Below are 55,262 nucleotides of genomic sequence, written 5' to 3' on the forward strand. Positions count from 1 at the left end.
ATCATTTTTAGCTCTTACCACCTCTTAAGTTTGGACATTGGTAAAATTAATCTATTGACTTAATACCACATGTCTTAAAATTCAAAAAGCCTTCAAACCCGCGAAGGTTTAAAGGCAACAAGGATTATACATATTCCACTGTCTCCCTTAGTAGCCTCACGGGACTACTTTAAAAGGACTCTTAATATTGTCATCTATGATATAGATATCTTTATTCGTTGTCAACGAACTTTTTATGTCGTTGTCGAGTCATCACTAACGTTGTTAACGGAATTGTGATAATTACTCCGATAAAGGAGACAAAAATCATAATTAATTCGGACACAAAAATTTTGTTATTCATAATTTCACCAAACGAATAATTCAAACCCATAAACCAAATAAATAGTGCTAAAAAGCCTCCAAAGAATCCAAAAAACAAGGTATTAAACGTCGTTCCTAAAATGGACTCTCCGATGGACATCCCGTTGGCCATCAAGCTTGAATTACTCAAATCTGGGTGTTGTTCTAGTACTTCCGACAAACCAGCTGAAATGGCAATTGAAGCTTCTGCAATCGCCCCTAATGTACTCAAAATAGTCGTTGTCACAGAAATTTTTAAAAAGTCCATGCCAATATACAAAGACATCCCTTCAAGCGCATCAGAGTCTTCAGCTCCAAAGCCTTGCACCATCGCCCAGTGTTCAACTGGCACAATTATAATCAATAAAATCGCCATCACAATTAATGATGCATAAAAAGCAGTTTGCGAAGTTAATAAATCATCATCACCCATATAAATAGTAATCGCTAAAATCACGATACCGACGCTGACTGTCACAAACATTGGTGGCACATGGAAGGCAATCAAAATCACGGCAAAAAATAACAAGCCAAAATTTAGGACTAAACTCATAAAAGCTTTCCATCCTTGTTTACCACCAATTATCACCATTAAAATTAGTAAAGTTAATCCCAACGCTGTAATAGTTGTCATGCCGCTCGCCTTCTTCCTAATAGCAATGCTGCCAGGCCACTAGCAACCGGGATTGCCAACACTATGCCAATCCCACTAATTAAGCTTTGAACTGTCCCTAAGCTCATATTCATGGCGAAGGTATAGCCCCAAGAATTACCGTTTTTTATATAGAGCAATGCAGAAATAAAAGTATCAGTCATGAAAATTAAAAATAACACGTTAACTAACGGTCCCATAATTGATTGACCAACTTTACGACCAGATAAAAATAGTTGCCCTCGGCTAACCTTAGGATCAATACTTTTTAGTTCAAATAACGTGGCCACGATATCTGTGGACTCATCCATGACTGCCCCAAGTGATCCCAATAATGTTTCGGCTAAAAATAAGGGACGTGGAACTTGTGTCACGTATTCCATTGATTCATAAAACATGCCCTTTTCTTGAGTTAAAGCAAAAATGGCTAGGCTAATCAGCATTGAGATACTAGTTCCTAGCACTGTCGCCCCTAAAGTCGCCAGCATTCGCTTACTTGGCCCCAACACCAGTAATAGGGTTAACACTGAAAAGATGACCGCTAAGACGCCGAAAATGAGCATGACGTGGTTTCCTTGCCATTTTAAATCCAGTTTCACCGCGAACAGGAACAACGTGGCGTTGAGCAAGACACTAAATAGCGCCATTGCACCCTTAAATGCCATCGACATGACTAACAAGCAGACCACTAACCAGGCTAAGAAAACTAAAACTGAATCACGTTTAAATCCTTTAATCGTACCCCCGAGTTTGCCATCGTACGTGTGCAATTTGACAAATATCTGATCCCCCACCTTATACTTTTGATCAGTGGCTTGAGAATCCGAATACTGATTTGTAATAGTCAAGGTTTGACCTTTTTTATCACCATTCATCAGCACCAAATGCAACTTCTGGTCCGTCAAATGATCCACGTTTTGGAAAGTATCAACTTGTTTTTGTGGTTTGTCAGTTTGAACTGTTGTAACTTTAGCAATTGTGTCGTGATAAAGCATTTGATTATGCGTCACAAAAAGCATTGAGACAATGCCAATCAATACCAAAATTAAAAACGTTATTATTTTTTTCTTCGTCCACCATCGTTTTATCGAGTTCATGAAACTCCTCCTACGTCATCAACCCTAATTGTAACCTACCGATTTATCTATGAATCAAAAGATTTGTATAAAAATAAAAGCGTGAAATCAGCGTACAAATTGTGAGGACTAATTTGACTTATGACACTAATTCTAAAAATAGTCTATATCAAAAAATGGAGCCAGTGAACAAAACGTTAGTTTTATCACGACTCCATTAAACTCTTATTATTTTGTACCAAACAAACGATCACCTGCATCGCCCAAACCAGGAACGATGTAGCCATTTTCATTCAATGAATCATCAAGTGAGGCAGTATAAATATCAATATCAGGATGTGCTTCTTGTAAAGCTTTCACTCCTTGAGGAGCAGCAACAAGACAAACAAACTTCATGGAAGATGCTCCACGTTTTTTCAAAGCATCGATGGCCATGATTGCTGAACCACCAGTAGCTAACATTGGATCAACAACAAATAATTGGCGTTGATCAATATCAGATGGCAACTTAACAAAATATTCATGTGGCTTCAAAGTTTCTTCATCGCGATACATACCGATGTGACCAACTTTAGCTGCTGGAATTAAATCAAGAATTCCATCAACCATTCCAAGTCCTGCTCGTAAAATTGGAACAACGGCGACTTTTTTACCAGCCAATTGTTTGCGGGTAGTTTTGGTGATTGGTGTTTCAACTTCGACATCTTCAAGCGGCATATCACGTGATACTTCGTATGCCATCAGAGTAGAGATTTCGTTAACAGTTTCACGGAAGTCTTTCGTTCCCATGTTCTTGTCACGAATTAATGTTAATTTATGTTGAATTAGTGGATGATCCAGTACTTCAAATTTGCCCATAATTAATACACTCCTTCTAAAAATTCCATATCCATTGTACCAGACATAGCGCCCGTTCAGTAGCAAAATCTGAAATTAATTTACTTTATGTGCTCTTGTTAATTCTTTGACCTGAGCGGCGACTTCATCCATTGAAGCTTGATTATCATGTTCATTGATAACTCGTAAGATTAATCTAGCTACTTCTTTAGAATCTTCCTCGCTAAATCCGCGGCTTGTAATCGCAGGACTGCCGATACGGATTCCACTTGTAACAAAGGGACTAAGTGGTTCATTTGGAATCGATTCTTTGTTAGTAGTGATGTTTACACTGTCTAATAAGTTTTGAAGTTCCTTCCCATTCACGTCAGTGTCAACTAAAGAAATATTAAACAAATGATTGTCCGTTCCACCTGAAACAACATGGACGTTATCACTGGCATTAAATACTTCTGCCATTGCATTGGCGTTGGTCACGACTTGATTAATATATGTGGTAAATGAAGGTTGGAGTGCTTCATAAAATGCTTGCGCTTTCCCAGCTATGACGTGCTCCAATGGGCCGCCTTGCCCACCAGGGAAAACAGCTGAATTTAATTTTTTAGCGTATTTTTCTTGACTCAAAATCATTCCACCACGAGGGCCTCGTAAGGTTTTATGAGTCGTGGTTGTGACAACATCCGCAATGCCAATTGGACTTGGATGAGCACCAGTTGCAACTAACCCAGCAATATGAGCCATATCAACCATTAAATAAGCGCCAACTTCGTCAGCAATTTCACGGAATTTTTGCCAATCAATCACTCGGCTATATGCAGATGCACCGGCGACAATAATTTGTGGTTGAACTTCTTTTGCCTGTGCCAAAATAGCATCATAATCTAACAATTCTGTTTCAGGGTTCAGTCCATAACCATAGGATTTATAAAATTTACCACTAAAGTTAACCGCTGCCCCATGAGTCAAGTGACCCCCTGAATCTAATCCCATCCCTAGAATTGTGTCTCCTGGTTTGATGAGAGCTTGATACACCGCCGCATTTGCTTGTGAACCAGAGTGTGGTTGAACGTTAACATATTCTGCCCCAAATAATTCCTTGGCATGATCAATTGCTAATTGTTCTACTTGGTCGACAAATTGACAACCACCATAGTAGCGCTTGCCAGGATATCCTTCAGCATATTTGTTAGTTAAAACAGTTCCCTGAGCCTCACGAACAGCATCCGAAACAATATTTTCTGACGCAATCAATTCGATTGTGTCTTCTTGTCGAACTTCTTCACGGGCAATTGATTGCCATAACTGGTTATCTTTCTCTGTATAGTTCATCGCACGCACTCTCCTATTTTTCGGTAAGATTTACAACTTACTAAAATAATACACCATATTCGAGTGAAACTATCTATTAAAAGTGCGAACCACCAGCAGATTTTTCTAAACGGTTCATATAAGCCGTCCCTAAGCCTTGATTTTCAAAGGCTTGAACCAAGATTGTATTAATTTCAGAATGCTCATCAAAATATCGTAATCCGGCAAATAATGCATGGCTAGCATCTTGTAAATTATTACCCAATGAATAGGTTTCAATGTTTTTATTTAGGGTTAACTTGGCTTTGACATCGTTACTAAGCATCAATCCAATGGCCTGAGTTTGTTGATTAAGCCACCCATTTAAACGCGTTAGATCAGTCGTCGGATCAAAAATCGTAACTTGCGCTTTGGGGGAATAATGTGTGTACTTCATCCCCGGTGCCTTTGGCGTTTCTTTTTCACCCACGTGGTGATGATTATTTTCAATTGATCCAATAACTGCTTCAATTTGAGATTTAGTGACTGCACCTGGTCGCAAAATTACAGGCATCGCGGTCGACATGTCAATGACAGTCGATTCAACGCCGACCTTCGTTTCTCCATCATCCAAAATCCCGGCAATTTTGCCGTTTAAATCATGATAAACGTGTTGCGCAGTCGTTGGACTTGGTTTCCCTGATGTATTAGCTGAGGGGCCCACAATTGGCCGGCCGGCTAACTCAATTAATTTGCGAGTTGCATCATTATCTGGAAATCTAAAAGCGGCTGTAGCCAAGCCGCCAGTGACTGATTTCGACAACACACCTGGCTTTAATGTAAAAATCATCGTCAACGATCCAGGCCAAAACTGCTTCATGAGCTTGTAGGCAGCTGCCGGAATAGTCTGCGCATATTTTTCAACCGTCGCAACATCGGCTACGTGAACAATCAGTGGATTGTCACTTGGTCGCCCTTTGGCTAAATAAACTTGCTTGACGGCAGATTCATTGGTTGCATCTGCGCCGAGTCCATAAACTGTTTCCGTTGGGAAAGCGACTAGTTCACCTGCCTGAATTAACTTTGCTGCCTGTTTGATTTCATTTGTCGTAAAAATTTTAGTTTCCATAAATATTAGTCACTTTCATTTAAATCTGAAATTTTAATCATCCGCATTTGGTCGTTGATATCGTGTTTAGTTTGGATTTTTGCTTTTGGTAAGATCCGATGTGTTAAAACTTGCATTGCTTTTTCTTGTCCATAACCAGTCTCAGCAAATAGCTCACCATGAGGTGTCAATTGTGATGTCAATTCACTAAAAATTCGTTCGTAAATTGCTAACCCTTGATGATCGGCAAAGAGTGCTAAATGTGGTACGTACTCTAACACTGACTTATCCATATCCGCTTTTTCATCATCCCCGATATATGGTGGGTTGGACACAATCAAATCAAATTTTTCGTTGTTTAAATCGGTGAACAAATCACTATGTACAAATGACACATCTGCGCCTAAATCATCCGCATTCAACTCGGCGACCGCTAAAGCTGACTCTGATACGTCACTCGCAACTACGGACCAATTTGGTCGTTCCAATTTCAAAGTAATCCCAATTACCCCACTACCAGTCCCTAAATCAAGGACTTTTAACGGTGCTTCTGAATGTTCATTTAAAACCCATTCAATCAGTTCTTCGGTTTCATTCTCGGGAATCAACACATTCTGATTAACGGTAAATGTACGTCCATAAAATGGTGCTCTACCGACGATATATTGAGCTGGTTCGTTTTGCATTAATCGTTCAACTTGCGCCTTAAAAATTTCAAACTCAAAATCAATCATTACATCGTTCCGATGCAGAATAATTTGCGTTGAATTCCAATCATGTTCCATGCTTAACAAATATTCAGGAGCGGTTGGATCAACATCTTGATTTGTCTGGATAAAAGAAGAAGCCCAATTAAGGGCTTCTTGATAAGTCGGATTATTCATCACGTAACTGCTCCATTTTTTCTGCTTGATCAGCAATAATCAATGCATCAATAATGTCTTCTAATTCACCACTCATAATGCGATCTAACTTATTAAGTGTTAACCCAATGCGATGATCGGTCACTCGATTTTGAGGATAATTATACGTCCGAATTCGTTCAGAGCGATCCCCCGTTCCAACCGCAGTCTTCCGTTGTTCATTATAGGCATTCTCTTCTTTTTGAGAATAGTAATCATAAACCCGAGCTTTTAAGATTTGCATAGCTTTGGCCCGGTTTTGTTGTTGCGAACGTTGATCTTGCATAGCGACGACAATCCCAGTAGGTAAATGCGTCATTCGAACGGCAGAGGAAGTCTTATTAATATGCTGACCACCAGCACCAGATGAACGATAGACATCAGTCCGAATATCCTTATCTTCAAGTTCGATATCCACATCTTCAGCTTCGGGCATTACCCCAACTGTTGCTGTTGAAGTATGAATTCGGCCAGCCGATTCAGTTGTTGGAATTCGTTGCACACGATGGGCGCCATTTTCGTATTTCAGTTTAGAATACACACTAGCCCCACTAATCATTAAGACGATTTCTTTAAAACCACCAACTTCAGTTTGACTTTGGTCAACAATTTCAACCGTCCAACCTTGTTTTTCCGCGTAGCGAGAATACATTTCAAATAAATCTGCAGCAAATAAACTGGCTTCATCCCCACCAGCTGCTCCGTGGATTTCCATGATGATATTTTTATCATCGTTAGGATCTTTAGGCAACAGTAAAACTTTCAATTCATTTTCTAAATTTTCTTGTTCTTCACGAGATTCAGTCAATTCTTCCTTAGTTAACTGAGCCATTTCATCATCGAGGTTTTCACGAAGTAACTCTTCGTCATCCTTAACTTGTTGAACCACTTTTTTGTAAGCAGTATATTTTTCGACAGTTTCTCGTAAACTGCCCTCTTCCTTTGAAAGGTCCATGAACCGATCAGTATCAGCAATCACATCTGGATCACTGAGAAGTTCGTTCACTTCATCATAACGGTCGGCGACCGCTTGTAATTTATCAAATATTTCGTTCATTAAATGTCTTCTCCTAAGTTTCTAAACAGTGGGATGGAAATAATGACGGCGACAAACTGGATAATATGCTTCATTACCACCAATTTGGACTTGCTCACCTTCATAAACAGGTTTCCCATCATGCATTCTTAAATTAAAACTGGCTTTTTTCTTGCAGAACCAACAGATAGTTTTCATTTCTTCAATTTTATCTGCATAAATCAATAGGTACTTTGAACCTTCAAAAAGTTCATTTCGAAAATCATTTTTGAGGCCAAACGTCATCACTGGAATATTCAAGTCGTCAACCACTTTGGTCAATTGTAAAATATGGTCCTTGGTGAGAAACTGAGCTTCATCAACCAATACACAAGCAGCATCCGGATTAGTTTCCTGCACGTAATCAAAGATATTAGTGTCTTGCATAATTGGTAGTGCCTCGCGTTCAAGACCAATTCGACTCGAAATTTTACCAACCCCAGCACGATTATCCAGTCCACTAGTCATCATAATAACTGACTTACCTTGTTCTTCGTAGTTATAAGCAACTTTTAAAATTTCAATTGATTTACCGGAGTTCATCGCTCCATACCTAAAGAATAATTGTGCCAATTTGAATCACCTTTTCCTTGCATAGTCCTTAATAGTATACCGAAAAAAACGTCCTTTGTGAACAGACAAGTCACGATTGATATAATTGACTTTTCTATATATTTATTTATAATTGTATGTACAATCAATTGATGGAGGTGACACATACAATGAATCAACCCCAATTTTCAGACTGTCTCTACTTTGCTAGTGCCCGCTTAAACCGCTATATCGCTAAGATTGGTGATACTAAATTTAAACAAATTGGCCTTTCATCCTCCTCGGCATTTGTTCTAATGTGTATCGCTGATAATCCAGCAATTAATCCTTCTGAAATCGCTGATGAACTATATCTAGACCGCTCGACAATTACTCGCTTTTTGGATAAACTGGAAGTTCAAGGTTTCATCACCCGTGTGTCGGATGGGCGGTCCGTTAAAATTAACGTAACCCCCACGGGTCACAAATTAATTCCGGCAATTGCAAACGTTTGGGACGATTTGAACCAGACCTACGCTGATTTATTAGGTGCAGACACGGAAAAAAATTTTCGAGCCACACTGAATCAACATTTTGCCAATTTAACTAATTAATTATTAAGTTTATGTAAATTAAGATACCAATATTTTCAAATAAAACAATACGGTTTATGATTAACCACAACAATTCATAACTGGAGGAAATTTTTTAATGTCGATTAGAAGTTCATTTGCAGCCGCAGCCGGTAAATCAAGTTATTGGTTGCTACACAATTTTTTTCATGGTGGTAGCTCACTGCCCGGCAAAATCACGGTCGCACTGGACCCCAACATTTTACGCGCATTTGGTAAGGATTATGATGTCGTAATTGTCACTGGGACCAATGGTAAAACATTAACCACTGCGCTAAGCGTCAAAGTATTAAAAGAAGGCTTTGACAATGTTGTCACCAATCCAACCGGCTCAAACATGGAGCAAGGTATTGTGACTACATTCATAACTGCTAAAAAATCCAAAAATGGTAAAACCATTGCTGTGTTAGAAGTTGATGAAGCTAACGTGATTAAGGTTACCAAACATATCACTCCAATCGCCTTTGTCTTCACCAATTTGTTCCGTGATCAAATGGACCGCTATGGTGAATTGTACACAACATATCAAAAAATCTTGGATGGTGTTGCTAACGCACCTAAGGCAACCATTATTGCTAATGGTGATGCGATGATTTTTAATTCTCAAACACTGCCCAATCCAATTATCTACTACGGTTTTAACCACTTACCAGCTGGGGACATTAAAGCTCCTGCTAATACGGATAGCGTTTTATGCCCCAAATGTAATCACATCTTACATTATGGCTTTATCACCTACGGAAATTTAGGCGATTATTTCTGTCCAAATTGTGGATTCAAACGACCTGAATTAACCAATCAAGTCACCCGTTTAACAGAATTAACGCCCACTAGTTCTTCCTTTGAGATTGATGGTAAGCCATATTCAATCCAAATTGGTGGCACCTATAACATCTACAACGCGCTAGCAGCGTATACCTTGGGACGTTTCTTAGATATTTCCACTGATCAAATTAAAAATGCTTTCGAAAATGATAGTCACGTTTTTGGCCGACAAGAAGTTATTCAAGTTGGAGACAAGCAAGTGACCTTAATTTTGGTTAAAAACCCAGTAGGACTTAATCAAGTAATTGACATGATTTTGTCAGATAAAGATGCATTTTCATTTGTTGGTCTCTTAAACGCCAATTACGCCGATGGGATTGATACTAGTTGGATTTGGGATGGTAACTTTGAAAAATTAAAAAAACACGATATTCCTCAATTCATCACTGGTGGAGAGCGATATAAAGACATCACATTCAGACTAAAAGTTGCTGGCGTTGATAATTTAATTATTGAACCCGAGTTAAAAGATGTTGTTCAACGAATCACTGAGCTACCCACCAAAAAAGTTTATGTCCTAGCAACTTATACCGCGGTATTGCAACTTCGCAAACAATTAGCTGATCAGAAATTGATTAAAGAAGGGATGGATGCTTAATGGCCAAATATGTTTTGAATTTAGCACATTTGTATGGTGACCTATTAAATACCTATGGCGACGTTGGTAATATTTTGGCATTACAATATTATGCAAAACAAATGGATACCGAGATTCAAACGACTGTCATTAGTACGGAAAATGACTTCCACGCAGATGACTTTGACCTCGCCTTCTTTGGTGGCGGTCAAGATTATGAACAAGTCATCGTTTCTAAAGATATCCAAAATAAAAAAGCTGAAATCCAAAAATTCATTGAAGCTGACAAACCCATGTTAGCCATTTGTGGTGGTTATCAACTATTGGGTCACTATTATCTCAGTGCTCAAGGCAAAAAAATCCCGGGAATTGGGGTCTTAAATCACTACACCCTGAATCAAAATAACAACCGTTTTATCGGAGACATTACCATTAAAAGTGAAGACACTGGTGAAGTCTACCACGGCTTTGAAAACCATAACGGCATGACTTTCCTTGGTGACGGCGAAAAACCACTTGGAACAGTGGTGTCCGGCAATGGTAACAACGATCAAGACAATAGCGAAGGCGCCATTTACAAACAAACCTATTGCTCATACTTCCACGGCCCAGTCCTAACGAGAAATGGGCTACTAGCTAAACGAATGATTTTAAAAGCGCTCCATAATAAATATCCAGATGTTGATTTTACGACACAAGAACAATACGAAGTGCAACCTACTTTTTAAATCACAAAACGACCCGCTTGATAGCGAGTCGTTTTTTTGACTAATTTTGTGGTGTGCCACTAACCCCATTTAATTGATTGGTATAAATCATTAATTGATTTGCATACGAAGGATGGTCTTTATTATCTTGAATAACTTTTTGTAGCTCTAAAGTATCATCAGTCACAATGCCGTCAACATTTAAAAATAATAGTCGCTGCATTTGATCTGGATCATCGACTGTCCAAGCGTATACTTATTTGTTGCGTTTATGAGCTTGATCCATAAATGCCTGCGTCAATGTAGTCTCTTCCATCGTGTACGCATTGGCCTGCGTCCTTGGAAATGCCAAATTATAAGGCAAAATAAAACTTGAAAACAGCTGTGGTTCTTGTTTTTTTACCTTCGTAATCACAGGGTAACTTAACGAATGCATATAATTTCCATCTGCCAACATCCGTTTTTGATATAGCTTCAGAAAGTTTGAAACCATCTCAGGACTGTCTTCATTAGAAGTCTTAATTTCCACCAATAACTTTTGGTGATTTTTCTCCGCAGCGGCCAAATAATCATTGAAACTAGGAATTTTAGCTGACTGGTCATTTTCACTCACGGTTAATTGTGTCAACTGTGCCAAGGTTAAATCATGCACCTTCTTATTGACTCCAGCTAAGTTTTTCAAATTACCATCATGAATTACCACAAATTGATGATCCTTAGTTTCGTGAATATCCATTTCAACAAAATCTGGCTTTTCTTTAGCTGTTTTTTCAAGCGCCGGAATGGTATTTTGAACTCCATTTTGATCATCAACACCCCGATGAGCAATCACCAATGGTGGATCAATTAACGCACCTTTAAAATATGCAAAATTATAAACTCCGGCCGCCCCACCAATAACTACCACAAGCACGACAGCTAAGCTTCTTTTTAATTTTTTAAAACGTACCACGCCGTTAGTTTGCGCCGACTTCGAAACAATACTTCCTTGAAACTCATCCAAAGCGATATTCACAATAAATACCACTCCCATGACCATCAAGATTTGGTTGATAATTTCTAACAGCATCAAATTAATCACTGCTCCGCCAAGAGCTATGGCTGGTAAATGTTGATCTAATAATGTTTGCACTACGTATAAAATGCCACGAGAAACTGCACCGATTAAGCCTAACAAAAATGAACTCGCGAACAGTTTGACTGCAATTTTGAAGAAGTGTCCTTTAGTTTCTCGCCAACTATCAACAATCACTTCGAAGGTTGTTTCATGTCGATTAATGGTCCCCGGTAAAAATGTAATCAAGCGAATCGATAAAAATACTGCCACCAATGTGAATGTAACGATTGGCACCCAAATAGTCGCTGAATTCCACATATCATCTAAAATAAAAACTGGAATTGTAATTTTTGATAACAATTCAGATTGAAAAATAGTTTTGCTAAATGGCACCACAACTATTAAATATGCAATGGTCACCAGCATGGTTGTAAAGCGCACTCGCCTTAAATCTTTAATTCGCTCAACAATCAACTGCCAAATTGAGACGTTTTGTTGTGCCCTGATATTGGCCACAATAGCCATCCAAATCGTAAATTGCAAATATGCTGCCAGCAATGTAATAATCAAAATTATTAACAGGCCCACAGCGACTACCGGATGACCAATAATCACACTCACAATGTTCGTGTAAGATAAGTACGGAATATTGGCAAGTTCCATCATTTTTTGGACAAGCCACGTTAATCCTGGAATTACCACTTGGCCAATAATAAAACTCGAACCAATTGTCACTAAAATAAAATAACCCCAATATTTACTGAATTGTCGCCAATAACGGCGATACATCCCCAATATTTTTTTCATAATCTCCCCCACCATATAAAAAAGGTCCCAAATTCCTGGGACCTACCAGTAATTCGTTACCGTTATTTTATACATTAACGCAAAGAACTACAATTATTTAACATTTTTCATCTAAATAAGTACTAATTATTTGATCTCGCCGTGGCAAATACACACTATTATTATCATTTGGATGAACTCGATTTGACAAAAATACAAAAGCTTGATTAGTGGCTAAATCAATCGTTAACCAAGTACCGGTATACCCCGTATGGTACAAAATGTTGTGTTGATCATTTCGATCTTGAAGTAATCTCCAACCAAAAGTTCGACCATGAAATCCCGCGATTGGTGTTTGATCTACTTGCAAAAGTGCTCTCGTCGAATCAGTTAATAAGCCATTTAAATTCGAATCAATCATCTGATGGGCAAACGAAACCACATCCGTCAGTGTTGAAAATAACCCCGCACTCCCACAATGGGCTCCTAAAGTATAGGCTTTCGGATCATGAACAACTCCGCGAATCAATCCTCGGGTTGGATGCATCTGTGTTGGGACACAATTTTCTTTCAGTGGTGAAAAGCTTGAATCCATCATTTTTAAAGGCCCCAAAACTTCAGTCTCAATTACTTGTTGCACCGGCTGTTGATAGAATTTTTCAATAATCCAACCCAAATAGATTAATCCAATATCAGCGTATTTAACTTGCTGCCCAAAATTTTTCGACACAGTCAAACTCAATAACGCTTGATGTAAATGAGTTGCATCCAAATCATCGCGATTTGGGATGTATCCTTCAATCCCCGAAGTGTGCGTCAATAAATGACGGATTTTCACCCTCGAATCACCAAACTCTGGTAAATAAGCTTGCACGCTGTCCTCGACAGATAATTTGCCCGCTTGAACCATGTGCATGATGACCGTTGTTGTCCCAATGACTTTAGTCAGAGATGCAACGTCATACTGCATTCCTGCTTGTAACTGTTCAATAGTTGGAACTACTTGAGCATTACCGAAAACTTCACTAATTTCATGTTGACCATCAAAAATAGCATATGAAACTCCAGGAGCAATGCCATCCTCCACCAATTGATGGATTTGTTTGATTGTCCGTGAGTATTCATATGCCATTATGCAGCCGTCCTTCTAAATTTGATTACCAAGGAACTGACTATTATATAAGTCGGCGTAGAAGCCATTTTGTTTCATCAGGTTATCGTGATTACCAGTTTCTACAATTGAACCATGGTTAACTACAATAATATTCTCTGCATTTCTAATTGTCGAGAGGCGATGTGCGACAACAAAACTTGTGCGGTTCTGTTGCAGACTATTCATTGCCTTTTGAATCAAGGATTCAGTCCGGGTATCAACTGAACTGGTTGCTTCGTCTAAAATTAAAATTTCAGGATTAGCGACGAACGCACGCGCAATTGTAATTAATTGCCGTTGCCCTTGTGAAATGTTAGATGCAGATTCATCTAAGATAGTGTTATATCCATCCGGTAATTGACGAATAAAGCCATCCGCATGTGCTGATTCTGCGGCAGCATACACTTCTTCTTCCGTGGCTGATTCATTACCATATTTGATGTTATCAAAAATTGAACCGGTAAATAACCACGTTTCTTGAAGAACCATCGCAAAGTGACTCCGAACTTCTTCACGGGTCATATTACGTGTTTCTTTGCCATCCAAATAAATATTTCCACTTTGAATATCATAAAAGCGTTCCAATAAATTAATAATGGTTGTCTTACCAGCACCTGTTGGGCCGACGATGGCTACCATATCATTTTTCGGCGCCAATAAGTTGAAATCCTTAATTAATGGATTTTTGTCGTAACTAAAGGCGACATCATCGAACACCACTTTAGCACTAATATCGATTGCTTTGCTATCAGCTTGAATCGTATCTTCCATTTCTGGTTCATCCAGAACAGCAAAAATTCGTTCAGCAGAAGCAATAGTTGCTTGAATGGTATTTGAAAGGTTAGCAATTTGAGTAATTGGTTGTGAAAGTTGGTTAGTATACTGCAACATTGCTTGCACATTCCCCAATGTCACTGTTCCACTGGCCACTTCAAGCGTTCCAACCACTGCGACTAGTAGATACGTCAAGTTTTTTGTAAAGTTCATCATTGGAAACATTAAAGTTGAGAAAAATTGAGCTTTCCAAGCGGCCTTGTAATATTCACTATTTTGGCCGTTGAACTTATCAATCGCATCTTGTTCATGATTAAAGGTTCTAACGACTGTATGACCAGCATAGTTTTCTTCGACCTGATCATTTAATTTTCCCAAACTAGCTTGTTGTTTGGCAAACAATTTTTGTGATTTTGGAGCAATAATCCCAACAATCACTAAACTAATTGGTACCGTAATTAAAGCTAAAAGCGTTAACTTCCAGCTAATCGTCAGCATGAAATACAACACACCGAAGAAGGTTAAAATACTAGTCACAATTTGAATCAAACTTTGTTGTAAGGTTCCGGCAATGTTATCCATATCATTAATTGCCCGACTCATAATGTCACCATTTGAATGCGTGTCATAGTAACTAACAGGCACTCGTTGCATTTTCGCTTTAAAATCGCGGCGTAACCGATAGACTACTTGTTGTGAAATTCGAGTCATAACTACTTGTTGGATCATACTGAATATGGCTGAAATTCCATACAAAAGTCCGACTACAATTAAAATTTGAATGATTTTGTCAAAGTTAATTGGCAAACTGGTGACGTGTAGTCCGGCTTTCATTTCGCCATATCCTTTAGTCACACCCTTATAAATCTCAGTGGTTGCTTGCCCAAGCACTTTAGGAGCATTCACCGATAATACAACCGAAACGGCACCTAAAACAATGGAGATGACAACTCCAGGAATCCAGCGACCCATGTACTTAAAGAGGCGTTTCGTTGTTGGCCAAAAATGTTGGGGTTTTTCAGTGGGGCCTTTTGACCCATGATTAGGATTACGCATTTTGTCCATCCCCTTCCCGAATTTGTGATTCCACAATTTGGCGATAAGTTTCGTTATTGGCCTTTAACTCTTGATGTTTCCCTTGACCAACCACCTTGCCATTATCCATCACCAGGATTAGGTCGGCATCAGCGACAGTGGAAACCCGTTGCGCTACAATTACACTTACGGCATTGGCAACATTTTCATCTTGCTTCAATGCCATTCTCAATTCAGCATCCGTTTTAAAATCTAAAGCAGAAAATGAATCATCAAATACGTAGATTGACGCCGGTTTGATAATGGTTCGAGTAATCGCTAACCGTTGTCGTTGACCACCAGAGAAGTTGTCCCCGTTTTGTTCAACAATTGCATCCAACCCGCCATTTTCTTCAATGAAATCTTTTGATTGAGCAATATCCAGCGCATGCCATATTTCATCATCACTTGCATCGCTTTTACCATACTGCATGTTCGAGCGAATCGTCCCTTTAAAGAGCACCGCTTTTTGTTGCGTAATTGAAATGGCTTCGTGTAATTGATTTTGGCTAACTGAGGCATTATTCTGACCATTAACCTTTATCTCACCATGATCAACGTTAAATAGGCGCGGAATCAAGTTCACCATGGTCGATTTACCCGAACCTGTTCCACCAATAATCGCGACCGTTTGTCCTGACGTCGCCTTAAAGTTGACATCTTGTAAGGCCATATTTTCCGCCCCACGATACGTAAAATCAACGTGATCAAATTCCAATGAAGCAGGCTGACTTTGATCAAATGATTTCAAATCATTTCCTTGAGCATCTTTAACACTGCTTTCACGGTCTAGCACTTCATTAATCCGTTGACCAGAAGCTTGAGCACGTGGCACCATCACAAAGACCATTGATAACATCATGAAACTCATCAAAATTTGAGTTGAGTATGTCATAAAGGCAACCAAATTACCGACTTGCATCGACATATCGCCAATTAAGTGACCGCCTAACCAAATAATTCCAATATTTGTACCACTCAATATTAACGTCATAATTGGAAACATAAACGAAACAATCGTTTGAGCTTTAGTTGATGTCGCCGTGTAATCTTTATTGGCTACATCAAAGCGGTCTTGTTCAAATTGATCCTGATTGAAGGCACGAATAACACGTACACCTGTCAATCCTTCACGAAAAACTAAGTTAATCCGGTCAGTTTTCTTTTGAATGGATTTAAATAATGGCACAACAAAATACATAATAATTAAGACACTGACAGCGAGTAATGGTAACGACACCAAAAAGACGGTCGTCAATTTGGCTTCGCGATTATAGGCTAAAACGCCTGCCGCTATCAACATAATTGGTGCTTGTAACATCATTCGGAGCATCGTCACTAACACGTTTTGAATTTGAACGATATCATTTGTGGTTCTCGTAATTAATGATGAGTCCCCAAAATCAGTGAATTCACGACTGGAGAAATTAATAATTTTTGAATACATTTGAGTCCGTAATTTTTGTCCAACTCTCATTGCCTGAGTTGAGGCAAAATAAACGTTGCCACCAGCGGCTAATAAACCAATTAAGGCGACAATTAACATCTTCCCACCTTGACTCCATATATAGGACTGGTCATTTTGTGCAATTCCCTTATCAATCAAATCTGAGGTAATGGTTGGTAAATACAAGTCAGCACTAACTTGTAAAAGCAAGAATAGGACTGCAAGAGCAACTGCCCACCAAGCAAAATTTTTTCGTGCGATTTTAAACAATGGCTTTCTCCTTTGAATTTAGTCGTTTAACAGTTATTGATTATTTTCAACTTCAGTCGTTAACGAACTAATAATTTTTTGATGAATCGTATCTAGTTCTGATAACTCTTCATCAGTCAGTGTACCAAACATTATTTGATCCACCTGCTGCCGAACCTTCGCATTTTCATGCATCAGTTGTAATCCCTTATCAGAAATGGAAACTCTCGTAATACGCCGATCAGAACTATCCTTGGTTCGCGTAACAAGACCATCATTTTCCATCTTTTCTAATAAGTCTGTCACTGATTCCGCCCGAATATGGACAATGTCAGCCAATTGTTTTTGCGATAAATTATCATGTTGCATCAGTATACTGAGTAAATGTCCCTGTCCATGATGGATTCCATGTTGCTCCGTACTTCTAGTTGAGCTGGCTCGCCTCATCAGCCCTAAAACTTCAAACATTTGATGCGACAGCTCTCCGTAATTTGTCGTCATTCGTTGACCTCCCACAATACTTAGGTACCTAACGATTATTTAATTTACTCTCAACGTTCTGAATTATCAATTAACTTACTACTAAATGTGGACTTTGTTGAGGCACTTTATTATTTCACTACATATTGTTTGACTTCAAGTCTGACTTTCCGTATATTGAGAACGGTTACACAGATAAATCAGGTAAAGGAGAGTTCGATGACGGTACGCTATCATAGCAATTATTTATTTTAATTTCTGTGTGGCTCGGGCGATATGCGTACCCAATCTGTTTTTGTTGCTGAACTAACAACCGTAGGGGGAGAACGAATATGCCATTATTAATTGTCGTAATTGGCGTTATATTTTTAATTTTCTTAATTACCAAACTGAAGTTAAATGCGTTTCTATCATTGGTAATTACAGCTTTTATCGTAGGAATTGCTCTTGGAATTCCAGTCGCAAAGATTTCAACCAGTATTGAAACTGGTATTGGTGGTCAACTTGGGCATTTAGCTATTATCTTCGGATTTGGTTCAATGCTCGGTAAATTGGTTTCTGATGCTGGTGGTGGGTACCGTATCGCGAACAAATTGATTCAAATTTTTGGAAAGAAACACATCCAAATTGCCGTAATCTTAACTTCATTTATTATCGGACTTGCTCTTTTCTTCGAAGTTGGATTAGTTGTTTTACTTCCAATTATCTTTGTTATCGCTCGCGAAGTCGATCTTCCATTGATGTATTTAGGAATTCCAATGGCCGCTACTTTGAACGTGGCCCATGGATTCTTACCACCTCACCCTGCTCCAACAGCAGTTGCTGAAGTGTTGAATGCACCATTAGGTCACGTTTTACTTGTTGGTATCGTGGTTGCAATTCCAACCATTATTATCTCTGGACCAGTTTATAACTATTTCCTTCATAAATTCTATCCAGTTGTTTACCGTAAGGACGTTAATATTTCAGTTCTTGGTGAATACAAAGAATTCAAAATTGAAGACACTCCAGGATTCGGAATTAGTGTTTTCACTGCACTTTTACCAGTTCTTCTGATTGGGATTGAAACTATTCTTTCATTTGTGATGGACACTAAATCAGTGGCTTTCCAAGTGATTGAATTTATCGGTACTCCTGATCAAGCAATGTTAATTTCCTTAATTGTTGGTATCTTCACCATGGGAATTTTCCGTGGCTTGAAAATTGCCGACATTGGAAATGCAATGTCTGAATCAATCAAACAAATCGCTATGATGCTTCTTATCATTGGTGGTGGTGGTGCCTTTAAACAAGTCCTTGTTGACGGTGGTGTGGCTGATTATATCGGTCAACTATTTAACCATACAAGTCTCTCACCAATCATCGTTGCATGGTTGATTACCGCACTTCTACGTATCAGTCTTGGTTCTTCAACTGTTGCTTCAATGACCGGTGCCGGTTTGATTACATCGATTGTTGCAAACTCTTCAGTTGACCCAGTTTTGATTGTTCTTGCAATCGGAGCTGGTAGTGTCTTCATGGATCACGTGAATGATGCTGGTTTCTGGATGATTAAAGAATACTTTGGTTTAACATTGAAAGAAACACTGATTTCTTGGACGACGCTTACGAGTGTCATTGGGGTATCAGGGTTAGCATCGGTCCTAGTGGTCTCGATGTTCATGTAAATAAAATGGGCTACGTCAAAACTAACGTTTTGTATCGCAGTCCATTTTTTAAAATCAATTCAATAATCCCACCCACTACTTTTTATTTACTCTTCACAGCAAAATGGCCATTGCCCAATTAACTGGGTAATAGCCATTTTTAATTAGTAACTTACTTAATTTATTCGTTAACCTTAACAACCCATCCTTCAGGTCCTTCAATTTCACCAAATTGAATTCCTGTAAGGGTGTCATACAGTTTTTGAGTAACCGGGCCAACTTCAGTTTCACTATAAAAGACATGTTTTTTATCACCATCGACAATCGCGCCAATTGGTGAAATCACGGCGGCCGTACCACAAGCCCCAGCTTCACTAAATTGGTCTAATTGATCAATAAAGATATCGCCCTGTTCTACTTCTAAACCTAACTCATGTTCTGCTAGGTACAACAACGAAAACTTCGTAACTGAAGGTAAAATAGAAGGCGATTCAGGGGTAATAAACTTTTTACCATCTTTCGTAACTCCAAAGAAGTTAGCCGATCCAGCTTCTTCTATTTTAGTATGTGAAATTGGATCTAAGTACACAACGTCAGCATAACCAGCTTGGTGAGCTTCATCACCTGGTAATAAGCTAGCCGCATAGTTACCACCAACTTTAGATTGACCAGTTCCTTGATGAGCAGCACGATCATATTTTGAAGTGACAAAGCTAGTAGGTGTCATTCCACCTTTGTAGTAGGCACCAACTGGCATAGCAAAAATACGGAAAATATATTCGTTAGCGGGATGAACACCAATATTTCCACCAACCCCGAACATTACAGGACGAAGATACAGTGTACCTCCAGTACCATATGGTGGTACAAAATCTTCATTAGCTTTAACCACTTGTTTTAAAGCATCGATAAATTGGTCAGTTGGAAAACCCGGCATCATCATTCGGGCACATGAGTTTTGCATCCGGGCGGCATTACGGTCTGGACGGAAAAGTTGTAAAGAACCATCTTTTGTCCGATATGCTTTTAACCCTTCAAAGTCAGATTGTCCATAATGTAGGACAGTTGACCCTTCGTTAATATGTACCTCAGCATCTTCGGTCAGTTCGCCTTCACTCCATTGACCATCTTTCCAAGTTGCTTGGAATCGGTATGGAAGATCAAAATAGTTAAATCCTAGGTTGTTAAAATCGATCTCTGACGCTTTTGCTTTTGCCATCTAAAAATAGCCTCCTAATATGTATTGAATTCTTATCATCACAAGAATTTAATAAAAGTTTAGCCATTTCACTATATGATGTCAAGAACTCTAATCAGCGTCATTAATCTGTCTACAACGACAAAATTCATGTCAATGTCTAAAATCAAGCAAAACAAATGAAAATTTTTTAATTTATTTCGTCATCTAAATCCTTGCTGTATCAACGATTATACTTAATAAAAGTAAATTCTTTAATTTTTTAATCAAATTTTCATTTACAATTTTTTTTTTATCATGTATGATACATTCATCAAATGAAAAAGGAGAACTCGAAATGACTAACACAAACATTATTAGCATTAGCGTCGTCGTCATTAACTACGTCATTATTATGTGATGCGGGCTACTTAATGTGCCCGTGATTTACGCGGGCAGTGTTGGCAAAGCCAAGGACTGTCAAATCAGTTCTTGGCTTTTTCTTTTTCTCAAAACTTTTGGCTTGGAGGTTAAGTTTCATTCGTTCAGTAACACATAGTTTATTGCAATCATTTCAAAAACACACATATTAGAGGAGTGAATTATATGGAGAATGTTACATCAAACACTTTACATAAAGAAGAAGGCACCACACTAGAGCGGGATCCAGTCAAAACAGTTATTTTTGCATCAATGATTGGTACTGCTGTCGAATTTTTCGACTTTTACGCATTTGGGACTGCATCAGCCACGTATTTTCCTAAAATCTTTTTCCCAACCTTAACACCAACAATTGCGATGATGCTTAGTTTACTCACCTTTGGAGTTGCCTTTGTTGCTCGCCCACTTGGTTCATTTATTTTTGGACACTTTGGTGACAAGATTGGTCGGAAAAAGACTTTGGTTGTTTCCCTAGTGCTCATGGGTGGATCAACAGTTATGATTGGCTTTCTCCCTGGGTATTCAACCTTAGGCTTTTCGGCAGTGTTACTACTTTGTCTCTGTCGCTTTATTCAAGGAATTGGTCTTGGAGGCGAATGGTCTGGAGCTGTCCTAGTTGCTACTGAAAATGCTCCTGAAGGCAAGCGTGCCTTATATGGTGCCTTTCCCGAATTAGGTGCACCAATTGGTTTCATTTTATGTAATGGATTATTTTATGTTCTTGAATCATTCTTATCTGCTTCACAAATGGCTTCATTTGGTTGGAGAATTCCGTTCCTTGCTTCATCAGTTATGGTTTTCATCGGACTTTGGGTTCGTAAAAGAATGCAAGAAACTCCTTTATTCCGTAAGGCTCAAGAAAACTCTGAAACAACTAAATCACCACTTAAAGAAGTTTTCAAAACCAGCTGGAAACAAATCATCCGTGGAACCTTCATCGTTGCTGTTACATACACACTTTTCTTTACACTTTCAACCTGGTCAATCAGTTACGCAACCACTAACCTAGGATTTTCAAACAAAGAATTCTTGCTAATCTTAATGGGATCAATTCTCGTCTTCACTGCTATGATTCTTATTTCATCATACTTGGCTGATTTCTGGGGACGCAAGAAAATGTTGATGACTACCGCTGCATTACTCGTAGTTTTCTCATTCTTTTTCCCTTACTTCTTAAGTGGCACGCACAACGTGGCCGGTGCCGTAGCTTTCCTTGTAATTGGATTCTTCTTAATGGGAATCATTTATGGCCCTATGGGAGCTTTATTACCAGAACTATTCTCAACTAAAGTTCGTTATTCTGGTTCTGCCCTTGCTTATAATCTAGCCGCCATCGTTGGTGCTGCTTTTGCTCCAACAGTTGCAACTTGGTTAGCTGCTAACTGGGGTATCAAATATGTTGGTTTATACTTAGGCGTAATGTCAGTATTATCATTCGTTGCCTTTGCATTTACTAAGGAAACAAAACATGTTGACTACACCGAATAATTAAAAATAATTATCATGTACTAAAAAAGCTGTACTCCGTGATATACAAGGAGTACAGCTTTTTTAATCACCCGCACGGGGATCGAACCCGTAACTCAGCCTTGAGAGGGCTGCGTCTTAACCAATTTGACCAGCGGGCAAAATTACTATACTAGTATAGCTATTTATTCGCTCCGTTGTCAATGGTATTCAGGCTATTCAAATGATAATTCCAATAAATATGTGTTTTTATCAATAATATGTGAAGTCGTGACCCAGACATCATGGAAATTAGGGATTTCTTGATGCGTCATTTGGTAATAATAATCAAGCAAGTTACCATTTTTCGCTACAAAATCTGGTGTAAATCGATTAACCATTAATTTTTGTCTAGGAAAATAGATGTCTGCATCTGCAACCTTAATTGAATCTGGTATATTGAGTCTAATGACATTCGTATATTCCAACGGTTGTCGGTTAATTACCTCAGGATGTTGTTGCATATACGTTAAAACATGATAAATTGAATCTGAATTACTTGCCATAAACTTTTCCCCTTTCAACTCACCCACAATTATAGCAAACAACCCTTAAAAGATTAACTGATTAGTCTATAGCTATTGAATGTGAATTTCCAATTCTGTATAATATTATTGTTGAGGAAACCTAACGTCTTATTGGGCATTAGCCAAATTGGTAAGGCACCGGACTCTGAATCCGCAATTTACTGGTTCGAACCCAGTATGCCCAATTGTTTCATAGTAAAGACTGGTAACAAGCTCTAAACGCTTGATATATCAGCCTTTTTATTTTCCGTAATTTCATACATTCACACCTTTTTAGATGAGTTAGATGGTTTTTAGATGGTTTTAAGTACGATTTTTAATGAATTAAACACTAATGAGAATATTGTTCATAAAATGTTCAAATTGGTATACCTATAATGACGGGCGAGAGAATCCAGTAGTTGCTGCTACTGGCTTTTTTATTACTCTCAATCAGCGGAAAACTCCGCTCAATCTACTCAACATCTTAATATAATATGGAAGAAATAATAAAGTATTCTACTATTGAATTAGTCAACGTAACACAAAATTGACGTGATATAAACGTATTGTAAGCACCCATTGAATAATCCACTGTAAACTTATCCATCAAAAAAGAGCACCCCTGACGAATTGAAGGCACTCTTTTAGATAAAACAAATTAATGTGTGGTTGTGAGTGATGAAAATACAATGGATAAATCAACTAGATCTAACTGATAAGTTACCAACGTATTTAATCATTATAATATTACTTAACTTGGTATTAATCAGTTTTAGTACAAAATTTAAAGGAGATGACATTATGGTATCATCTAAACACTTTTACAGTTGCTATTTTGAAGATGGTCTAATATCTGTTCGATAGCCTGTTTCGTATTTATCCTATCTCTAGGACACCTTTATTATAACATATAACTGATAATAATATAACCTATTTGTATAACTCTGCAATAATAATATCCCACTCCCTGTAACTGTCATCTGGATTAATTTCTTTAATTGAATAGGTATCATCTTTCCATATCAATCGCATTGTCGTATTGATGGCTGCCGGTTGATCGTGTCGAATAACAAAGATAACGGTTTTAGGGAAAGCATAAGCACCATCAATCAGTGCTTCATTTAAATTGGTTGTTCGGATATGTGCCCAGGTTTTGAATAGGTCATTGTATTCAGTGGCATTAGGTTCTGGCCCGGAATCACCACCGGATGAAATTGATTGAATAGTAATTAACTGATCCAATTCATTTACATGTTTAATCAGTGGCATAGATAGCACCCCTTAATTGTTGAATCATTGACGTTACACCAGTCGGAACTGGTACGCTTGTAGTTTCTCCACGATTAAGATAAAACCATTCAGCGAGCAAGGAAACACCATAATCGAACTGTTTATAGTCCTTCAAGTCATCTTCAGTCAATGTGGAATCAATGGCTGCAATGATATAAGCCTTAGCGGTATCAATATCACGTTGTAAGACAACATCATCTTCGTTGTGAGAAATGCGTAAGCTATTTTTTAAATCTTCTAATATAATCATATTTTCACTCCCTTAATAAAAAAGCGCCCGTGAAGGACACTTTCATAATCTTATTGGTTAGGCTTTTGGTGTCGTTGTTGGAGCGGCTGCCGGTGTTACTTCAATATAGCGAGCGGCTTCACTATCAATTTGTTCATAATCATTGCGGATAATAACTGCCAATCCTTGTGAGTATGAATCAAATTGTTGCCATTGAGTTTGAACTTCATTCTTCTTAGCAATGAATACCGCTTGAGAAACATCACCGATAATGAATGGCAATGCTGAACCGGTTGTTGTGAATAACTTGTTGCTGATAATTGCAATATCAGCCCCTAATAAGCTCTTGCCTGATTGTGCTGTAATAGATGGTTGTAAGATATAGTTTCCATTGCTATCTTTAAGCGTATCTAACCAGTTGAATCCATCTTGATTAGTGATAACCATTTTATCTAGTGCCGGGTCTAAATCCACATTAAAGACATGTTTTAAATCATCAAGTGTGGTTGCTGCAACCTTAGTGAACTTCTTCAATAATTCAATGATGTTTTGGTTGTCGGTATTTTCAACTAATTTTTTAAGTTGTGCCTTAACTTCATTGACAATATTAACTTCAGCATCTTCAACTAATTCACTAGATAGGTAGATTTTTCCGGCTCTGGTAACGACTTTGTAATCCACACCTTTAAACATATCAGCATCGACATCAGCAATTTCTGCCAATTCTTCTTTGGTTGCCAATACGCCTGTTTGATTAGTGGCAACAGGGTAAGTGCCTTGTGCTGAACCAACTTTTTTAACAGTAGCGTATTGAGCTAAATTATCTTTATTGCGTTTTAGATCAAACACATCTCCAATAACTTCAGTAGGAACTACCATCTTGCCTGATACGGTTGTTAAGCCATCACGCTTTTCACCTTGTGAACGAATGTAATCTTCAAAACTACGTACTTCTGCTTTTGCACCATTTTCAATAATTGTTGTTTGTGTCATGTTTTCAACTTCCTTTTCTTTGTTTGAATTTTCTAACCACGCTGTATAACTACGTTTTGCAACTTCTACATTTGTGTCATCATAAGCCGGGATAGCTACGACTGATACATCGAATAGCGACTTGACTTGATTAATTTTACGGACTACTTTACCTGAATCATCTTTTGTAAATTCATCACCATCTTCAGCAGTGATGAAACTAAAACTCATGCTTGAAATGTTGCCATCTTTTACATTTTCAAATGTATCACTGGCGCTTGTGGTATCTGGCAATGTGGCTTCAAAATACAAGCCTTTGTCGTCTACCTTTAAAGTTAGTGTCTTAGCCTTTGTTGATGCTAGGACTTGACTCATATCATGATTATTCACAAGGAATACGTTCGATAAGTCCACACCATCAAATGCGCCTTTGCTGACCGTTTCAGTAAATCCACCCAAATCTTTACTTGGTGAATCAAATACTACTGCGTAGCCACTTAACTTTTTTGTGTTATCCTTACTAGTATCGTCTTGTTCCTGACTGTCGTCTGATTGCGAGCTGTCTGCTTTGGTAGGTTGAATAGCTTTTAAATCAGTGTCTGGAGTAAGGCGTTTTTCAATATCATTTGCCATTATTCTGTACTCTCACTTTCGTTTTTGTTTTGATAATTCTCTAAATTATCAAGTGTTGTATAGTTCAAACTGGTTAATAACTTATCACCGTTTGGAACGGGTTCAAGTCCAATTTTTTCTCGGCCTTCATTAATCGTGATTAATCCGCCTTGCAATCCTTTGATTGCTAAATCCTGGACTGTCGCATAATCAGCACTAAACAATTTGTCAGTATTGAACGTAAACATGTTGTCGCCTGAAGATAGTTTCATATCCAATTCACTAGTGAATGTTTGGAAGTAATAAACTAACGTATTTTGTAAATACAACAGATTATTCTGGGTCGAACTTGTATGATCGTTCTCCACACCTAATCTTTCTGATGGAATCCCGAACGCCTTAGCAACTTGCTGTGTCGTCCAACTGTTTGAATTAACAAACTTCAACACATCAGAATTGACTTCCAGGGTGGAATACTCCATATCTTCATCAAGAATGATTGTCCTTAGTGCATTATCACCCGTATTGGCTTCTTCAAACTTTTCCCGGATGGCATTTTTGGACTTGGCATCCAGGTTAGATTTACCAACCTTTAAAATACCCGTGCCTTGAACGCTACGATTGAACAGACTTCTTAATAGTTTGTTACCAGTGTTTTGAATATTAATCTCATCAGCGAGTGAATAAAGTGCTGAAGTTCCTATCAATCCATCACTTGTGAAAGACTTGAAATGCAGCACTTCAGTAGGCTTTAATTCAACGCTGTTACGTCCATCACCATCAGTTACATAGTATGAAAGACTATCGTCTGTATCGTCCTTCTTAACAGTCATGCGGCTGTTATTGATAAATTCAAGGCTTGACACTTGGCCGCTTGGATTGCGATAAATACGAGCGAATGAGTTACCATTCAGTAACATATTTACTGCCAGTGCAAACTTGAATGACCAGGCGTTCATCTTGTCGTTAGGGGCTTTGTTTAATAGCTTTGTAAGGCGTTTGTCAGTGTATTCAATTGGATTACTTGCCAAGTCTGACGCAATCACTTTAACCGCTGTGTAAACGTCAGAATTGCGTAAAGAACGTGCACCGACATAAGTATTGGAATCGTCTGTTGTCATTGATACGACTGTATCAAGAAAGGCGGTTTCCTTATCTGGTTCAACTTTTTCTCTTTTAAATATACTCAACTTTTTCTCACTTCCTTTCTATTGAGATGGGGAACTGTTTTAGCCCCCCACCTAAACTTGCTTTTTGCCAGTCCAGGATTAAAAACTAAACTGATCACTTTGATAAAAATCATTGTTAGCTTGTTCGGTATCGACATCATCAAAGTAACTAACTGCTTGAGTGTAGGCGTTCATCAATGCTGCTACCGCATCAATTTTGTTACTGTTTTCGGTTTTATCAATAATTGGATTGTTGTTGCTATCGTACTTTAATATAGCGTTGTTAATCGTGTACTCAAGCAGCTTGTTATCAGCGTGCATAATATTGCCATTAAACAGGTTATCTCTAAATTTGATGGTAGGAATTGATAAAGTTTGTGTGCCTTGTCTGACTTCAATCAGTGGCATTTTAGCTTTTTCAAATTCAGATAGCAGATAGGCAAAAGAGTATGGATCATAACAGATACCTTGAACAATAAATTGGTTGTCGTGGATTAAATCCATAATGTATTGGAATACTTCGGTGTAATCAATCACACCCGAATCCAGTTTGGTAATTGAACATTCTCCATCTTTCTCACCTTGACGATAGTTGAAACCGTCCTTTTTAATCTTCTCATCTAACCCCCACTTAGTAGCCACGAATGAATGACTATCGCAATAAAGGTAATCTTCCATTGGCACAATCCAGGATATAGAAGTAAGGTCATTGGCTTTGGATAAATCAATCCCAATATAGACATCACGTCCAATTAATTCTGGTGGTTCTCGTGCCGCCTGTTTCCAGTCCTTAGCAGATATATAAGAGTTCTTGCGAGCCATCAGCCACAAGTTGAAATTCTTAATCTGAATAGGCAATAAGTTACCCTGGTCGCTTGCCAGGTCTACATCAGTTTGCAACTTAGGTCTGATAATCTTTTCTCGTTCTGGATTAGCTAATAATGGATTTGACTTCTCCCAGGTTTCTGGTTTGAACGTTTCATTCTTGTAATCCTGTTCCCAAATGGCAACAAAGTATCTATCCGATTGTTCTTCGTTTTTGAGTATCTTTTCCACGAATTGATATTCAGCATACATAGGTGAATTTAAATCGTTGCCACTAGTTGAAATGACTGCCAATAAACTGTTATCAGAATTAATCTGTCCTGACTTCAACACATCATAAATATCTTTAGTCTTGGCTTTTGCAAACTCATCAATAATTGCTAAGTCTGATTGATAACCGTCTAAATTATCTAATTCTGAAGCCAGTGGAATTGCTTTACTATCAGTTTCTAAATCCAATATCTCAAGGCGGTTTATCTTCAGCCGCTTTCTTAATGATGGAGATTTTTTAGCAACCTGTCGTAAGCCACTTGCCAGGGTGTCAAAGGCAAGATGCGCTTGTTTAATGGAGTTAGCTGTAAAGACAATTTCACGGTTCTTAGCCGGCTTGTTTTCAAGTAGTAAGTAGATTGCTGCAATGCTACTCATCAAATAACTTTTACCGGATTTACGAGCCATTGAGATAAAAGCTCTATCGAATCGTCTTGTATCATTATCTTTTAACCGCCACCCGAATAACTCACTGATCATATATTTTTGAAATAACTCTAGGTGTAAATCCGAGCCATCACGAGCCGGCATTAACTCCACAAATTCAATTGCTTGTGCTGCCAGTTCTTCGTTGAAATAATATAAAAAATCGTCTTTCTTCTGCGCTCTGAAATCTCTTAATGTTCGCTTGGTTGCTTGTTTGATTTTTTTACCGGCTACAATCTCGCCACTTTTGACTGCATCAGCGTATTGCTTACTGTAATTCATTAATTACTTAACACCTTTTTGAATGGATCGTTCTCATCAGTTTTACCACCCGATACTTCCAGGCGCATACGAGAATAGACTGACAATCCAAGTTGTGTGGCAAGCATGCGCAAGTCCTTTAAGGCATTAGTCTGAATAGTGGCATAAGGATTAGTCTTAATATTACCGTTGTCGGTTTCAATGACTAAGCCTTGTTCTTCAATGTGTGCTTGGCAATCTTGCACGGTAGCATACGCCTGGCAATAGCTTGCAAGGCATGCAACATCTAATTCACTCAAAGGGACTTCGTTTTTAACCAGTGTTGTAATGCGTTGCCATTCTTGTTTAGCTAAATCAGATAACCATAGGGGCGCTTGTGATTCTAATTGTTGGTAATCAAACAAAGAATCCTTTGCGTTTTGCTTACGTGCTATCTGGTCTTTACTCCAATGACCGTGCAATTCTTCAACATTTTTATACGTATTTGACATATAATTTTTAACTCCTTTCCATTAATTTTATCTAATCTTATTATAACATATTTAATTTAATATTATACGCAATATAGCATGAAATTACTTATTTTTGGCTTTATCTGTTTTTTCGACCCTTACCATCGGTTTCCAGTGGCCTAACCCTAGCCCCGTTTGTTCAAAGGGGTAAGTGATAGGCGTGTACTCTCGGCTCTGGTCTTGGCATTATGGCACGAATGACACAACGCTTGAAGGTTATTTTCGTCTAAACGTTTACTCCAATCGTTTCTTATTGGAAGAATATGATCTACAACATCACATTTAATATAAATATCCTTCTTTAAACAGACTTCACACATTGGATTGCGCAACCGATAACTATATGACAACCGCTTCCATGCTTTTGAATGATAGAACTGGAAAAACTTCCCACCAATCTCTTTACGATTATCATAGACATCATAATCACTAGTAACTCGCTGCTGTTTATCTGTCTGATGTTTAGCACAATATGACTTATCATAATCAATCAGCACATTACATCCAACGTGATTGCAAACTTTCTTCGGTTTCATTTTCTCTTTCATCTCCACATCAAGAAAGACATCAAGCAATCAATCGTCAATCATAAGCAAGAAAAATTATCCTGCTCGTTCCTTGGCTAGTGTGTGGCGTAGGGTGGTGTATACCCGTTCGGACATGTTGAACGTCCAGTTCAGTTCGTGCTCGTCCTTTACCTTGAAACCACGTAACAACATTGCACCCTTGAAAGCACCGTTATAAACATACGATCCATAACTGAAAGCCCTGTACAAATGTTTCATCGTGTAGCTATTGTGCTTTGGATTATAGTTATGTATCGAACCGAGTTGACAAACAAACCGTATCAATCTTCGCTGTTCATCGTCAGATAAATCCAAGAAAGCAGCCGGAGAATCGTACTTCCTAAACATCTCTTGACGGGTCTTGATATCGGAATTAGGTACACCGTACATTTGTCCACAAGGTAGGGGATATTCTTTTGTCAGTAGTTGCATATCTCTTTGTGATAAGTTCATAGGCTATCCTTCTTCCTGGAATGTGAATGACTTCAATGTGTTAATGCGTTGGTTCAATTCATGGCATGTACTCTCCAAAGGGGCGCAACCATCATCAAGTTCCTGTTGATTTGTAGCAATGGCATAGCCATGCTTGCCCTTCTTTCGATAGGCCACAACTGGTATGTGGTACTGATAAAGCAGCGTGTTTACCATTTCAGCTAAGTGTCGTGGCGTAACATGCAAAGTTGCACAAATTAGTTTGCTTGGTGTCGGATTAGCAGCACCTTCAGGAATCATTTCGTAAACAGATAACAGTCTGCCTGAAATCTTTGTACCATTTAATTCTGTAATTTCGTTTGGATTCATCATAATAAAATCTCCTTTTAAATTTATGTTGTGTTTGGTGATAGGTGGGTGATAGGTACGTCAATGTGCTATCACCCTTATAAACGTTGTTGTATCAATGGTTGTAGCCCACGGGTGATGGGGGTGATGCCGAAACTAGAAAAGTCTTATTTATATATATTCTCCACGAATAAGAGATAATAAAATATTTATTGGACTTTTCAAATAGTGCTATCACCGCTATCACCCAAGCTCTTAATGACTTGGTACGACTGGGTTATCGTGGGTGATGGGTAGTGAAATTACTTTATTTTGTGGCATCACCGGCATCACCCTGTCCATACCTTTGATGAAATTTACACCATGACTTGTGATGTAATTATCTTCATAACGTTTTCTAAACAGTTTGCTAAACTTATCGGCACTCATTTTAATATCCAGGTCTTTACTCCAACCCTTAAATAAATGCTGAAGGTCAACCGGTTTAATCCGGTCTGTATCATTGCCAGTCATGATTATGCAATCGTCAACAAACATTTGAACAACGTCTTGTTTATTACGCTCGTGTTCATTGTTTTGCATGATTGACTGTGGAATCTGTAAGCCATTGGCTAGATAATCTTGTGCGCCTTCTACAATCCAGGTCATGATAATATCTTTCTCACGATCTAACTTCTCCAAAAGATTAGTATCAATGTTATGTTTTTCTTCACTGAACTTGGCTAGAAAAGGTATGTAAACTAATCTCCCCCAAATTGCCGCATCAGTGCCATTGATTACTGGCTTGAAGTTTGTGGTTAAGAATATCGCATGAGTGGCTTGGAAGTTTACTTCACCTTTATAAAGTGAACGGGTGTTAATGCTTTCGCCTGACGTTAGCATCTTCACTTTTGCTTCATCTAACTTAGCTCTATCCTTTAGTTCGGTGGTTCGTACAAAACGCATATTTTCCAACGCTGCAATATCTGGACTAGCTGCCTTACTGTTGTCGAATTGGCTTTGCGTTTCTATCAGCATTTGAGCATTGGACTGCCAGGCATAATCTTTCAGTACGTTTGCTACCGCCTGAACCATAACCGATTTTCCATTATTTCCATTGTTCTCATCGTCCGCATCATCACCGTATAGAATAAACATTTTTCGTTCTTTACCATTTCCAACAAGTGAGTAGCCAATAACGCGTTTCATGAATTGAATGGTTTCCACATCACCGAGAAAAATTTCATTTAGGAATCGTTCCCACCGTGAACCGTGAATACTATCGGTTGTAATGCTGCCGGCTGTTATCTTTGTAAGTAGCTTACCCGGGGTGTTTTTGACAATTGAAAGTTCGTTATCGTCAATCTTTAAAATGCCATTAGGTGTGTTGATTAAATTCTTATCTGCATCTAATAACTCTGGATCAATGGCAACCTGACCCTTAACTTCTTCGAGTGCTCCAACTTTGCCACTGTGCTGTCTTGAACGTTTGGAAAATTTTTGAAATATTGACTGACCATCTTCTTCACTCATGCCGGGGGCAAGGTGTAACGGTTCAATCTTTAATTCATTAATTAAATTGTTCAGTGCTTTACTGGCCTTCTTAGCGGTATCGTTTTGCCATTGAACACCGTTCCAAAAGTAGAAACATTTTTTCACATCATCATAGATAAATTGATTGTGATACACCGCTGTAAATCGGTCAGCGTTACCAGTATCATCATAGCTAAAGTATGGCATCCGCTTTTTAGTCAGTTGAGTGAAATCTGGTATTGGATATTCAGCCAGGGGCTTGTCGTCCTTAGTCGTCCGCTCGTCCAACAGTTCACTAATGTTATACGCATTGTCATTGGTTGAGTGCTTAGAATACGTATCTGAAACATCACGCATTGCGGTATTCAAGGTAATGGCCGCATAAGTCTGTTTCCCGTGCTTTTCGTCCCACTTTTCACGCATCAAATTTGATTGTCTGAATAGTCTATCCATCTGTGAATAGTCTTTATTAGTCCAAAATGCTAAGTAATTAGCAAGTGCCTGGTCAGCTTCTGACTGGGAAGAATAATTCTTTTCCCAATTGCCTTGATACAATTCTTTAAAATCATTACCATTTTTTGCGTTAAAGGCTTTATCCAATAACTCTGCATCGTCTGGTAACTCGCTGCCAATTGAAACTGTGGAGACATTACTAACGGGCGTTTTTTCAGGAAAGTATTTAGCGGTTAGTTTGTCGAGATAATCCTGGTTGACTTCATTAATAGTAGAAACACCATTAAACGAATCACCAGTCAGTGCCACAAAACGAGCATCAGTATACATTTCTAATCCAAATTTAGAATTTTTAGATCGTGTTGTATGCTTTTCTCCACGAGCAATAATATGCAAGCCCGTTCCCGATACTGAAGTTTCAGCGTACGAATGATTAGCAGCGGTTAAGAACTCCGCTACCATACCCGTACCGTTATTCATTTCATTTTCCTTGTGGTCTAAATCAATAAACATGTAAGGGGGTTGAATTAACATTGCCAAACCCTTTGAATTGAACTTCATTTCATTCAACGCATTTAATGCTGTTTCAAAGTCGAACCATTTTGAACTGTCATTTGATGGCAGCCCTGAAGCATCAACTGGACTAATTGGCATTTTAGTTAGATGGTTAGGGTCTGTTTTGGTAGGCTTTACTTCGGTTTTAAATAAGCCCCAAATGGATAGCTTTTGTAATTCTTCAGGAACTGAACTATACCTTACCAATCACATCAGCCCCTTCATCTTCATACGTTTTCACGCTTAGAATGTGCTTGTCAGCCATCTCATAGAAATAAGCCGCAAAATCTTCACGGGTCATTGCTACATTTTCTGCTAAGGTGGCAACTAGCGCACCCCCCTTTTTTACCAGTCCAAGCGTTTCCATCACTTGTGCGCATGCTTTTCTGTCCGAACATTGATTGACACGTTGCATGAATAATTCTTCATTTAACTTGCCATCAGTCAGTAAATCGTCATTAATTTCAAAGACTGCAAATGCTTTACTCATATTATTCACCGTCCTGTTCTTCACTAATTGAATAAAGGTCAGCTATTTTATTGCTCTCTTTAATATGATCATTTAATTCAGCACGTAAACAGCCAATCAAAGTAATCAACTTACCACTCTCACAAATTGCTTCACAACGAATACTCTCAGCATTTTCATGAGTAGAGTTTTGCTTATACTTGCTTACACAATCGTCTAGAGTTTCTAAATAATCTGCAATAACATCAATTAAATCTAGTGAAGTACATAAACCACCATCAAGATTGATTAAATCAATCGTTTTATCATTATTCCTATTAACCATAATTCTTTCTCCTTAAAATTTTTGATTGTTGAAACTGATTAAGGTAGAATAGAAGAAACAAATATTTGTATCTTGTCTAACACCGAACTCGTCCAAAGTTATCGGTGTTTTTTTGTTTTCTTCACTCATATCCATCACCTTAATATCCAATTGCCAAAACCGTTAATACTAATGTTACTGTGATAATGGATGCATAAAATACTGATCCGTTTAAATCAAGTCCAAAAAAATCTTGCATCATACTCACTCCTTGCCCGTCATTGCAATTCTAAAATGTTGAAATTAAATCTCATGATCCATCATGAATGAATCTAGGTTGTGCCGGTTGATACGTTGAACGCCATCAATTTTTGTAACCTGTAAACCAAGCCGCAAAAATTTTGAGAGTGTTCCTAAACTAACATTGAGATACTCACTTGCGCCTTTTAGGTCAAACCATTCTGGAGCGTTTGTATCACCTTGAAGTTTATCGATTGAATCCTTCAATGATTGTTGCACTGTTGCCTGTATTGAATCAGCAATCGCTTGTGGTAATGTAATCTGCATATCCATTTCTTCACCTTCTTTCAAATATATTTATCACTGGGCTAGTTACTTAGCCTTAATCGATTAAACACAGTATGTGCTTATATAATTAAAAAGTCAATACTTTGGTGCAAGAAACTAGCCCAAATTTGAGCATTCACTTGCATTTGTCTGTATAAATACGTATTATTACGATAAAGGAGTGTGAATTATGATAAGAAACAATCTAGCAGTATTAATGGCAAAGAAACAAAGGCGTGTGAACGAACTCGCTAATGAAACCAATTTATCAAGACACACAATTACAACAACGGCACAAAACGATGGAAAAATGATTCAACTTGATACGATTAATAAGTTATGCCAGGCGTTAAAAATTACTCCGTCTGATTTTTTTGAATTTGTACCATTTGATTTTGATTACTCATTTAATCTAGATAAAGAATTGGACAATGGAAATGAAACGGATATTCATTTATTCAATGTTGATTTTTTCATCAATGTATACGAAAATAACAGTAAAGTTTCTGCAATTTCGTTTGTAGGCTATTATGAAATGATATTTGGTACACCTAATATGTATTCAGTAGCGCTTTATCCTTCAACCGAAGATGAATTAATAAAATACAATAATTATCTTTCTAGGTTATCTGATGCATTTAGAACTGATATCAGCAAAGACATTGAACGGTATGTAGCTACAATCATCAAACCTAAGGAAATTTTCCGTAATGCAGCTTTCATTTTTGATGTAAATATATCTTCAGAAGAAACACTTGAAATGCACGAAAACAACAGTAAAATTTAACCACATACATATCCCAACTCCTTGCCCGTCATAGCGTAGGAAGGGATAATATTATGGCATCAGTTACAAATTACAAAACAAAAACAGGCAAGCGTTTGTGGAAGTTTCAAATTTATGTAGGATTTAATCCTGATGGAAGTCGTAAGCGCATTATCAAACAAGGTTTCCAAAACAAAAAAGCAGCTATCCTGGCCTACTCCAGAATTGAGCAAGAATATGCTGAAACTGGAATAGCGATAACTGATCCAAAGTTTAAAGATGTTTACGAAAAATTTTTTGCTACCTATAAGAATACGGTCAAAGAACCGACCTGGGTTAAAACAAGTCAATACTTTAGATTGCATATTTTACCCACATTTGAAAATAGGCGCATGAGTAAAATCTCGCCTTCAATGGTACAAGAATTTGTCGATGAGTATTTTGATAAGGGCTATGTAAAGTACAAGGTACTATTTAACTGGATTAGTAAGGTGTTCAAATATGCCATCAAGATGGATATGTGTAAGACTAATCCGGCCGATAAAGTTACTTTGCCACGTCAAAATATGACTGAAAAAATTGACGATAAGGAAGATTTTTATGACCTTGAAGAAATGAAACACTTCTTTGAATGTTTGAAAGATTTTGACGACCCACAAGCCTACGCATTTTTTCGATTATTGGCTTTCAGTGGTTGTCGTAAATCTGAACTTGCTTGTCTGCAATATAAAGATATTAACTGGACTAAACGATCCATTACAATTTCAAAAACACAATCCAGGGGTGAACATGGATTAATTGTTACTAGCCCTAAGACTTATACCAGTAATCGTGAAGTAATGCTTGATACGAATACTATGAAAGTTTTGGAAAACTGGCGCATCATTCAGCGCAAACGAATGTTAATAATGGGATTTAATGCCAACAACGATGAACAACTGGTTTTCTCAAATGTATCAAAGAATGAAATGATACAGCCTGGCAAGTCAACTTATTGGTTGAATGAAATTATTGATCGTTATGAATTAAAAAAGGTAACAGTCCACTCTTTTCGTGCAAGTTATGCTACACTAGCCTTTGAAGGCGGCTTGAATGTTAAACAAGTTCAGCATCAGCTAGGCCATCGAGATATTCAAACCACGATGGAGATTTACATGAAAGTCAGCAAGAAAAAGGAAGATGAAATTGCTGATAAGTTTGTAGCCTATGTAAATTTTTAGATGGTTTGTAGATGGCTCAAATTAATTTCACAAGAAGAAAGTTGTTAAATCAGTCTTATAAAGGCACATTGTGAACAGTAAGTTGTTCCCAGTATGCCCAATTGTCAGCAACTAGTCTCCCAAGGCCAGTTGCTTTTTTTATTTCAAGTAACCGTACTCAATTCAAATACTGGAGGTATTTAATGGCTCAATGGTCCGTCGTTTTCACCTTTCATAATACACAAACTGGTAAAATTAATTCATACTTATCCAAATACGAAAACACTACTTCTAGAGTAGTCAATAATATTGATTTTAAGCAATTTCAACAAATATGGGATTCCGCCAATCTATTGTCACAAAAACAACGATTACAGCAAATTTTGAATGATAAATTAGATGATGTCCGAGAATCTATCCAAAAATTCCGTTTACCAGACGATGACGCTGATATCAGGAAAGTCTATGCCCAAAGTAGAGTTCTAGCGTTACAAAACGGTTTTTTAGCTGGTATTGCCAAATTACAACTGAACTTTGATTCAATTAGCAACTTGGCATCTCAACTAAAACAAATTAATGAACAACATATCGAATTATTGAAAGATTCATATTAAATTAATCGTCCGCAAATTAAAAAACTGAGGTTACACCAAAGGTATGATTTAGTGTATTCCCAGTTTTTTTGTGTTATTCACATTTATTTATGCTAACATCACGGAGACGTATCTAATTATTTCACTACTTAAATTTCTTTAGGTGCATGACTCGGTTGTAACTTTAAAATATCATTCAATGTTGCTAACAGGCTCGCTTGTTAGGTTTGATATTGATCAATCTTATCTTTAAATTGATTATCAAATTCATCTAATCCGCCACGTACAAACGCCATTTCATATTGAAAGACCTCATTATATTGAGCGGTAACTTTTTCCAATAAATCAGTTTGGTTATCAAGTTGAAGAGCCATTTGAATCGCCCGAAAATCTGAATAGGCTAGTTCAAATTGGACTGCAATGGCTCGCATAAATTCGTGTTGAGCTTGAATGTGTAAAAAATGATGTTCAGTAGTCCATTGTAGATTTGAAATTGATCCTGTCACATCTAACATTAAAGATCCCCCCATCTATAATTCTAAGAATTCACCATGATCAGATAAAGCTTTAAAGAACTGTGGTACTGTTTCCGTTCTGCTCCAGTCACGTTGCCATTCGCAAGCTAACTGCGCAAATGACGTAAGTTGAGCACCCGCCTGTTCTACGCGGCTTAATGCTGCTTCATGAGCTTTCACGCTTGTACCTCCAACTGCATCTACAATTGGATAAACTTCATAGCCTTCACGTAACGCATCAATCGATGGGAACGTTAAGCACGCTTCTGTCCAAAGTGCAGCAATGACAATTTTCTTGCGACCGGTGGCTTTCAAGGCGTCATTAAACTCTTTATCTTTCCAAGCATTAATCGAAGTCCGATCGTAACTCGTAACACCATCTAATTCAGCTTTCAATTCTGGAATGGTTTCTTTATTCCGCCCAGTCGCCACATTCACAGTCGAAAGGATGATTGGAACATTATAAATCTTAGAAAGCTTAGTCACTGCGATAATGTTATTAATCAATTCACGACGATTCATCGATTCAATTGATTGAACCTGAACTGGTTGATAATCGATGATAACGAGCACACTATTTTCTGGTGACAAAAGTTCTTCTTCAGCAACAGTACGTTTTGGATAACTTGTCATAACTATTCCCCAATTTTTTAATTCAACAACACTTCTTTTAACAAAACCAGTGTAACAGCTTACATTCCAAATTCATAATGATAAGGTTTTCATAATATTAATGGTACAAAAAGGCAGCATCAGGGTTTAATTGATGCTGCCAAAGTCTTATTTTCGAAAAAAGTTAGAATAGTCTTTTTTGTCTTCAATATTAAATTCAATCATTTTTCCAATTAATTCATAATCGATTTTCGCGTCAAAAGGAACTCTTACTATATTTGGAGTATGAGTATAACCGGTTTTTTCAATTTGCGTTTCAAATTTGCTGATTGTGACACTTTCTGGGGTAAAAGCAAAATTATTTTTGGCGACACTAAAGCCGATGATAAAAGTACCGTGATCAGTAAACATTGGCTGTTTCCAAGCAATTTTACCACCCAATTGTGGATATGTTTCACTTACCCAATCAAGTACTTTTTCAAGTACCATACGATGTTCTTGATTATCAAGTTGATCTAAAAATTCACTATAAAATGCCATAACTGCCTTCCATTGCTCTAATTAATTGCTAACTGAGTAAAGGATACCAGACTATTAACGTCACTCAAAACATAATGCAATGACATCATCACGGGAAATGCTAAAGCGGGAATTACCAATAAACTAACAAGCGAAAAAACTGTAAAATGATATTCTTCAGGGGTGTAGTCTCGATCTTCCTTAATTGGAGTTATTCGCGGTAACATCCCCAATCCATTTTTCAAGGCATTGAAGCTTACCATTGTCACAGCCGTGGTGCCTAGCCAAATATAAGAAACAAACCAACCTTCATGATTCACTGACGGAGTCGCTAATTTTACCGGATTACTTAGCCAAACAATAAAGATTGCCACTAACATACTAATTGCAATCACTTCAAGCATCCAATTAATTCTAACTCTAGTGTTAATTGATAATTCACGCATATTTTCACCTCTTCATTTACTAAACTAAGAGATTATAGCACGAATTTCACTAAGTAGACATAGTTAAATGCTAAAATGTAACAATCATGAAAACTTGTACCTATCTATTTTTATATTATGAATTATTGAAAACGCTTTTTTGATTGTGAATATTAAAATAAAAAATGCCCTGTGAGAAAATTAACGTTTTCCACAAGTCATTTTTTGCACGAGCCTATTTGATCATCAGTTATTCAACGACCACCTTGGTCCCAACGGGAATATTTTTATAAATCCATTTAGCATCGGGAATTGTTAACCGAATGCAGCCGTGAGACGCGACTTTGCCTAATTTTTTGGCTTCGGCTTTGTCATAGGTACCGTCTTGTTTAATGGGAACAGTATGAAACAGGTACTCCCCATGGTTTTTAAATGAAGTCCAGTAATTTGCGCCCTCATTTAAATTGGCATTATAAAAAGTAGTCCCTTTTTCATTTTCAATACTAAAGGTCCCAGTCGGGGTAGAATTATTTAATCCCGTTGAACAATACATGGTGTACAAAACTCTTGAGCCATCTTTAATGTAAACGCGCTGCTTTCGAATCGAGACGTCAATCCATGCATTTGGATGATTTTTTAATTTAGGATAGCTTTTAGTTTGTGATGGTTTAGTGTAATCAACCGTCTTAGCATTAATCACATTGACATAAATGCCGTAAGCCAGTCCAATCGCCACCACAATCAAAAGACATTTTTTGATAAATTTCAACATGATGATATTAGTAGCCTTTCGTGTTCAGAGCTGGTTAACTCTATCTACATTTTACCATGAACGTCTTCATCCACTCTCTTCGCCTGATTACTTTAATAAAATTTATCTAATTGGGGTACGATGACCGTTTTCCACATGACTTTTAAAATTCCATAGCCAATTACAACTCCGACTAACGCGCTCAAGAAGAAACTTGGAATGAAAATCCAAAGTGCACCTTTGGTTCCTAAAAATAAACTAGCGACAGGGTAAGCAACGATTGCTCCAATAATACCGGTCCCAATTAGTTCTCCAAACACAGCAAAAATTAATTTTCTCGTTTTCTTAAAAATCCAGCCAGAACAAAATGCACCAATCATGCTTCCAGGGAATGCGAGAATCGTTCCTGTCCCCAATATATTTCTAATTAATGAGGTTAAAAAAGCTTGAGTAAGTGCTGCCCATGGCCCTAAAATCACTCCAGAAATTAAGTTGATTAGATGCTGCATCGGTGCCACTTTGGCAACCCCAATTGTAAACTCAAACATGCTACCACTGACTACACCAAACGCGACGAACAAGGCGGTTAAAGTTAACCGGTAAATTCTTTTATGCATAAAAATAGCCCTCCTAAGTGATTTTGCACACTAGAAGAGCCCTAAGTTTAGAGTTAGGTTCTAACACTTTCCTCCGCTGGTATCATCCAGATCAGGTTCAAGGGTTCGAATTGAATCGTCTCAGCCATTTGGCGCCCCTAGTGTGATTGATATTTATTTACTCGTTGAGGATACCATTTTTACAAAATTTTGTACACCATATTGCAAAGTTACTTGTTTCAACTATAATTACCCTATTAACTATAAAGGAGCGCCCTCATGAAAAATATTCTAGTTCTTCATACTGGTGGTACCATTTCGATGTCGGAAAACGATTATGGAGCCGTTGATACCAATTCGAGTAACCCGTTGATGAAGCAAGCGAACCTCTCTGGTGAAGATTTCCATGTGACTTCAAAGGAATTTATGAATCTCCCTTCACCACATATGACACCAGAAACAATGTTGACGTTACAACAAGAAATAAAACAAGAATATGAAAAATTTGATGGCTTTGTGATTACGCACGGCACCGATACCCTGGAAGAAACTGCTTATTTTTTAGATTTGACACTAAGCTCTAATAAACCAATCGTTGTTACCGGGGCGATGCGTTCATCAAATAGTATCGGCTCAGACGGGCTGCATAACCTAATTAGTGCAATCCGAATTGCCATTAATAATGAATCCCGTAATCGTGGTGTTTTGGTCGCATTAAATGATCAAATTCACGCCGCTCGATTCGTGACGAAAGCTCACACAACGAATGTTGAAACTTTTGAATCACCTAGCGTTGGGCAAATCGGTGAAGTTTTACATGACACAATCGCCTACTACTTCAATCCTAAACCAATTGCCCCCATTCAGATTAATCAGGTCGTTCAACAAGTCTACCTGTTGAAAGCCTACGCCGGAATGGATGCTGATTTATTCAATCACGTGGCGAAAAAAAGTGGGAATGGTCTGATCATCGAAGGTACTGGCGCAGGAAATTTGCCACCAACTGTCCTACCAGCGCTTCAAAAAGTGATTGACCATCAGATTCCAGTCTTTTTAGTTGCTCGTGGTTATCGAGGCAATGCAGAGCCCGTCTATACTTATGAAGGTGGCGGTGAACAGCTCGTGAAGATGGGCGTTAACTTTGTCCATGGTTTAAATGGCCAAAAAGCCAGAATTAAGCTGCTGATTGGGATCTCTGCTGGACTATCAAATGACGGCTTAAAAGAATATCTATCAAATAATTTTTAACTCGCGGTTTGTAAAATTAAGTTAGAAAAATTAAAAAAGTACCCGTGGTGCTAGTTAATTTTTTCCTAGAGGAAAATGTCTAAACATGTTGGTAAATCAACAAAAAAAACGCATATAGTAGTCTCAAAACTCCCAAGAAATGAGGACTACATATGCGTTCATCAAAATATACTGAACATTATACGGATACTTTTATAACATTCAAGGAAATTATGAGAACTGTTTCTAACATATACCACAATTGTGTACCAGATAAGATTAAAAACCGAAGAAATACTGATCAACTGAAGCAACGCGATACAGTGATTATTGCTTGTGTTATATGGGACATAATTAATGGCTATACTAGCCAAAGAGCCACGTATAGAGAGGTTTGTTCCGTCTTATTTCCTAATGGTAACTTTCCTAGTAGGAGTCGATTCACTCGCTTAAGTTCAAACTTAGCTTACACTATCAAGATTATTCGATACTTTTTCATCAAGAAGCTCACCAAAGGTGAACTAGTCGGAATTATAGATAGTTTTCCTAGTCCATTATGTAAACCAGTTAGAAATAGACAAGCAAAACTATTGAATCAAATAGCCAAAGTTGGCTATAACTCAACAAAAAAATCTTATTTTTATGGTCTTAAAATTCATATGATTGTTACTAAGACTGGCTTTCCGATTACTTACTCAATCACGAATCCAGGTGTCCATGACGTGAAAGTGTTAGAGACTTTATCGGAAGAAGCGAATCTTCCCAATATCCTAGGGGACAAAGGATATATTAGCCATAAAATCCATGAAAAGCTTGCCCTTAAGGGCATTACTATATCCGTTCCGCCACGTAAAAACATGGATAAATCAGAAAAACTAGACCACAGCTTACTTGGAAAACAAAGAAAAACAGTTGAGACTGTTTTTTCTTCCTTAGAAAAATTAGGTTGTCAAAATTTCAACTCACGTTCTGTTAAAGGGCTAGAGAGTAGATTTGAAAGCATATTACTGGCTTACAGTGTTCTATTAAGTCGAGCACAACGACGTTTTGAAGGAACTTTGAGATATTCTTTAGGATATTAAAATTAACCAGAACCACGGGTGATTTATAGTATACTATGTCAAAAGGAGAAGTTAGATGAACAATCAAATCACACTAGCGTATTTAGATTATGATGATCTAGATGCTTTACAAGTTGTAAGTGTTGTCAGTTTTTATGAATCGTTTATCGATGGCGCAGATCCACTTGATATGCAAAGATATTTACAGACACAATTGACAACTGAAATATTGGCAGTAGAATTGGCACAGTCAACCAGTAAATTTATTGGTATTAAGGATCATCAAATACTCATTGGTTATATGAAAGTAAATGATGAAAAAGATGCTATAGAGATTCAACGGATCTATCTGCTCAAAGATTATCAAAACAAAGGGTTAGGGCAACGGTTACTCGATGAAGCGAATCGTTATGCTAAAACGAAACAAAAACGTTATTTACGTTTGGCTGTTTATGAAAAAAATCATGCAGGTATTCGTTTTTATGAACGTTATGGATTTAAAAAAATCGGGATCAAACATTTTCCTTTAGGAAAACAAGATCGTATTTGTCCGATTTTAGAAAAAGAAATCTAAAAAAACGTCCTCACTTTTGATGCTGAGGACGTTTTTTTAGACTGGTAATGGAACCATAATTCGCTTTCCTTTTTGATAAATCGCTAATTCCGTCACACCTTTTGCTTTTAACAGAGCAAAAAGATCATCGAAATGGAAACGGAAATGTTCAAGGTAATGCCCATATGATCCAACACTAAACAAGGTACCACCACGTGAAAGATATAAATCGATGACATATTCATATAACGCTAAATTGTCATACAAGTAAGCGCTCTTAGTATTTAATTCGAATGCCAATTTATTTTTGATTACTTGATCTAGAATCGGTAAAAACTGCGCTTCATATTGTTTAAATTCAGCAACGGATAGACCAAATACCCGAAAACCATAGTCAAAATGAGCAAAGACATCTGCTTCTATAACAACTAGTGCTTCTGAAAGTTGTGCAAAATACTGAGGAATCACAATAGCAGGATCCATATCTTTGACTTCGTCAGCTAAATAATCAAATTGACCATTATGATGCACACTGAGTAATTTTAAATCGTAATCTTTATCGGCTAAATAGTCGATGATCCGATTTTTTTCAGAAGCGATGTAACCGATTTCGATGCCTTTTAAAACACGATTGCCAAAACGCTTATTTAAGCTATCGATTGTTTGACTGTACATTTCATAATCGGGGATATCATCGACTTTAGTAACAGGATTGGCTAAGTCAAAATGTTCAGTTGTCACGACGTAACCATCGTAGTTTGTTAAATAGTCCTCATTTCTTGGGAGTTTTGAGACTACTATCTATATGCGTTTTTTTGTTGATTTACCAACATGTTTAGACATTTTCCTCTAGGAAAAAATTAACTAGCACCACGGGTAAAAAAGTCATTTGTGATAGACTTTTGAATAACCATAAACAAAAGTAAAGGAACATCACAAATGACCTATAAGCATCTTAACACACAAGAACTGACCTTTATATATCATTGTTGGAAACAAGGCACCAAGGCTTACCTTGCTGCACGTGCTTTACGACGGAGTGCTGAAACTATCTATCGTGTTTACCGTTTTCTGAATCAGGGAAAAACTATCGTTCAATATCAGGAACATTACCATCATCAAAAGACTAAATGCGGTCGTAAATCAATTACTCTACCGAAAGATGAACGAAAATATATTCAAAAGCAAGTCAACGCTGGCTGGACACCAGATACCATCATTGGTCGTAACGAGTATCATATTAGCTGTAGTATGCGAACCTTATATCGGGTGTTCAAGCGTGGCGAGTTTGATGTCCGTCAATTGCCAATGAAAGGGCGTCGTCACCCTAATGGTTACGTTGAAACACGCGGCCGAGGACGAACCGGACAATTAGGTCGTAATATTGATGAGCGATACAACGATTATCCTAACTATCGCAATGAATTTGGTCACCTAGAAGCTGATACTGTTCAAGGAAGTAAGCATCACGGCGCAGTCATGACTCTGGTTGAACGACTCTCCAAAGTTGAAATCATTCTTAACATTCATCATCGTACTGCCGAATGTGTTAACACTCACCTTGATCAATGGCTTGCCAAAATACCACGGCACCTCTTCAAGTCCATCACATTTGATAATGGTAAAGAGTTTGCCGAATGGCGTGAGATCGCTAATAAGTATGATATTAGTACCTATTTTGCAGAAGTTGGTGCTCCCAATCAGCGGGGGTTAAACGAAAATAATAATGGTATTATTCGACGTGATGGGCTAAAGAAGGGTATGGATTTTCGTTCACTACCTGATGAATTAATCCAGCAAATTATGACACGCCGTAATAACATTCCACGCAAGTCACTTAATTACCAAACACCTTTAGAAGTATTCATGAAGCATATTACAGATAGCCGATTTCTAATTTAAATTGACATTCCGGGACTAAAAAAGCAGTCCAATTCGGCTGCTTTTTTGATTTTACATATTTAAATTAATTATTTTTGGCGACTCTTTAATTCTTCACCAATTGCTTCAAAGCCTGGTTTCCCAAGTAATCCAAACATATTGGTTTTGTATGCTTCAACCCCGGGTTGGTTAAATGGATTAATACCATTTAAGTAGCCAGAAATACCAATCGCAACTTCAAAGAAATACATTAAGTAGCCCAAACTGTATTCATCTTGCTTAGGAATCTTGACAGTCATAACTGGTACGCCACCATCAACGTGCGCAAGGACAACGGCTTGATATGCCTTGTCGTTCACATAATCCATGGTCTTACCTTGAAGATATTCAAGGCCGTCTAGGTTCCCATCTTCACTAGGAATAACAACGTCGTTCTTAGGTTCGGCAACTTTGACAACTGTTTCCATCAATGTACGACGACCTTCTTGAATATATTGACCTAATGAATGTAAATCAGTTGAGAAGTTAGCTGATGAAGGATAAATCCCCTTTTGATCTTTACCTTCAGATTCGCCGGCCAATTGTTTCCACCATTCAGCAAACATCGTCATAGTTGGTTCGTAGTTTTCAAGTAATTCAGTTGTATAACCTTTACGATATAAAATATTACGATAAGCAGCATATTGATATGCTTCATTTTTGTTGAGGTCGGTGTCGACATATTCATGTTCAGCGTCACGAGCGCCTTCCATTAATTTGTCGATATCTGCACCGGCAGCTGCAATTGGCAATAAACCAACGGCCGTCAGTACTGAGAAACGACCACCAACGCCGTCAGGAATAACAAATGATTCGTATCCCTCAGAATTAGCTTCAGTTTTAAGTGCACCACGTTCTTTATCTGTCGTAGCATAAATCCGCGCTTTAGCACCATCATCACCATATTTTTTAATTAACATTTGTTTGAAAATACGGAAAGCAATTGATGGTTCAGTAGTAGTTCCTGATTTTGAAATTACGTTAACAGAAAAATCACGATCTCCAATTAATTGAACCAAATCATGTACATAAGAAGAACTAATTGAGTTACCAGCAAACAAAATTTGTGGAGCTTTACGGTCTTCATCTGTTTGTGCTTGGAAAAAGGCGTTATTTAGGAAGTCAATTGCTGCACGAGCTCCTAAGTATGAACCACCAATTCCAATGACAACCAATACCTTAGAATCTGATTGGATCTTTTGAGCTGCTTTTTTGATTCGAGCAAACTCATCTTTATCATAATCAGATGGGAGATGTAGCCAATCGATATATTCAGAACCTGCACCGGTGCCATTACGCAACTGATCATCAGCTGCTTTCACCATTGCTTGCATCTCACCTAATTCGTTAGGTTGGATAAATGTACTAAGATTAGAACTATCAAATGAAATATGAGCCAAAATAATTACCTCTTTCTTTTCTTGATAACATCATTATACACCACAAAATTGGTATAGACAACTCAAAATAACTTAGTTTACTTCAGCATTCCAAGAAGTACTGACCCAACAATAACTAATACTGAACCAATCACAACGTACACCATTTCTTTGTTGGTTTTCTTTTCTCCCAAGAACCAAATGCTCCCGAAAGTAGAGATAACGATTCCGCTTTGAGCTAATGAATAGCTAATAGCTAAACCAACGTGAGGAATAGAAATGAACATGAACAAATTACCAACACCCCACACAAGACCGGTTAACACGTTTTTGTATGATACTGGTTTGGTAATATCCTTTGCGCTCTTTTTGTACAACGCAAAGATAATTGCGCCAACAAACATACCAATGGCTTGTGGGAAGACCACTGCTTTAGCATCAACGTTAGCGTAGTTAACAATGATAGTGTACATTACATAACCTAACGTTGAAAAAATAATGGCACGGATACCAGTAGACACATCATTATGTTGAGTATCTGTGGCCCCCATGGCTGAGGCCGCACGATCACGTAAAGAAGTGATGGCAGCTCCAGCAATCAATACGACAACTGCAATGGTACCAACAGTAATCATATGCGTAGTTTTCCATTCGTGGAAAAGTAACACCCCTGCTAGAGCGTTACCAGCAAGTTGTAACCCAGTAGAAATTGGAACAGTTTTTGAAATTCCGATTGCTTTCATAGATGTAAATTGTTGGCTTTGACCGACTGCCCAGAATAAACCAGATAACAGCCCTGAAATCCAAACGCGTCCCGTCAGCGCTGGTTGGTAAACCACAATTGTAAAAATCCCGAATAAGACAGCCCCTGCTGTCATTCCTAAGGTTTGTTGGATAGGTGTACCACCCAGCTTACCACTAATCAATCCGACACTACCCCAAGCTAACGCTGGGATTAAAGCTAATGCAATAAACATAATATAATTCTCCCTTAAATTTCTCTCTATGACATACCATTATATATATCTGGAAACGGTTACACAACTGTTATTTATTTCACAAGCTTGAAAAACTAATTGGTCTACTACTGAAAACGTTAACATTGTGTATTAACGACAAAAAACAGGCAATTGGTCTAAATTTAACCAATTACCTGTAGATATCATACTATGAGTGCTTTGCGTGTTCACGATCTGGGAAATAAATCGTAAATTTAGTTCCTTTACCATATTCACTAGTGACATCAATCTTACCACCATGTAAATCAACTAGTTGATGGACAATGGCCAAGCCAAGTCCAGATTCACCGTACTCGGTATTCATTCGAGACCGATCAGCTTTGTAGAATCGTTCCCAAATGTTTTTAACTTGTTCATCCGTCATTCCAATCCCTGTATCAGAGATTTCAAATTGACTACCGGTCTCAACTTTTTCAGCTTTCAAAGTAATCGTACCATCTTTAGTAAACTGAATTGCATTTTGAACGATATTAAAAATCACTTGTACGAAACGATCATAATCAGCATACGTCATCAATGAGTCTGGCGCATCAACGATGATCTTGTCTCCTTGATTGTCAGCTTTCTTATTGAGTTGCTCACTTAAGTTAGCCAAGACCTCTGCGGCATTAAAGACCTTACGTTCCATGGTAAATTGATTAGTTCGAATCTTTTCGTAATCCAAATTATCGTTAACCAATCTAATCAAACGCTTAGTATCATTTTGCATCAACTTAATGCTTTGAGCTTTATCTTCCTCTGGAATTGCATCATATTCAAGTCCTTCAAGCAACCCATTAATCGTCGTAAGTGGTGTTCTCATTTCGTGGGCGGCATCCGCCATAAATTTACGACGGCGTTCTTCTTGACGTTTAATTTCCTCTTGTGATTCTTGTAACGAGCCAGCCATCTTACCAAAGTCATTAGACAATTCACTGATTTCATCACGGCCACGCAGATCCAACTTCACATCGTAATTACCATGTGTAATTTGGTGAGTCGCAATTCTCATTTTGTCGATTCGTTTGGTTGTCGAACGGGCAAGGAAATAACTCAAGATTAACGAAATTAACGTGGAAACTACAAAAGCAATCCATAAGTTATTTTGAATTTGTTTAACATTTCCTTGGATATCGGAAACATACGCTCCAATTGAAACCACAGCAACCAGTTTGCCCTTATAGAAATAAGGACGCACCACTTCGGTCATTTGTGGTCGATTCACTCCTGCTTTTTTACTCGACGATTTAGAACTGGTATCAGTCTTAACTGCAGTTGCCATCATCTTATGAACAGTTTTACCCTGTTTTAGTTTTTTCCAATCTGCTTTGCTCACCTGAGTTGCAAATTCTGAACTAGAATAACTAATTTTGTTTTCTTTACTATAAATAGTAAAATGCACATTTTGACGTGCCAATAAGCGAGCATTATTTTGCAGCGGAATTGTAGTTAACCCTTCAAATTGTTTGGTATTTTCATCATAGCGCATGGAATCTTCAATCAAACTATCTGAATAATTTTGCAACTGCGTCCAAGTGTTCGTATATAACATTCTGGTCGTTACATTAATAAACAAAAGTCCCACAATTACGATACAAGTTAAAATAACCGCAAAAAAGCCCAACATTTGTTTATAAATTAATTTCATTGATTAGCTCCACTATCATCAAATTTATAACCAACACCCCAAACGGTTTGCACCACTTGTGGACCAACTTTTTCAATTTTTTGACGTAATTTCTTAATATGGGCATCAACGGTTCTTTCATCCCCATAATATTCATAATCCCAAACTAGCTGAAGTAACTGTTCACGTGAAAAGACCTGACGTGGTTTGGTAGCTAAAGTTTTAAGTAAATCGAATTCTTTTGGTGTCAAATCTGTAATTGCTTCATTATTTAAGTACACTTCACGAGTTTTACTATTTAATCGGAAATTTTCTGTCACTACGTCGAAAGTATCATCGGTTTCTTCTGATTCTGTATTACCGATAGTATTCAACTCACTACGACGGTACAGGGCCTTAATTCGAGCAATCAAGGTAATTGGGCTAAATGGCTTGGTTACATAATCATCTGCACCCATTTCGAGTCCTAACACTTGATCACTTTCTGAGTCACGGGCGGTTAACATAATGATGGGAACAGTTGGTGATAACTTCCGTAATTCAGCGGCCACCTGCATACCATCCATTTTTGGTAAATTCAAATCCAAAGTCACAATATCCCAACTATTGGAATCATCCTTAAACTTTTCAATCGCATCTTCCCCATCATAAGAAAAGTGCGCGTCCCAGTTTTCTTTTTTAAAGAACATTGCCATCATTTCTGATACTGATTTATTATCTTCTACCATTAATAGTTTCATTGTGTCTCCTCCTGTCGTATCACTGCTTATCAGTAATTATACGTTGTTTTATTTATTTTTAATAGTCTGAGCTTATCTCACTTTATCTAATTTACACAATAAATTTTGCATTTCATTGATTAGAATGTGAAGAAAGATTGATAATTTGTATCGAATGCATCTTTTTTTAACTTTCACCGAATTAATTCGACAAAAAAAGTGCTGCACCTATTTAGTGCAACACTCTGTACATTTGTATTAAGCCATCACTTCACGAATAGCTTCAGCTAAACGTTTAACTCCATCATCAATCTTTTCTTCTGGAGTATTTGAATAGTTCATTCTGAAGGTACCTGGAATCGTTTCATTACCAAAGAATGGATCACCAGGAACAATCGCAACATTGCGTTCCAATGCAGCATCAAACAGTTTTTGGGTATCATCAACACCTGGAACCATGACCCAAAGGAACATCCCACCTTCAGGATTACTATGAGTAACATTCTTAGGGAAATACTTGTCAATAGCAGCCATCATGATTTGTTCACGTTTGTGGTATAAAGCAGTAATCGCTTGAACATGTTCATCAATATCATTTTCAGCGAAGTATTCAGCTGCAATATATTGTGCCAAACTATCAGTGTGTAAATCGGCTGATTGTTTCATCATCATATACTTTTTGATTAATTTAGGTTCAGCAACAACCCAACCCAAACGCAAACCTGGTGATAGAATTTTCGACAAGGTACCCATATAGATAACGTGATCTGTAGTATCCATTGATTTAAGTGAAGGTAGGTTCTCACCTTCCCAACGAATAGCACCGTAAGGATTGTCTTCCAAAACCATCACATCGTATTTAACAGCCAATTCCAATAACTTCTTACGACGATCTAACGTCATTGTCCGACCAGTTGGATTTTGGAAAGTTGGAATCGTGTAAATTAAGCGTGCGGTTGGATTGTCCTTCAAAGCTTGTTCCAAGGCATCCATTCTCATGCCGTCTTCATCCATGTCAACTCCAACAAAATGTGCCCCATATGAACGGAAAACATCAACCGCAGTTAAGTAGGTTGGATTTTCAACGATGACAACACTACCTTCATCAAGAAACATTTTACCAGTCAAATCAATCGATTGTTGTGATCCAGTAGCGACCATCACATGGTCAACGTCGGTATTAATACCATCGATTTTTAAACGGTCAACAATCACATTACGAAGTTCTGGTACCCCTTGTGACGAACCATATTGTAAAGCACTAGGACCTTTGGTATCAAAAACCTTGTCAGCCGCCTTTTTGACTTGCTCAACGGGAAAAAGTTCGGGAGCTGGTAGTCCACCAGCAAATGACATGACTTTAGGATCACCAGCAACTTTCAAAATGTTTCCAACTGGGTCAACGTCTGTCTTTGGTACACGATCTGAAAAATGATATTTCATTATGAATATCCCCTTTAATATGTATTTTGGAACTTAATAGCGTTTGGTCATTTAATACTATGTAAATCGTCTTGCAAACGAATATGAACAAATCCGCCAGAATGTTCTACTTACTCCAAATGGAATAATTGTGCTTATTATACAACTAAAAGTTAAAAGTTCCAATCGATTTTTCATAATATTTTAATTTTTAGACTAAAAAAAGCCCCATTTATTAGGACTTTCACTCGCAATAATACGTATTAATGTTATTTTTTAATCATTTTGTAATTTTCATCGTAGTATTTACCATTGCGAATATCATCTGGCATCCCCTCATATGGAGCCTGAGCAATCACGTCATTGTTATTTTGACCAGCATCCCCGATATAAGTAATATTAGCAAATTCTGGAACCACCAATTTTGGATAGGTCTCGAATTTCTCACGCGATTCTTCCATTAAATCAATATGTTCATTTTGACAAGTCACCGTAATTTCAGGGTGTTCTTGAACCCACTTAGGGAAGAAAATAGTCCCATTTAACTTCTTTTCATTTGGAAGAAAATCCAGAGCCACATCTGTACCAGTTGGTTCAGTCCAGGCAATTTTATAAATGCCTTCCGTCAACATTACGATATTCGCTTCTTGATCGGTGACCCAGCGACCAGCCACCATACCACCATGAATTCTATAATCGACGGTATGATCATTTTTAGCATACCATTCATATTCCCACCCATTATCATAGGTATAGATAAAATGGGTTCCCAAAAAATCATCTAGAGTTTTAAATTGTTTTTCGCTCATCATCAGTTCCCCTTTTAAGTTATTTATTACATGTAATTATTTACATGTTTTAGAATACTCGATTATGATATACTCAATTTTGTTGATTGTCAAATGAGGTGAGAAAAATGGCGCAAAAAAATAATTTAAAATATATCATTTTAGGGCTGCTGAGTGAACGGTCCTTAACCGGTTATGATATTACCAAAGCGTTTGCTTCTGATATCGGTGAATTTTGGAGTGCAAACCATAGTCAAATCTACCCTCTATTAATTAAAATGGAAGCTAATGGATTAATTAGTCATGAAATAATTGTTACCGGTGCAAAACTTGAAAAAAAGCTTTATTCTTTAACTCAGACCGGTACAATAGAATTCAAGACTTGGCTTCAATCGCCCACGCCAGAATTATCAGCGTCCAAAGACGAATTCATTTTGAAGTTGTATTTTATTGAAAACTCGACGGATCCCTTACTTCCTGAAATGCTCGCTGAGCAATTAATGCTCCATCACAACAAGTTAGTGCATTTACAATCGCAAATGACTAATAAATTTGAAAATACCGACCGCAAACAGGCACAATTTGGCCACTTTTTAATCTTGCAACACGCCATCGAACGGGAAACCGCTTATGAGTCATGGTTACAACAAACTATAAATAATCTAGGTGATTAATGGAATGGAAAATAAAAAAATTGGGCTCACTACTGGCCTAGCGTCATACATAATTTGGGGATTACTTCCGATTTACTGGGAATTGTTACACATAGTACCTGCAATGAATACATTGAGTTACCGGATTGTTTGGTCAATGGCCACCATGCTAATTGTGATTACGGTCCAACACGACTGGCGCACACTTATCACAACCATTAAAGATTTATTTGCAGCCAAGAAGTTACGCTGGATAGTCATGGCATCTTTCTTAATTTCAATTAATTGGTTCATTTATATTTATATGGTCGGTCATCATCAAGCAACTGAAGCTAGTTTGGGATACTACATTATGCCATTGATGAATATCGTAGTGGCTGTGTTATTCCTCCACGAAAGTCTTTCTCGAAATAAATTAATTGCGATTTCACTAGCTTTAATTGGAGTAATCATTTTAACTATCCAATCTGGTTCACTACCACTGAACACTTTACTGATGGCGGCCTCATTTTGTCTGTATGGTTTAATCAAGAAACAAGTACCACTGCCTGCCACAATGTCTTTGACGCTCGAAACCTTGTTTGTCTTTCCAATTGCTGCCATTTATTTGATATGGTTTGAGCCTGGTTCCATTTTTGCTTATACTTCCAGTGTGACAACACTCTTAATTTTCAGTGGAGTTATCACAGTAATTCCATTACTACTATTTGCCGTTGCAACTAAAAATTTGGACTTTATCACATTGAGTTTTATTCAGTATTTGAATCCAACTATGCAACTATTAGTAGCTGTTCTGCTGCTCCATGAAGCATTTGACGTCCACAAATTAATCGTCTTTGCGTTCATTTGGGCAGGTATCATTATCTTCGCTATTGGTAGTATCCGTAGTTATCGTCAATCACAAAATTTTTCTAAATAATTGAGGTATTATTATGTCTGCGTCACCGCGCAAAATATCCATTCCAACTGAGATTTCCGAAAAGCTTAATTTAAAGAACGGTGATCCAGTTAAAATTGTTAGTCAAAATCAAGAATTTACCGTTAAACCTGTCAATCAAAAGGAAATGGCGCTGAACAACATTTCCATTTTATGGTACTTACCGGTATCAATTATCTGTGGTTTAATTTTTTATGCCATTTTTGTTGATCAAAAAGTCCACCAAATCCCTTTACACGGCGATAATTCAATTGCCACGATGGTAATTTTTGGTAGTGCAATTACTGGGATTATCTTCTTTTCAATTTTCTTTTTTCTCAATCGAAAACGGATTGCCAGAGATGGTTCCCGTGTCTACTTACGTATCTATTTTCCTCTCGTCATTTCGTTTGCTGTAATTTTAGTATTAGGACTATTAGGATTGTTTTGGACCGTTGGGTTAATGTTTCACGGCGCATCCTTTGATCCATTTACTTCATCCGTCATTTTTATTTTGTTTAATGCATTAATTAATTATTCAATGATTCTTGCCGCCCTGTCCGTTTCCACGGCGGTGATGACTAACCTACTGATGGCTGTGATTATCAGTGGTACCGTGGTTTCGATGCTCAGTAATCAAAATAGTCATTGGTGGCAACATAATCTCAGTTTTTTAGGAACACAAATGGCCGATAAATCGTGGCAATTCAATCTCTCCTTAATGCTCTCTGCACTACTAATGATTGCCTTAGTTGATTACCTATTTGTGAGCTTACACTCGGCCTTTCCCAAATCTATCAATTTGTTGATTTTACGAATTATGTTGACCATCACTGCGATTGACGTTGCTGCAGTCGGTTTATTTCCAAATGATATTACTTATCACAATATTCATACTCATTTCGCCCAACTACTAGTGTTATTTGTCTTAGCCATGATGATTAGTGTTAATTGGCTTTTACCGAAGACATCAAAAGAATTTAACTTGGTATCAATTGGTGCTGGGATTGCTTTAGTTGCAACCTCTGTTGGCTTTTACGGCATTCATTACCTTTCTCTGACTGCTTTTGAATTGATTTCCTTTATGGTCGCATTTGCTTGGATTTTGATTTTATTACAAAATATCACTAACTTAACTAAGCCTGAAAGTATCATCGTTACAATCGAATAAATAATCAAAGTTGAAATTAATAGGTTCTTTGTCAAGAAGTACTGATGACCTAGAATTTCACAATCATTAACATCAAGCTGCTAGTTTCTCCGTTGTCGGGGAATTAGCAGTTTTTTGTTGTTTTGTGAGAGATATGAAATTTTTAGAATAGAAACTATTTTTAAATGCAATTAGAATTCGAATCTTGAAGTGATAGAAGTTTCTAAACCCGTACGCAGTACGCTTTATTA

The 55,262-nt window shown here is 37.7% G+C and carries 56 protein-coding genes, 2 tRNA genes, 2 pseudogenes and 1 riboswitch; of the genes and pseudogenes, 16 read left to right on the top strand and 44 right to left on the bottom strand.

The genetic code is table 11. The features are described from left to right. Positions 1-211: 211 nt before the first annotated feature. The 8 genes from FFM59_RS00735 to FFM59_RS00770 form a co-directional block, all read right to left on the bottom strand. Complete coding sequence (locus tag FFM59_RS00735; RefSeq protein ID WP_137601152.1) at positions 212-976, bottom strand: YibE/F family protein; 765 nt, start codon at positions 974-976, stop codon at positions 212-214. Next, a complete protein-coding gene (locus tag FFM59_RS00740; RefSeq protein WP_137601153.1) occupies positions 973-2,091 on the bottom strand; it encodes a YibE/F family protein in 1,119 nt (372 codons plus the stop codon). Before FFM59_RS00740 ends, FFM59_RS00735 begins: the two co-directional genes overlap by 4 nt. A gap of 207 nt (positions 2,092-2,298) precedes the next feature. Further along, the gene (upp, locus tag FFM59_RS00745) at positions 2,299-2,928 is read right to left on the bottom strand and encodes a uracil phosphoribosyltransferase (protein ID WP_137601154.1); all 630 of its coding nucleotides are present in this window, start codon (positions 2,926-2,928) and stop codon (positions 2,299-2,301) included. Positions 2,929-3,003: 75 nt separating this feature from the next. Then, positions 3,004-4,236, bottom strand: a complete 1,233-nt coding sequence (gene glyA / locus FFM59_RS00750; RefSeq protein ID WP_137601155.1) for a serine hydroxymethyltransferase — start codon at positions 4,234-4,236, stop codon at positions 3,004-3,006. A gap of 76 nt (positions 4,237-4,312) precedes the next feature. Beyond that, a complete protein-coding gene (locus tag FFM59_RS00755) occupies positions 4,313-5,323 on the bottom strand; it encodes an L-threonylcarbamoyladenylate synthase (protein ID WP_137601156.1) in 1,011 nt (336 codons plus the stop codon). 5 nt (positions 5,324-5,328) lie between these two features. Next, complete coding sequence (gene prmC / locus FFM59_RS00760; RefSeq protein WP_174795631.1) at positions 5,329-6,186, bottom strand: peptide chain release factor N(5)-glutamine methyltransferase; 858 nt, start codon at positions 6,184-6,186, stop codon at positions 5,329-5,331. Continuing rightward, positions 6,179-7,261, bottom strand: a complete 1,083-nt coding sequence (prfA, locus tag FFM59_RS00765; protein WP_137601158.1) for a peptide chain release factor 1 — start codon at positions 7,259-7,261, stop codon at positions 6,179-6,181. Before prfA ends, prmC begins: the two co-directional genes overlap by 8 nt. 21 nt (positions 7,262-7,282) lie before the next feature. After that, positions 7,283-7,852 (bottom strand): thymidine kinase, encoded by a 570-nt coding sequence (locus FFM59_RS00770; protein ID WP_137601159.1) that lies wholly within the window; start codon positions 7,850-7,852, stop codon positions 7,283-7,285. A 149-nt stretch (positions 7,853-8,001) separates the two neighbouring features. Between FFM59_RS00770 and FFM59_RS00775 the strand changes: the two genes are divergently transcribed. From FFM59_RS00775 to FFM59_RS00785, 3 genes are all read left to right on the top strand, one after another. Further along, positions 8,002-8,424 (top strand): MarR family winged helix-turn-helix transcriptional regulator, encoded by a 423-nt coding sequence (locus FFM59_RS00775; protein WP_170175889.1) that lies wholly within the window; start codon positions 8,002-8,004, stop codon positions 8,422-8,424. A gap of 97 nt (positions 8,425-8,521) precedes the next feature. Then, on the top strand, positions 8,522-9,865 hold the full coding sequence (locus FFM59_RS00780) for a Mur ligase family protein (protein ID WP_137601161.1): 1,344 nt from the start codon (positions 8,522-8,524) through the stop codon (positions 9,863-9,865). Next, entirely contained in the window at positions 9,865-10,572 is a 708-nt protein-coding gene (locus tag FFM59_RS00785) for a type 1 glutamine amidotransferase (protein WP_137601162.1), read from the top strand. Before FFM59_RS00780 ends, FFM59_RS00785 begins: the two co-directional genes overlap by 1 nt. Before the next feature lie 40 nt (positions 10,573-10,612). On the opposite strand, the pseudogene FFM59_RS00790 reads toward FFM59_RS00785, so the two are convergent. From FFM59_RS00790 to FFM59_RS00815, 6 genes and pseudogenes are all read right to left on the bottom strand, one after another. After that, positions 10,613-10,795: pseudogene (locus FFM59_RS00790) on the bottom strand (hypothetical protein); the annotation flags it as partial. Positions 10,796-10,807: 12 nt separating this feature from the next. Further along, positions 10,808-12,415, bottom strand: coding sequence for a glycerophosphoryl diester phosphodiesterase membrane domain-containing protein (locus tag FFM59_RS00795; protein WP_170175890.1), 1,608 nt, complete (start codon positions 12,413-12,415; stop codon positions 10,808-10,810). Positions 12,416-12,512: 97 nt separating this feature from the next. Continuing rightward, complete coding sequence (locus FFM59_RS00800; protein WP_137601165.1) at positions 12,513-13,526, bottom strand: serine hydrolase domain-containing protein; 1,014 nt, start codon at positions 13,524-13,526, stop codon at positions 12,513-12,515. Positions 13,527-13,541: 15 nt separating this feature from the next. After that, on the bottom strand, positions 13,542-15,377 hold the full coding sequence (locus FFM59_RS00805; protein ID WP_137601166.1) for an ABC transporter ATP-binding protein: 1,836 nt from the start codon (positions 15,375-15,377) through the stop codon (positions 13,542-13,544). Continuing rightward, positions 15,370-17,112, bottom strand: a complete 1,743-nt coding sequence (locus FFM59_RS00810) for an ABC transporter ATP-binding protein (protein WP_137601167.1) — start codon at positions 17,110-17,112, stop codon at positions 15,370-15,372. The genes FFM59_RS00805 and FFM59_RS00810 overlap by 8 nt, the downstream gene beginning before the upstream one ends. 33 nt (positions 17,113-17,145) lie before the next feature. Beyond that, positions 17,146-17,592, bottom strand: coding sequence for a MarR family winged helix-turn-helix transcriptional regulator (locus FFM59_RS00815; protein WP_137601168.1), 447 nt, complete (start codon positions 17,590-17,592; stop codon positions 17,146-17,148). A 311-nt stretch (positions 17,593-17,903) separates the two neighbouring features. Between FFM59_RS00815 and FFM59_RS00820 the strand changes: the two genes are divergently transcribed. After that, on the top strand, positions 17,904-19,238 hold the full coding sequence (locus FFM59_RS00820) for a gluconate:H+ symporter (protein WP_137601169.1): 1,335 nt from the start codon (positions 17,904-17,906) through the stop codon (positions 19,236-19,238). Positions 19,239-19,398: 160 nt separating this feature from the next. On the opposite strand, the gene FFM59_RS00825 is transcribed toward FFM59_RS00820, so the two are convergent. Beyond that, positions 19,399-20,436 carry a branched-chain amino acid aminotransferase gene (locus tag FFM59_RS00825; RefSeq protein ID WP_137601170.1) on the bottom strand — a complete coding sequence of 346 codons (1,038 nt, stop codon included), beginning with the start codon at positions 20,434-20,436 and terminating at the stop codon, positions 19,399-19,401. Positions 20,437-21,000: 564 nt separating this feature from the next. On the opposite strand from FFM59_RS00825, the gene FFM59_RS00830 reads away from it, so the two are divergent. Continuing rightward, positions 21,001-22,323, top strand: a complete 1,323-nt coding sequence (locus FFM59_RS00830; protein WP_137601171.1) for an MFS transporter — start codon at positions 21,001-21,003, stop codon at positions 22,321-22,323. Positions 22,324-22,390: 67 nt separating this feature from the next. Here the strand turns inward: FFM59_RS00830 and FFM59_RS00835 are convergent. Further along, positions 22,391-22,463 (bottom strand) — tRNA-Glu (locus tag FFM59_RS00835). 54 nt (positions 22,464-22,517) lie between these two features. Continuing rightward, positions 22,518-22,847: a hypothetical protein gene (locus FFM59_RS00840; RefSeq protein ID WP_137601172.1), complete on the bottom strand. Its 330-nt coding sequence runs from the start codon at positions 22,845-22,847 to the stop codon at positions 22,518-22,520. Positions 22,848-22,980: 133 nt separating this feature from the next. Here FFM59_RS00840 and FFM59_RS00845 point away from each other — a divergent pair. Next, positions 22,981-23,053 (top strand) — tRNA-Gln (locus tag FFM59_RS00845). Positions 23,054-23,780: 727 nt separating this feature from the next. Here FFM59_RS00845 and FFM59_RS00850 read toward each other — a convergent pair. The 13 genes from FFM59_RS00850 to FFM59_RS00910 form a co-directional block, all read right to left on the bottom strand. Further along, on the bottom strand, positions 23,781-24,119 hold the full coding sequence (locus FFM59_RS00850) for a phage head closure protein (RefSeq protein WP_137601173.1): 339 nt from the start codon (positions 24,117-24,119) through the stop codon (positions 23,781-23,783). After that, positions 24,106-24,390, bottom strand: a complete 285-nt coding sequence (locus FFM59_RS00855; RefSeq protein ID WP_137601174.1) for a head-tail connector protein — start codon at positions 24,388-24,390, stop codon at positions 24,106-24,108. Before FFM59_RS00855 ends, FFM59_RS00850 begins: the two co-directional genes overlap by 14 nt. A 57-nt stretch (positions 24,391-24,447) precedes the next feature. After that, positions 24,448-25,977, bottom strand: a complete 1,530-nt coding sequence (locus FFM59_RS00860; protein WP_137601175.1) for a phage major capsid protein — start codon at positions 25,975-25,977, stop codon at positions 24,448-24,450. Continuing rightward, positions 25,974-27,143, bottom strand: a complete 1,170-nt coding sequence (locus FFM59_RS00865) for a phage portal protein (RefSeq protein WP_371858068.1) — start codon at positions 27,141-27,143, stop codon at positions 25,974-25,976. Before FFM59_RS00865 ends, FFM59_RS00860 begins: the two co-directional genes overlap by 4 nt. A gap of 78 nt (positions 27,144-27,221) precedes the next feature. After that, complete coding sequence (locus tag FFM59_RS00870) at positions 27,222-28,925, bottom strand: terminase large subunit (RefSeq protein ID WP_137601176.1); 1,704 nt, start codon at positions 28,923-28,925, stop codon at positions 27,222-27,224. Beyond that, a complete protein-coding gene (locus tag FFM59_RS00875; protein WP_137601177.1) occupies positions 28,925-29,395 on the bottom strand; it encodes a phage terminase small subunit P27 family in 471 nt (156 codons plus the stop codon). The genes FFM59_RS00870 and FFM59_RS00875 overlap by 1 nt, the downstream gene beginning before the upstream one ends. A gap of 146 nt (positions 29,396-29,541) precedes the next feature. Continuing rightward, entirely contained in the window at positions 29,542-29,952 is a 411-nt protein-coding gene (locus FFM59_RS00880) for an HNH endonuclease signature motif containing protein (protein WP_137601178.1), read from the bottom strand. 66 nt (positions 29,953-30,018) lie between these two features. Continuing rightward, complete coding sequence (locus FFM59_RS00885; RefSeq protein ID WP_225420261.1) at positions 30,019-30,435, bottom strand: hypothetical protein; 417 nt, start codon at positions 30,433-30,435, stop codon at positions 30,019-30,021. Positions 30,436-30,438: 3 nt separating this feature from the next. Beyond that, complete coding sequence (locus FFM59_RS00890; protein WP_137601179.1) at positions 30,439-30,786, bottom strand: hypothetical protein; 348 nt, start codon at positions 30,784-30,786, stop codon at positions 30,439-30,441. Positions 30,787-31,017: 231 nt separating this feature from the next. Further along, positions 31,018-33,489, bottom strand: a complete 2,472-nt coding sequence (locus tag FFM59_RS00895; RefSeq protein ID WP_137601180.1) for a phage/plasmid primase, P4 family — start codon at positions 33,487-33,489, stop codon at positions 31,018-31,020. Next, entirely contained in the window at positions 33,476-33,772 is a 297-nt protein-coding gene (locus FFM59_RS00900) for a hypothetical protein (protein ID WP_137601181.1), read from the bottom strand. Before FFM59_RS00900 ends, FFM59_RS00895 begins: the two co-directional genes overlap by 14 nt. A gap of 1 nt (position 33,773) precedes the next feature. Continuing rightward, positions 33,774-34,076 (bottom strand): hypothetical protein, encoded by a 303-nt coding sequence (locus FFM59_RS00905; protein WP_137601182.1) that lies wholly within the window; start codon positions 34,074-34,076, stop codon positions 33,774-33,776. 282 nt (positions 34,077-34,358) lie between these two features. Continuing rightward, complete coding sequence (locus FFM59_RS00910; RefSeq protein WP_137601183.1) at positions 34,359-34,628, bottom strand: DNA-binding protein; 270 nt, start codon at positions 34,626-34,628, stop codon at positions 34,359-34,361. Between the two features lie 184 nt (positions 34,629-34,812). On the opposite strand from FFM59_RS00910, the gene FFM59_RS00915 reads away from it, so the two are divergent. The 3 genes from FFM59_RS00915 to FFM59_RS00925 all read left to right on the top strand — a co-directional run bounded on the left by FFM59_RS00915 (position 34,813) and on the right by FFM59_RS00925 (position 37,201). After that, on the top strand, positions 34,813-35,409 hold the full coding sequence (locus tag FFM59_RS00915) for a helix-turn-helix domain-containing protein (RefSeq protein ID WP_137601184.1): 597 nt from the start codon (positions 34,813-34,815) through the stop codon (positions 35,407-35,409). 53 nt (positions 35,410-35,462) lie between these two features. Further along, positions 35,463-36,608 (top strand): site-specific integrase, encoded by a 1,146-nt coding sequence (locus FFM59_RS00920; RefSeq protein WP_137601185.1) that lies wholly within the window; start codon positions 35,463-35,465, stop codon positions 36,606-36,608. Between the two features lie 182 nt (positions 36,609-36,790). Next, entirely contained in the window at positions 36,791-37,201 is a 411-nt protein-coding gene (locus tag FFM59_RS00925) for a hypothetical protein (RefSeq protein WP_137601186.1), read from the top strand. 200 nt (positions 37,202-37,401) lie between these two features. On the opposite strand, the gene FFM59_RS00930 is transcribed toward FFM59_RS00925, so the two are convergent. The 6 genes from FFM59_RS00930 to thiW all read right to left on the bottom strand — a co-directional run bounded on the left by FFM59_RS00930 (position 37,402) and on the right by thiW (position 40,619). Next, positions 37,402-37,695 (bottom strand): hypothetical protein, encoded by a 294-nt coding sequence (locus FFM59_RS00930; RefSeq protein WP_137601187.1) that lies wholly within the window; start codon positions 37,693-37,695, stop codon positions 37,402-37,404. A 15-nt stretch (positions 37,696-37,710) separates the two neighbouring features. Further along, on the bottom strand, positions 37,711-38,328 hold the full coding sequence (locus FFM59_RS00935) for a hydrolase (RefSeq protein ID WP_137601188.1): 618 nt from the start codon (positions 38,326-38,328) through the stop codon (positions 37,711-37,713). 147 nt (positions 38,329-38,475) lie between these two features. Beyond that, positions 38,476-38,847: an iron chaperone gene (locus FFM59_RS00940; protein WP_137601189.1), complete on the bottom strand. Its 372-nt coding sequence runs from the start codon at positions 38,845-38,847 to the stop codon at positions 38,476-38,478. Between the two features lie 17 nt (positions 38,848-38,864). Beyond that, a complete protein-coding gene (locus FFM59_RS00945) occupies positions 38,865-39,272 on the bottom strand; it encodes a hypothetical protein (protein ID WP_137601190.1) in 408 nt (135 codons plus the stop codon). Between the two features lie 229 nt (positions 39,273-39,501). After that, a complete protein-coding gene (locus FFM59_RS00950; RefSeq protein WP_137601191.1) occupies positions 39,502-40,023 on the bottom strand; it encodes a L,D-transpeptidase in 522 nt (173 codons plus the stop codon). Positions 40,024-40,115: 92 nt separating this feature from the next. Beyond that, positions 40,116-40,619: an energy coupling factor transporter S component ThiW gene (gene thiW, locus FFM59_RS00955; RefSeq protein ID WP_137601192.1), complete on the bottom strand. Its 504-nt coding sequence runs from the start codon at positions 40,617-40,619 to the stop codon at positions 40,116-40,118. Between the two features lie 51 nt (positions 40,620-40,670). After that, positions 40,671-40,768, bottom strand: a riboswitch (TPP riboswitch). Between the two features lie 109 nt (positions 40,769-40,877). Between thiW and FFM59_RS00960 the strand changes: the two genes are divergently transcribed. From FFM59_RS00960 to FFM59_RS00970, 3 genes are all read left to right on the top strand, one after another. After that, entirely contained in the window at positions 40,878-41,846 is a 969-nt protein-coding gene (locus FFM59_RS00960; protein WP_137601193.1) for an asparaginase, read from the top strand. 152 nt (positions 41,847-41,998) lie between these two features. Then, positions 41,999-42,907: an IS982-like element ISEfm1 family transposase gene (locus tag FFM59_RS00965; protein WP_137601194.1), complete on the top strand. Its 909-nt coding sequence runs from the start codon at positions 41,999-42,001 to the stop codon at positions 42,905-42,907. 55 nt (positions 42,908-42,962) lie between these two features. Beyond that, on the top strand, positions 42,963-43,460 hold the full coding sequence (locus tag FFM59_RS00970; protein WP_137601195.1) for a GNAT family N-acetyltransferase: 498 nt from the start codon (positions 42,963-42,965) through the stop codon (positions 43,458-43,460). A 36-nt stretch (positions 43,461-43,496) separates the two neighbouring features. On the opposite strand, the gene FFM59_RS00975 is transcribed toward FFM59_RS00970, so the two are convergent. Then, a complete protein-coding gene (locus FFM59_RS00975) occupies positions 43,497-44,180 on the bottom strand; it encodes a PHP domain-containing protein (RefSeq protein WP_137601196.1) in 684 nt (227 codons plus the stop codon). Between the two features lie 198 nt (positions 44,181-44,378). On the opposite strand from FFM59_RS00975, the gene FFM59_RS00980 reads away from it, so the two are divergent. Then, a complete protein-coding gene (locus tag FFM59_RS00980; RefSeq protein ID WP_137601197.1) occupies positions 44,379-45,341 on the top strand; it encodes an IS30 family transposase in 963 nt (320 codons plus the stop codon). Positions 45,342-45,409: 68 nt separating this feature from the next. On the opposite strand, the gene FFM59_RS00985 is transcribed toward FFM59_RS00980, so the two are convergent. The 6 genes from FFM59_RS00985 to FFM59_RS01010 all read right to left on the bottom strand — a co-directional run bounded on the left by FFM59_RS00985 (position 45,410) and on the right by FFM59_RS01010 (position 52,313). Further along, positions 45,410-46,759: a glucose-6-phosphate isomerase gene (locus FFM59_RS00985; RefSeq protein WP_137601198.1), complete on the bottom strand. Its 1,350-nt coding sequence runs from the start codon at positions 46,757-46,759 to the stop codon at positions 45,410-45,412. A 77-nt stretch (positions 46,760-46,836) separates the two neighbouring features. After that, positions 46,837-47,715 (bottom strand): GRP family sugar transporter, encoded by an 879-nt coding sequence (locus FFM59_RS00990; RefSeq protein ID WP_137601199.1) that lies wholly within the window; start codon positions 47,713-47,715, stop codon positions 46,837-46,839. 190 nt (positions 47,716-47,905) lie between these two features. Further along, the gene (locus tag FFM59_RS00995; RefSeq protein ID WP_137601200.1) at positions 47,906-49,384 is read right to left on the bottom strand and encodes an ATP-binding protein; all 1,479 of its coding nucleotides are present in this window, start codon (positions 49,382-49,384) and stop codon (positions 47,906-47,908) included. Then, a complete protein-coding gene (locus tag FFM59_RS01000) occupies positions 49,381-50,103 on the bottom strand; it encodes a response regulator transcription factor (RefSeq protein WP_137601201.1) in 723 nt (240 codons plus the stop codon). Before FFM59_RS01000 ends, FFM59_RS00995 begins: the two co-directional genes overlap by 4 nt. 237 nt (positions 50,104-50,340) lie before the next feature. Next, positions 50,341-51,525: an aminotransferase-like domain-containing protein gene (locus FFM59_RS01005; protein WP_137601202.1), complete on the bottom strand. Its 1,185-nt coding sequence runs from the start codon at positions 51,523-51,525 to the stop codon at positions 50,341-50,343. Between the two features lie 248 nt (positions 51,526-51,773). Beyond that, on the bottom strand, positions 51,774-52,313 hold the full coding sequence (locus FFM59_RS01010; protein ID WP_137601203.1) for a phenolic acid decarboxylase: 540 nt from the start codon (positions 52,311-52,313) through the stop codon (positions 51,774-51,776). Between the two features lie 107 nt (positions 52,314-52,420). On the opposite strand from FFM59_RS01010, the gene FFM59_RS01015 reads away from it, so the two are divergent. Genes FFM59_RS01015 through FFM59_RS01025 form a run of 3 tightly spaced genes read left to right on the top strand, consistent with a single transcriptional unit; the run spans position 52,421 to position 55,032 of the window. Next, positions 52,421-52,966, top strand: coding sequence for a PadR family transcriptional regulator (locus tag FFM59_RS01015; protein WP_137601204.1), 546 nt, complete (start codon positions 52,421-52,423; stop codon positions 52,964-52,966). A gap of 4 nt (positions 52,967-52,970) precedes the next feature. Beyond that, positions 52,971-53,864 (top strand): EamA family transporter RarD, encoded by an 894-nt coding sequence (rarD, locus tag FFM59_RS01020; protein WP_137601205.1) that lies wholly within the window; start codon positions 52,971-52,973, stop codon positions 53,862-53,864. A 13-nt stretch (positions 53,865-53,877) separates the two neighbouring features. Then, positions 53,878-55,032: an AbrB/MazE/SpoVT family DNA-binding domain-containing protein gene (locus FFM59_RS01025; RefSeq protein WP_137601206.1), complete on the top strand. Its 1,155-nt coding sequence runs from the start codon at positions 53,878-53,880 to the stop codon at positions 55,030-55,032. Between the two features lie 72 nt (positions 55,033-55,104). On the opposite strand, the pseudogene FFM59_RS10410 reads toward FFM59_RS01025, so the two are convergent. After that, positions 55,105-55,262 (bottom strand): annotated as a pseudogene (locus FFM59_RS10410) (ISL3 family transposase); the annotation flags it as partial.

The sequence above is a fragment of the Paucilactobacillus nenjiangensis genome (assembly GCF_005405445.1).
Classification (GTDB): Bacteria; Bacillota; Bacilli; order Lactobacillales; family Lactobacillaceae; genus Paucilactobacillus; species Paucilactobacillus nenjiangensis.

Excerpts from the sequence above, each read along its gene's own strand:
- FFM59_RS00735 (WP_137601152.1), bottom strand. The coding sequence starts at position 976 with ATGACAACTATTACAGCGTTGGGATTAACTTTACTAATTTTAATGGTG.
- FFM59_RS00740 (WP_137601153.1), bottom strand. The coding sequence starts at position 2,091 with ATGAACTCGATAAAACGATGGTGGACGAAGAAAAAAATAATAACGTTT.
- upp (WP_137601154.1), bottom strand. The coding sequence starts at position 2,928 with ATGGGCAAATTTGAAGTACTGGATCATCCACTAATTCAACATAAATTA.
- glyA (WP_137601155.1), bottom strand. The coding sequence starts at position 4,236 with ATGAACTATACAGAGAAAGATAACCAGTTATGGCAATCAATTGCCCGT.
- FFM59_RS00755 (WP_137601156.1), bottom strand. The coding sequence starts at position 5,323 with ATGGAAACTAAAATTTTTACGACAAATGAAATCAAACAGGCAGCAAAG.
- prmC (WP_174795631.1), bottom strand. The coding sequence starts at position 6,186 with ATGAATAATCCGACTTATCAAGAAGCCCTTAATTGGGCTTCTTCTTTT.
- prfA (WP_137601158.1), bottom strand. The coding sequence starts at position 7,261 with ATGAACGAAATATTTGATAAATTACAAGCGGTCGCCGACCGTTATGAT.
- FFM59_RS00775 (WP_170175889.1), top strand. The coding sequence starts at position 8,002 with ATGAATCAACCCCAATTTTCAGACTGTCTCTACTTTGCTAGTGCCCGC.
- FFM59_RS00780 (WP_137601161.1), top strand. The coding sequence starts at position 8,522 with ATGTCGATTAGAAGTTCATTTGCAGCCGCAGCCGGTAAATCAAGTTAT.
- FFM59_RS00785 (WP_137601162.1), top strand. The coding sequence starts at position 9,865 with ATGGCCAAATATGTTTTGAATTTAGCACATTTGTATGGTGACCTATTA.
- FFM59_RS00795 (WP_170175890.1), bottom strand. The coding sequence starts at position 12,415 with ATGAAAAAAATATTGGGGATGTATCGCCGTTATTGGCGACAATTCAGT.
- FFM59_RS00800 (WP_137601165.1), bottom strand. The coding sequence starts at position 13,526 with ATGGCATATGAATACTCACGGACAATCAAACAAATCCATCAATTGGTG.
- FFM59_RS00805 (WP_137601166.1), bottom strand. The coding sequence starts at position 15,377 with ATGCGTAATCCTAATCATGGGTCAAAAGGCCCCACTGAAAAACCCCAA.
- FFM59_RS00815 (WP_137601168.1), bottom strand. The coding sequence starts at position 17,592 with ATGACGACAAATTACGGAGAGCTGTCGCATCAAATGTTTGAAGTTTTA.
- FFM59_RS00820 (WP_137601169.1), top strand. The coding sequence starts at position 17,904 with ATGCCATTATTAATTGTCGTAATTGGCGTTATATTTTTAATTTTCTTA.
- FFM59_RS00825 (WP_137601170.1), bottom strand. The coding sequence starts at position 20,436 with ATGGCAAAAGCAAAAGCGTCAGAGATCGATTTTAACAACCTAGGATTT.
- FFM59_RS00830 (WP_137601171.1), top strand. The coding sequence starts at position 21,001 with ATGGAGAATGTTACATCAAACACTTTACATAAAGAAGAAGGCACCACA.
- FFM59_RS00840 (WP_137601172.1), bottom strand. The coding sequence starts at position 22,847 with ATGGCAAGTAATTCAGATTCAATTTATCATGTTTTAACGTATATGCAA.
- FFM59_RS00850 (WP_137601173.1), bottom strand. The coding sequence starts at position 24,119 with ATGCCACTGATTAAACATGTAAATGAATTGGATCAGTTAATTACTATT.
- FFM59_RS00855 (WP_137601174.1), bottom strand. The coding sequence starts at position 24,390 with ATGATTATATTAGAAGATTTAAAAAATAGCTTACGCATTTCTCACAAC.
- FFM59_RS00870 (WP_137601176.1), bottom strand. The coding sequence starts at position 28,925 with ATGAATTACAGTAAGCAATACGCTGATGCAGTCAAAAGTGGCGAGATT.
- FFM59_RS00875 (WP_137601177.1), bottom strand. The coding sequence starts at position 29,395 with ATGTCAAATACGTATAAAAATGTTGAAGAATTGCACGGTCATTGGAGT.
- FFM59_RS00880 (WP_137601178.1), bottom strand. The coding sequence starts at position 29,952 with ATGAAACCGAAGAAAGTTTGCAATCACGTTGGATGTAATGTGCTGATT.
- FFM59_RS00885 (WP_225420261.1), bottom strand. The coding sequence starts at position 30,435 with ATGAACTTATCACAAAGAGATATGCAACTACTGACAAAAGAATATCCC.
- FFM59_RS00890 (WP_137601179.1), bottom strand. The coding sequence starts at position 30,786 with ATGATGAATCCAAACGAAATTACAGAATTAAATGGTACAAAGATTTCA.
- FFM59_RS00900 (WP_137601181.1), bottom strand. The coding sequence starts at position 33,772 with ATGAGTAAAGCATTTGCAGTCTTTGAAATTAATGACGATTTACTGACT.
- FFM59_RS00905 (WP_137601182.1), bottom strand. The coding sequence starts at position 34,076 with ATGGTTAATAGGAATAATGATAAAACGATTGATTTAATCAATCTTGAT.
- FFM59_RS00910 (WP_137601183.1), bottom strand. The coding sequence starts at position 34,628 with ATGGATATGCAGATTACATTACCACAAGCGATTGCTGATTCAATACAG.
- FFM59_RS00915 (WP_137601184.1), top strand. The coding sequence starts at position 34,813 with ATGATAAGAAACAATCTAGCAGTATTAATGGCAAAGAAACAAAGGCGT.
- FFM59_RS00920 (WP_137601185.1), top strand. The coding sequence starts at position 35,463 with ATGGCATCAGTTACAAATTACAAAACAAAAACAGGCAAGCGTTTGTGG.
- FFM59_RS00925 (WP_137601186.1), top strand. The coding sequence starts at position 36,791 with ATGGCTCAATGGTCCGTCGTTTTCACCTTTCATAATACACAAACTGGT.
- FFM59_RS00930 (WP_137601187.1), bottom strand. The coding sequence starts at position 37,695 with ATGTTAGATGTGACAGGATCAATTTCAAATCTACAATGGACTACTGAA.
- FFM59_RS00935 (WP_137601188.1), bottom strand. The coding sequence starts at position 38,328 with ATGACAAGTTATCCAAAACGTACTGTTGCTGAAGAAGAACTTTTGTCA.
- FFM59_RS00940 (WP_137601189.1), bottom strand. The coding sequence starts at position 38,847 with ATGGCATTTTATAGTGAATTTTTAGATCAACTTGATAATCAAGAACAT.
- FFM59_RS00945 (WP_137601190.1), bottom strand. The coding sequence starts at position 39,272 with ATGCGTGAATTATCAATTAACACTAGAGTTAGAATTAATTGGATGCTT.
- FFM59_RS00950 (WP_137601191.1), bottom strand. The coding sequence starts at position 40,023 with ATGTTGAAATTTATCAAAAAATGTCTTTTGATTGTGGTGGCGATTGGA.
- thiW (WP_137601192.1), bottom strand. The coding sequence starts at position 40,619 with ATGCATAAAAGAATTTACCGGTTAACTTTAACCGCCTTGTTCGTCGCG.
- FFM59_RS00960 (WP_137601193.1), top strand. The coding sequence starts at position 40,878 with ATGAAAAATATTCTAGTTCTTCATACTGGTGGTACCATTTCGATGTCG.
- FFM59_RS00965 (WP_137601194.1), top strand. The coding sequence starts at position 41,999 with ATGCGTTCATCAAAATATACTGAACATTATACGGATACTTTTATAACA.
- FFM59_RS00970 (WP_137601195.1), top strand. The coding sequence starts at position 42,963 with ATGAACAATCAAATCACACTAGCGTATTTAGATTATGATGATCTAGAT.
- FFM59_RS00980 (WP_137601197.1), top strand. The coding sequence starts at position 44,379 with ATGACCTATAAGCATCTTAACACACAAGAACTGACCTTTATATATCAT.
- FFM59_RS00990 (WP_137601199.1), bottom strand. The coding sequence starts at position 47,715 with ATGTTTATTGCATTAGCTTTAATCCCAGCGTTAGCTTGGGGTAGTGTC.
- FFM59_RS00995 (WP_137601200.1), bottom strand. The coding sequence starts at position 49,384 with ATGAAATTAATTTATAAACAAATGTTGGGCTTTTTTGCGGTTATTTTA.
- FFM59_RS01000 (WP_137601201.1), bottom strand. The coding sequence starts at position 50,103 with ATGAAACTATTAATGGTAGAAGATAATAAATCAGTATCAGAAATGATG.
- FFM59_RS01005 (WP_137601202.1), bottom strand. The coding sequence starts at position 51,525 with ATGAAATATCATTTTTCAGATCGTGTACCAAAGACAGACGTTGACCCA.
- FFM59_RS01010 (WP_137601203.1), bottom strand. The coding sequence starts at position 52,313 with ATGAGCGAAAAACAATTTAAAACTCTAGATGATTTTTTGGGAACCCAT.
- FFM59_RS01015 (WP_137601204.1), top strand. The coding sequence starts at position 52,421 with ATGGCGCAAAAAAATAATTTAAAATATATCATTTTAGGGCTGCTGAGT.
- rarD (WP_137601205.1), top strand. The coding sequence starts at position 52,971 with ATGGAAAATAAAAAAATTGGGCTCACTACTGGCCTAGCGTCATACATA.
- FFM59_RS01025 (WP_137601206.1), top strand. The coding sequence starts at position 53,878 with ATGTCTGCGTCACCGCGCAAAATATCCATTCCAACTGAGATTTCCGAA.